Origin of the sequence: Collinsella aerofaciens (assembly GCF_028206995.1) — a bacterium.
GTDB lineage: Bacteria > Actinomycetota > Coriobacteriia > Coriobacteriales > Coriobacteriaceae > Collinsella > Collinsella aerofaciens_AQ.
In genome coordinates this window covers 1-49,077 of the sequence record NZ_JAQLFL010000012.1, presented here as the reverse complement: position 1 = coordinate 49,077, position 49,077 = coordinate 1, and the positions used below count along the sequence as shown (strand labels likewise).

The window sequence follows — 49,077 nt, the reverse complement described above, 5'->3', positions numbered from 1 at the left end:
CCGTATTGACCGGCGCTCCTAACGGCGCCGGGCAATACGGGGCCCGCCCATGCGAAAACCAAGTTGTTAGGATGCGCCAGCTGGCTAGAGCTCGACCGGCACCCATTCGTCGTGATTGCAGATAAAAGCCTCGGGATCCTCGACGCTAAAGAAGACGAGCGTGGGGTCGTTAGGCCCCTCATAGTGCTCGCCCAGGTGCTCTAGATGCTTCCACCCGGCTTCGCGCATTTCGTCTAAAGCCCGGTCATCCAAGCCGGCACGCCCGCGCAAGATGAGCCAGCCATGGCCCGGCCACCAACTCGTGGCCTCAAAGCGCTGATTTTGCAGCAGCTCTTGCCACACGTCTTTGGTGCGCGCCGTCACAAACCACAGCTTACCGTCCTGAATCTGAGCAAACGAGAACGGACGCACATGCGGCTGCCCATCCACGCTCGTCGCCAGATACCACGCCGGCACCGACGTCAGATACTCCAAAACCGTATTCAATCCGTCCACGTTTCCTCCTGTACTAGCTAGTTTGGGAACCTGGTTTGTGCGAGCTAGAGCTCCAGGCGCTCCTCGCTGCCGTCGATATCACAGAAGCGCGCAGCAATGTTGCGGACCGAAAAGAAAGCAAGGCGGCCGTCGTTGGCACTCTCGTGTTCCTCGCCAATGCCCACCATGTGCTTAAAACCCGCTTGACGCACCTTGTCGCTCGCAACTGCGTCGTCCTCAAGTGCGGCTTCGCCGGTCAATACGATCCAACATTCCCCCGGCTTCCAGCCCGAGAGCTCAAACTTGGGATTCGCGCTCAGCTCCGCCCATACATCCTTGTCGCGCGACGTGCAAAACCACAACTTACCGTCATCGACCATGGCAAACGAAAACGGCCTCACGCGAGGCTGATGCCCGTCGGCCACATCGGTCGTGGCCAGATACCACGCCGGAATGCGCCTGAGATACGAACAGGCGCGCTCAAGCTGAGCCGTGCGGTCGTTGTCGGTCATAGGGACCCCTTTCTTGCGCTCGAATCGCGCCTAAACAAGTTGAAGATTGATGACGATGACGCAGATGAGCAGCAACGCCGTCACCACCGCCGCCAACGCATCGCCGCGGCCAAACGTAAGCGCATGCAGGCGCGTGCGGCCCTGCTCGCCATGATAGCAGCGTGCATCCATGGCAGCAGACAGCGTCTCGGCATGGCGGAACACGCCGGTGAACAGCGGGATCGCCACACTGCCGAGCATGCGTACGCCACCGAGCGGACCGCCCGTCACGCGCGCTCCGCGACTTGCCTGCGCATCGGCCGTCTGTTTCATCTCTGTGGCGAACTGCGGCATAAAGCGCAACGCGATGCCCATGATCATGCCGAGCTCATGCGCGGGGAGCCCCACGTGTGCAAACGGTGCGAGCAGACGCTCAAAGCCCGCGGTGAGGTCGAGCGTCGGCGTGGTGAGTGTAATGGCGCTCATGCCGGCCATCATCAACGTCAGACGGCACGCCATAAACGCCGCAGAACGCAGCGAGCCCTCGCTCACCTGCAAAAAGCCAAGCTGCCACAGGATGCGCCCACTCTGATCGGTAAACAAGTTGAGCACCGCGACCACGACGACGATTGCCAGCAGCGGCGCCATCGACGACAGAACGCGACGAACCGGCACCCGAGACACGGCATAGATCAGCACGACAAACATTGCGACAGGGGCCAGTCCGCGGAAGCCGCCGACGGTCAGCGTCGTGATCAGAAACACAAAGCCCAAGAGCAACTTAGTTCGCGGGTCCAGGCGGTGGATCGCACTATCGCCGGGATAGTAGCTGCCAAACGAAAACGCCTCCATTAGCAGCCCTTCTCTCGCGCGACCGTCTTGAATTTAGCAATGTCCGCGACGTTAGAAGGACCGCCCGAGCAACCGATTAGCAGGTCCACCAACTCGTCTGCCAGCGACTCAACCGTATAGAGGCCGTCAAAGCGCAGCGGCACGCCCGCCTCCGTAAGCGCCAGCGCCATACGCTGGGCGGCGGGAACGCCCAAGCCGATTGATTTAAGCTCATCGGCATGCGCAAAAACCTGAGCGGGCGTGCCCTCGGCAAACACCGCGCCCTCGTTCATCACGACAATACGGTCGCAGCAATTGGCCAGGTCATCCATACTATGCGAAACCATGACAACGGTCAGGCCATCGCGGTGAAGTCGATCGATAAGCTCAAGGAAATCCCTGCGCGCAGCCGGATCGAGCCCCGCCATGGGCTCATCGAGCACCAGGACTTCGGGCTCCATGGCGAGCACGCCGGCGAATGCCACACGCCGTTGCTGACCGCCCGAAAGCTCAAAGGGACTCTTGTCGCCGACCGTGGAAAGGTCGAGGCCCACGCGTGAGAGCGATGACTCGACACGACGGTCGACTTCATCTTGCGGCAAGCCAAGGTTATGTGGACCAAACGCCACGTCCTGCGCCACGGTTTCGGCAAACAGCTGACGCTCAGGATATTGAAACACCACGCCGACCTTGGCCTTAACCGCGGCGGCGTCTTTCTTGTTTGACAGATCGAGCCCCAGCGCGCGAACGGATCCCTCCTGGGGGCGAATCAAACCGTTGAGATGCTGGACCAGCGTCGACTTACCCGAACCGGTATGACCTGCCAAGCCCAGGAACTCGCCGCGACGCACCGTCAGCGATACATCGCGCAGCGCCCACGGGCTGCTTGGGTCGTTTCCCCAAAGGGCTTGTTTGTTCGATTTGCCCGCAGTGGCCGAGCGCTTATGCCAGCAGCGGCGCTCGCGCGGACTGAGCGAATAACTGTACGAAACATGGGATAGCTCGATGACGGGCTCCGACGCGTTGCCCTCGTTGTCTACCGGAACAGTGCCGTCAGCGATTTCCGACTGGGATACGGAAGACTGCCCCGCGATGCCTGCCCCACTTCGCTCGGCATAAGCCTGCGCAATCTCGGCGACCATATCCGCCTCACGTACCTGCGCGCAAACGGGCACGCCCTCCGCACGAAGTGCCATGCCCAAACGGCACGACTCTGGCATGTCAAGGTTGAGCTGAACGAGTTCATTCGCCCGCGTCAGAATCTCATCGGGCGTGCCCAGCATGGCAACTCGTCCCGTCTGAAACACGGCGACACGATCGGCCTCGGCAGCCTCCTCCATAAAGTGCGTAATCATCACGATGGTCATGCCGCGAGCGTGCAACGCGCGGCAAGCCTTCATGAGGCCCTTGCGTCCACGCGGATCGAGCATCGAGGAAGCCTCGTCCAATATGAGCACGCGCGGTTCCATGGCGAGCACGCCGGCAAGCGCCACGCGCTGCTTTTGGCCGCCCGAAAGCGCATGGGTCTCGTGGCGCTCAAAGCCCACCAGGCCCACACCCTTCAGCGCCTCGCGTACGCGCTGCGCAATTTGCGCCGATGGCACGCCAAGGTTTTCGGGACCAAACGCAACGTCATCTTCGACAAGCGTTGCCACCAGCTGGTCGTCGGGATTCTGGAATACCATGCCCGCGGTCGAACGAATGTCGTAGACCAGCTCGGGGTCGGACGCATCCATGCCGTTGATGCGTACCGTGCCCGCATCGGGCTGCAACAGCGCATTCAGATGCTTGGCAAACGTCGACTTGCCCGACCCATTGCCACCGAGGATGCAGAAAAACTCGCCGTCCTCGATATTCAGATCGACGCCGTCGAGCGCCGGTACGGCACCGTCATAGCTAAAGGAAACGCCCCGACACTCAATCATGCGCGGCCTTTGACCTGGTCCTTTTTAGGCGTGATGAGGTTGGAGACCGCTTTATACACCGCCAGTGTCAACACCGAGTTAAGCACGGTCTTGATAAGGTTGAACGGCAGCACGGCAGGAATCATGAGCGGGGCGATCACATCGACCGAGCCATACCAGAACCATACGCCAATAGTAAGGTTTGCGACCATAGACAGCGCCGTAGCGGCAATGACGCCGAGCGCCAGGCCAATCACGGCACCCTTGTAGGTGTGCATCTTCTGATAGACGATAGCCGCAGGCAGAATATAGCCCAGCGTGGCAACCAAGTTCATAAGCGCACCGACCCAATCGCCCGTGGTAAGCGCATGGATAACGATAGCCATAGCGGCAACAGCGGTACCGGCGCCGGGACCATACGCAAATCCACACACCATCGCCGGCACCAGCGACGGGTCATACGTCAAAAACGGCGCCGAAGGAAGGATGGGCAGCTGCACATACATAAACAGGGCGCCCAAGGCGCACATCAGCGCCATGGTAACGAGCTGTTTGGTGCTCCACCTATTCGTGTTCTCAAAATGGATATGCTGCGACTGTTCAGACATAAGATCACCTGCCTCTTTCATCCGGACTCTAACCGTTGGTACTGGGATCTCACCAGTTCAGCCGGCATGCGAACCAACACACGCACGGGTCGCGGACTCATCGGCTCGGTCGCAGGCACCTCGCCTGTGCCACGGCGCCCCTTTGGCACCGCCCGATTTACCGCCAGTGGGGAATTCCACCCCGCCCTGAAACAGCAATTGCAAGTGTAGCACGAGCAGGTTCTCGCGCAAGTATGCCAAGGGTAATTTGTGGCGGAGATCAGTTGCCAAAGCAACCACGTTCCCCACCCATCCCAAAGCAACGCGCCTTTCGCGCAAAGCGCGAAACAGCGAAGGGGACACGCATCCCTATCGACCACATCCTTCTCCGCCCGCCGGCCTCAAGGCCGTAAACGCAGGGAATCCGGGGGCGGGACGGGGACTTCTCTCCGGAATATTCCGCAGGACGCAAAGAGGCTCCGCAGCGCGAAGCGCGATGCGGAGCCTCTTTGCATGTCCGAGGACGTTCCGGAGAGAAGTCCCCGTCCCGCCCCCGGATTCCCGGTGGGAGTTCTAGACCTTGTCGGCCTTAGTACATACCGCCGCCCTGCTGACCAGCGGTGGCAGCAGCGATAGCATCCTCAAGCTGAGTGTTCTTGGGCACATCGGAGACAGTGGCCTCGGTGATGAGAATCAGGCTGGCGACAGAAGCAGCGTTCTGCAGGGTGACGCGGCTGACCTTGACGGGGTCGAGGACGCCCATCTCAATCATGTCGCCCCACTCGCCGTTGGCAGAGTTGAGACCCTGGCCGGCAGGCAGCTCGGCAACCTTGTCGACCACGACAGCGCCCTCAAAGCCAGCGTTCTTGGCGATGGTAGCGACCGGAGCGGTCAGAGCCTTCTTGACGATGTCGACACCGATCTTCTCCTCGGGGTCGTCAAGCTCAACGGCGTCGAGCGCAGGAGCAGCGTCCATGAAGGCGACGCCGCCACCGGCGACGATGCCCTCCTCGACAGCAGCGCGGGTAGCCTGCAGGGCGTCCTCGACGCGATGCTTGATCTCCTTGAGCTCGGACTCGGTAGCAGCGCCGACCTTGATGACGGCAACGCCACCGGAGAGCTTGGCCAGGCGCTCCTGGAGCTTCTCACGGTCGAAGTCAGAGGTGGTGTTCTCCATCTCACCCTTGATCTGAGCGATACGAGCGTCGATGGCCTCCTTGGAGCCAGCGCCGCCGACGACGACGGTGTTGTCCTTGGAGATGGTGACGGACTTAGCGGTACCGAGCATATCGGCGGTGATGTCAGCGACCTTCACGCCCAGCTCGTCCAGGGCAGCCTGGCCACCGGTGAGGACGGCGATGTCCTCGAGAATGCGCTTGCGGCGATCGCCGTAGCCCGGGGCCTTGACGGCGCAGACGTTGAGGGCGCCACGGATCTTGTTGAGGACCAGGGTCGGCAGAGCCTCGCCGTCGATGTCCTCAGCGATGATGAGCAGGCCACGGCCAGCGCGCTGGACAGCCTCGAGAACGGGCATGATGTCCTGAACGCTGGAGATCTTCTGGTCGGTGATGAGGATGTACGGATCCTTCATCACGGCCTCCATGCGGTCGTTGTCCGTAACGAAGTAAGCGGAGACATAGCCCTTGTCGAACTGCATGCCCTCGACGGTGTCGATGGTGATGTCGAACGTCTGGGAATCCTCGACGGTGATGACGCCGTCCTTGCCCACGACCTCCATGGCCTCGGCGATCTTCTCGCCGACCTCGGGGTCACCGGCAGAGATGGTACCGACGGAAGCGATCTGCTCCTTGGTCTCGACCGGCTTGGCCTGCTTCTTCATCTCGGCGACGGCGGCGTTAACGGCCTTGTCGATGCCGCGACGGATGGCCAGCGGGTTGGCGCCAGCGGCGACGTTGCGCAGACCGTCGTTGACGATGGCCTGGGCGAGCAGAGTTGCGGTGGTGGTGCCGTCACCCACGGTGTCGTTGGTCTTGGTGGCAACCTCCTTCACCAGCTGAGCGCCCATGTTCTCGATGTTGTCCTCGAGCTCGATCTCCTTAGCGACGGAAACGCCGTCGTTGGTGATGGTCGGGGCACCGAACGTGCGCTGCAGCGCAACGTAGCGGCCCTTGGGGCCCATGGTGACGGTAACGGCGTCGGCCAGAGTGTTGACGCCCTTGGCAAGCTTAGCGCGGGCATCGGTGTTGAACGTAATGTTCTTTGCCATGGTAGGTAATCCTCCAAAAGAAATGTGACTCGCGTCGCCGCTTCCGAGTCCTATGCGGCGGACGCGTTCAAAGACGAATCAGAGATTCTGACGAGACTAGGCCTCGACGACAGCGTAGATGTCGTCGGCGCGCATCAGCAGATACTTCTCGCCGTCGACCTTGACCTCGTTGCCACCGAACTTACCGTAGATGACAACGTCGCCGACCTTGACGTCCATGGGGATGCGCTCACCCTTGTCGTTGACCTTGCCGGCGCCCACGGCAACGATGGTGCCGCGCTGCGGCTTCTCCTGAGCGTTGCTGGCGATATACAGACCAGAAGCGGTCTTCTGCTCGGCCTCGTCGGGCTTGACCAGAACACGATCTGCAAGCGGCTTCAAAGACGACATGCTTGTCTCCTCCTTTTTGGGCCGCGCGGTTATACCACGCGAATTAACCCTTTTTGTTTGCGTACGCGTTGAATGGTACCCACGAATGGCGGGTTATACAACACGGAGTCAAAAAATCTTTTTTTTTGGCACTTAGATTTTCTGAATGCCGGGGGATAACTTAGCGGTGGCTCCCGTGTGGCTCCGGAGGGGCGGGGCATAAGGTTTCCTGCTCGGGCAGTCCTGCTCGCACGAAGGCCACATTAAGTGGCCTTCGGCTCGTGCGGAACTCGCGATAAACCTTATGCCCCGCCCCTCCGGAGCCACACGGGAGGCAGGTTAACTAATTCGAGCCCGGCATTCAGAAAAGTTAGTGCAGCAAAATGGCGATGCGGATAGCGACATGGGCATGGTTTTCGTTGCGCGCACGGGTCCCCTGGGGAGCACTGTGCATTTTTGGGAGTTTTCAGCAGGCCGGGACAAATGCATACGCACCGGGCGCATCTAATTAGTCCCACGGTAGCCTTCGGCCGGCGATTTGGGTCGGCAGACGGGCCTCGTCGAGACAAACAAGCATGCCTCGCGCCACGTCGGACCCCAAAATGACGTCGATCTCCGCAATGCCACCCGACTGCAGCGGCACCGGCAGAGCTCGCGGTGCTGAATACTCCGTTTTTTGCACGGCACGGGCGGGGGTACATCAGGATCAGGAAGAACATCCCAGCCTTTTTTATGCAATCTGTAATGGGAAGTATGCAAAACACCAAGAAACAGCATTGCTGATGTCCGAATTGAGCGCGGGGCAGCGGCGCCTCCGCCCCGCGCCCAAATCCAGCAGAGCGGGGACGCTCCCAGCGGACCCCCATTGGCAAACAAACGCGGCTCGAGCGCCATCCCAAAATAGGCTGCACGAGCCGCGTTTAACGGTACGACATGAATATTAGCGCTCGTAAATCAAGTTGCCCGCCAGGTAGGCGGCCTGAACCTTGGTGGCCTGGAGGTCTTGAGGGTCAATGGTGAGCGGGTTTTGGTCCAGGACTACCAGATCGGCGTATTTGCCGGGCTCCAGGCTGCCGAGGTTTTGCTCGTCGCCCGCTGCGTACGCGCTGCCAAGCGTGTAGTTGCGCAGGGTCGTTGCCGCGTCGATACGCTCGCTCGGCAACCAGCCGCCCTCGGGCCAGTGGCTGCGGGGGTCCTGGCGCGTGATAGCCGTGTAGAGCACATTCATGCTGGTAACGGGCGTAATAGGGCTGTCGGTACCGAAGGCTTGGCGAATGCCGCGCTGCTTATAGGTCGCAAACGGCCACATGATGCGGCTGCGCTCCAAGCCCAGGTCGCGCTCCGGACCACCCGGGTCGAGTGTAATGTGGCAGGGCTGGCTCGAAGCAACCACGTTGAGCTTGCGCAGGCGGTCGATGTCCTCGGGCAGAAGGTTCTCCAGGTGCTCGAGCGTGTTATGGCCGTGCTGGGGCAGCCCGTACAGGTCGGAGGCCTCCTCAAAGATATCGAGCGCGGCATGAATCGCACCGTCGCCGATGACGTGGATGCGCACGGTGTGGCCGCGCTCCGCGGCCGCCAGAACTAGCTTGCGCATGCGCTCGGCGGGAACCGTCAGACGGCCCTGGTCGCCCGGGAAGCGCGGATTGGTATAGGGCTCGGTGAGATATGCCGTGTGTTCGCTCGACACACCGTCGAAAAACTGTTTAAAGCCTGGCGCCGAGAGCAGCGCGTTGTTTGCGTAGCGGGTCTGGAGTTCTTCCAAGCGCGACTGGTCATCCAGCAGCGTGGGGAACAGATGGGCTCGGATGCCCAGCTTGCCGGCTGCCTGCAGTTTGTCGTAGACGTCGTCGCGGATAAAATCGCAGCCCGGCATGGGCATGAGCGACATATCGCAGATCGAGGTGATGCCCTGCTCGGCCATGCGCCTCATTTGATCGGCGTAAGCGCTTGCGATGCGATCTTCGCCCAGCCACTCAAGACAGCGCGGCAACAGCTGCATGGCAGCCGCTTCGTGAGCAATGCCCGTGAGCTCGCCGTTTGCGTCCTTGTCGTAGCTGCCGCCCGCTGGCGGCTCACTGTCGCGCGTGACGCCGAGTGCCTCGAGTGCGCGGCTGTTGAGCCAAAGCGTATGCCCGTCGCCCGAGTACATAACGCAGGGACGATCGGGGAATGCCGCATCGAGCGACGCCTTGGTAGGATGCTCGGGCGGGTCCCAACGGTAGTCGCGCCAGCCCTGCGTCACAACCCAAGCGTCGTCGGGCAGGTCCTGGGAAAACTCGAGCGCGTGCTGCACCAGCGCCGCCTCTGACGTGCCCATATCCATGAGCATGTACGGCGAGGATCCGACCGAGGTATGGAAGAAGTGCAGATGAGCGTCATGGAAACCGGGGCAGACAAACTGCTCGCCGTAGTCGAGAACCGGCGTGGCGGCGGGAGCGGCGGCGATCACGTCATCGGGCGCACCGACTGCGACGATACGGTCGCCTGCGATGGCAATCGCCAGCTCGCGGGCGGTATCGATGCCGTCTTGCGCGGTAAAGACGTTCTTGGAGCGGATAATCCGATCGATATGTTGCATGGGCATCCCCATCTCTGGCAGGAAATTCAACACCCCCGAGTGTACTCCCCCGCCCTTGTAACAAAACCCCAAGCGGCAAACGGCAACTTTACCAGCCCTAGCGGCAGGTGGCATACTGGAGAGAGCCTGTACGATTTTGCGATCAACCCAGCAAGGAGCAAATCGACCATGACGAAGACCAAGGCACAGCAGATTATGGCGGCGACCGAGGCTCGCGCGGCTGACGACGTCACCGCAGCCATCAAAGATATCGCTACCGAATTTGAACCATATATCATCAAGCAGCGCCGGCACTTCCATAAGCACCCGGAGCTGAGCCTTGCCGAGGAGCGCACGACCTCCGACATCGCCAACCAGCTTGACGCCATGAATATCCCCTACGAGCGTCCCCTTAAGACGGGCCTTGTGGCGACCCTTCGCGGCACCGCGCCGGATGCCTACCGCGAGGACGGCACGCCACGCCGCCGCATCCTGCTGCGCGCCGACATCGATGCCCTGCCCGTCACCGAGCAGACCGGCGAGGAGTTCGCCAGCGTCAACGAGGGCTGCATGCACGCCTGCGGCCACGACTGCCATATCGCCATGATGCTCGGAACGCTGCAAATCCTGCGCCATATGACCGACGACATCCACGGCGAAGTCCGCATCGTATTCCAGCCCAGCGAGGAAAACGGCCAGGGCGCTAAGCTCATGATCGGCACGGGTGTGCTCGACGGCGTCGATGGCGCCTACGCCGCGCACATCTGGAGTGAGGTCGACGCCGGCACCGTGAGCTGCGAGCCCGGACCGCGCATGGCCAATACCGACTGGTTCCGTATCGATGTACGCGGCACCTCGTGCCACGGCGCCATGCCCCAGCGCGGTCACGACGCCGTCATGGTGGCCGCAGAGATCGTCAACGCCCTGCAGACCATCGTCTCGCGCGAGATCAGCCCCTACGAGCCGGCTGTCATCACCGTCGGCGAGCTGCACGGCGGCACCGCACGCAACGTTATCGCCGGCACGGCCTACCTCGCCGGCACGGTGCGCACCTACGGCGATTCGACCCACGAGGAAATGCCGGAGCTTATGCGCCGCATCGTGGAGCATACCGCGGCCGCCTTGGGCGCCGAGGCAGAGCTCACCGACTACACCATCGCCAACTACAAGGTCGAAAACGACGCCGCCTCGAGCGAGCGCTGCCGTCAGGCTGTAATCAAGTGCCTGGGCCCCACCGGCCAAAGCCATTATCGCGGCACGCTTTCGGGCGAGGATTTTTCGGAGTACCTGCGTCGCGTACCGGGCGTGCTCGCCTTTGTAGGCACGCGCAACCCCAAGATTGGCGCCACGTACGCCCAACATTCCTGCTTCTACAAGATCGACGAGACCGTGCTGGCAAAGGGCTCCATGGTGGCCGCCCAGTATGCTATCGACTTTTTGGCCGAGCCCACGCAAGAGGAGCTCGACGGCCCCGCGATTACCGCGGTCGCCGAAACCAACCCCGATCTGGCCGCCAAGTTGCGCTCTGCCAAGGCGACGACCGCCGAGGCTCGCGACGCCATCCATGATGCCCGAACGGCTCGCCATGCCGCGATCAAGGGCATCCACGACGCACGCGCCGCTGCACGCCGCGAGGAGAAGCACGACGAGTAGTCGATTCGCTGGCATCTCGCAGTCATAGCCACATCGCGATGTCAAAGCGGGGGCGGACGTTTCGACACGTCCGCCCCCGCTCATTCTTCAAGCGCTATTTCTACTATTTCTACCCCGTCCCCAAATGGCAGACGGCATGGCTACTCGTCCTGAGGTTCCTCGTCGGAGCTTGGCTCGGACGCCGACTCAGGTGCAGGTGCCGGCTCAGGCTCAGGCTCAGGCTCAGGCTCGGACTCAGATGCCGTCTCAGACTCGGGCGCCGGCTCAGGCTCGGTCGCGGGAGCGGGTGCAGGTGCCGGCGAAGCATCCGGAGCACCGTAACCCGAAGGAGCGGACTTCTTCTCGAAGGGCAACACAAAAGTCAGGACGTCGTCCTTATCCTCATCGGCCCACTCGCTTGCATAGCGTGCGGCCCAATAGCCAACGGCACGGTGCTTGAGCATCTTGCCAAAGACCGTAAGAAATACGGTGACGAAAGCGACCAGCACCAAGAACAGCGCGAGCGTGACGCCACCGCCGGTAACGATTGCCTCAATACCCGTAGGACGATAGTAGTAGCTATACATACCGACAGAGGCAATGGCGCCAAAGACGACCGTCAAGATCCATGTGACAACGTTGGCAACCAGGCCCGTCAAAAACTCGGGAAGGAACGAAGCACAGAACAGCTTGGTCTTGTTGTGCTTAAAGGCCGCCCAGACCTTATCGAGCGAAAACGCGCTCTCGACGCGCCCGGTCACCGCAAAGTGCATCACGGCAATGTCGGCGAACATCTTAAAGAAGACACCCAGAATCGCCGAGGCAATTAGCGCCAGGACAAGCAGGCCGAGCGAACCGAACAGCGCAGCCTCGAGCGCATAAGAGCCGTAATAAGAATACGAGCCCGCGGCGCCAATTACCACGCCCTCCACCAGCGAAAGCACTACACCGATAACGGGAATGGCAGCGATAACCTCGAGCACGACCGAAATAACGCTCGAAAAGACTCCAAGGCCAAACGATGTGGAACGCATCAACGGACGATCCATGCCGTCATCGACCTTGAGCGAAAGATCACGGCCCCACTCAATACCAAAGCCGGAACCGCACACGCTCGCAATGCAAGCTGCCAAAAAGCCGATGGCAGCCGCAATGCCGCCAATAACGGGAATAAACAACACGAGCACCGACACAACGCAAATCAGCGCCGGCAAAAACGCGATTTGGCATACACGCTGAAGCACGCCCGGAGTCTTGGTCATATCTTGGAACGCCTGAGCCACACAGCCCTTTGGCACATTCGCCACGGGCGGCTGCGGAACAAACTGCTGGGGCTGAGGCTGTCCCTGGGGAGCGGGGCCAGCGGCACCGGCATTAGGAGCACCACACACGCCGCAGAACTTGTCGTTATCGCCCATGGGGGCGCCACACTGCGAGCAGAACATAGAATCATCCCTTCGTATCTTGAACGAATCACTTGGATCGCAAACGATGTCTTTAGCATCATTATTGCCCAATGGGGGGTCAAATACTCAAAGATGACCGATTTGCAAGGTACACGGCGCCAGCAGGCGGTTCGTTGAATACGTCTGTGCTAGTTCGTTCCGCGGAAGCCCTTGCCGACGATCTCGGAGCTGTCGACGATCGTGATAAAGGCACCCGGATCGACTTCGCGCGCATAGCGGCGCAGTTGCACGGCCTCGCGACGGCTCAGCACGCTCATGATCACCGTCACACACTTGCCCGAGAAGGCACCGTAGCCCCGGCTGATGGTCGCCGTGCGGTTGAGATGCTTGACGATAAACTCCTCGACCTTAAGGGGTTCGGAGCAAATGACCGTGCAGACCTTACGAAGATGGATGCTCTCAATGGCTTTGTCGACCACAAGCGTCTTGGCAAACAGGCCGAGCACGCAATACAGACCGACACGCGGGCCATACAAAAAGGCCGCGATGGTCACGATGCCGATATCGACCAGTAGGAGGGCGCGGCCAATCTCGAGCGTGGTGCGGCGTTTGAGGATCATAGCGAGAATGTCCGTGCCACCCGTCGAGGCGCCGATGTCAAAGACGATGGCACTGCCGAGCGCCGGCAAGATGACGGCAAAGCACAGGTCGAGCCACATATCACCCGTCAGAGAGACATCGGTCGGAATGAAGAGCTCAAACAGCGAGACGTAGGCGGACAGCGCAAACGAGGCGAAGACGCTCCAAAGAATCGCCTTGCGCTCCAAAAAGATAAAGCCCAAAACGACGAGAACCGCGTTGATAATCCACATAAAGACGCCGACGGGCAGAGTCGGGAACAGCGTGGACAGAATGACCGACATGCCCGAGGTGCCGCCAAAAGCAAAGTGATTAGGGGTTTTAAACGCAACGATGGCAAAGGCCGTAAGAATCAGACCCAGATTGAGCTCGGCAAAAAAGCGCGGGAAGCCTGGCTCCTGGCTGCGCTTTTGGCCGGCACGCTCGCCGCGCTCGATATCGGTGCGATCAACCACGCGCTCCATCGGCACTACGGGAGGACGATGCATCTCCTCGGCAGCACGCGATGCCGCCTCTGCCGCGGCGGCCTCAATTGCCCATGCCTTGCTTTCTGTTTCGTGCTCGTCGGCCATTACGGCAACCCCTCGTTAACAATTTGGAAACAATGCGCCCATTAGGGTAACGCGGAACGCGACGATTGCAACCCCTAGTTAGACGAGCGGTATGCCTACATCGGGGGGCATACAAATAACGGCCGGCCACGCTTTTGCTTGCGCGGTCGGCCGTTTAACGTTTTCGCAGATAAAACCTGCCAAAACAAACCTGCCCCTTTTTGGAAGGTTACTCGTGCTGGCTGGTGCGGTGCTCGTACTCCTCGGGGGTGATGACGTCCTCGATGCGCAGGTTGACGCCCGCCACCTCAAGGCCGGTCATCGCGGCAAGGCGCTCGGTGATACGCGCCTTGACATCGTCGAAGATCGCGGGCGCATAGGCGCCGTACTCGATAATGACGGAGATGTTGACGACCACGCGATTGTCATCGGTGACCTCGACCGTCACGCCCTTGGTCAGGTTCTCGGCACCAAACTGCTCCTGCACAAAGTGCATGAGGTTACCCTTCATGCCCAAAACGTGCGGAACCTCGCGGGTGGCCATGGCAACGATCTTCTCGATCACACCGTTGGAATAGGTCAGCGAGTCCTCGGACTCGTCTGTTTCCTCATCATCCTCGTCCGCGTCATCGGCGGACTCGGCCTCGACGAGAGTCTCGTCCTCGAGCGTCACATCCTCAGCTTCGGCGACGACCGCCTCGTTCTCCTCGAGCTCGGTATCGGCTACATCGACCTTCGTATTAAAAGCCATGGTTCCTCCTTATGCCTGCCGCGGATGCGACAGTCGAATACATATTAGCGACCGCTAAACAGACGGCCGAAGAAGTTGACGATCCCGTTCTCGCCGTCACGAATCTGGCCAATCACGGCGCCGATCAGCACGAAGAATGCAATGACGAGCGTGTCCCACAGGCCGAGCGTGAGCACCAACACGGCAAGGATAAAGCCAGCGACGGCACCGAGCGTGGTGTTGGGATGACGCACAGCATAGCTCCAGATGGCAGCGCCCGTACCCTTGATGAGACCCATAGCCTCGTCAAAATCCGCGGCCGCCGCGTCTTGTAACTCGGTTGCCTCTGCTTTGGAATCAACAGGTTCGCTCGCCGGTGTGGCGCTCTGGTCAATCGTCAGGCGCGGCGTACGAGCGGTCTTATCTTGATTGGTATCACTCACCGGAAACCTCCACGGTCTGGACGGTAGTCTTGGACGGCAAAAAACGGACGCGCGTGGTCGTACCCGGCGTGCCGAGCATGGTGTCGCAAGCTTCCTCGATGCGCTGCTGCATCGCGGTAGCCAGAGATGCCACGTCCTTATCGTCAAGCGCGATAGCCTCGACCTTAAATCGGACGTGCGAATCGTCGGGGCCTTGGACGCGGGCCTCGACATGCTCGACCATCACGCGGTCGTCGCGCTCGGCAGCAGCCCTGGCACACGAAGAAAGCGCCGCAAGGGTAACCTCGATATTGCGCTCCCCCGCCGGATGCACGCAGGACGGCTCGCGACGAGCAAACATCAGGCGAAAGAAGCTTACCAGCACGCCGATCGCCACAACTCCGCCGCATGCCGTCACGACAATGCGCGGCATGGGGTCGCGCATCAGCAGCATAAAGCGATACGTATACGGCCCCCAAAACTGGCAGACAAGCGTACCCAGCGCCACGATGGCGGCGGCAAGATACACAATCGCTAGGGCTCGTTTGAGTACGCGCACGTGGCGCTCCCTTCAAATCTCGGCTCTCGAAATGCAAAACGGTTCGCATCATTATAAAAGAGCCGGGTCCGGTGCTCTACGCACGCGGATCCGGCTCATCTATTCCACGAGGCTTGCATGCTCGCTTCATTATGCCCAGATATGCACGGCTTAACCCGTGCGGGCGCTACTCCTCCTCGAGGGCAGCGATGACCTCGTCGGTCATGTCCATGGTGCTGTAAACATCCTGGACGTCGTCGAGCTCCTCAAGACGGTCGATGAGGCGCTGAACCTTCTTGGCGTCGGCGCCGGAGACCTCGGTCGGGGTGGTCGGGACCATGGTGGTCTCGGAGCCCTTGACCTGGACGCCCTGCTCCTCGAGCGCCTTGGAGACAGCCATGACCTCGTTGGCAGTAGTCCAGACGATCCACTCCTCGCCGGCATCCTCGTAGTCCTCGCCACCGGCCTCGGCGATGGCCATCATGAACTCATCCTCGTCACCGGCAGCACCGTTGGCGATCATGGTCTCCTTCTTGGCGTTCTCGTCCAGGATCTCCTTGGCGACGACGATCTGGCCCTTACGCTCAAACTGGAAGGCGACGGAGCCGGAGGTGCCCAGGTTGCCACCAGCGTGGGAGAAGGCGGAACGGACATCAGCGGCGGTACGGTTGCGGTTGTCGGTCAGGCAGTCGACGTAGACGGCGACACCGGCGGGACCGTAGCCCTCGTACACGATGTTCTCGTAGACGGCAGCGTCAGCACCCGAACCAAATGCCTTGTCGATAGCGGACTTGATCTTGTCCTTGGGCATGGACTGAGCCTTGGCCTTGGCAACGGCAGCGGCGAGGCTGGCGTTGTTCTCGGGCAGCGGGTCGCCGCCGAGACGGGCAGCAACGGTGATGTTGCGGCTCAGCTTGGAGAAGAGGGCGGAACGCTTGGCGTCCTGCGCGCCCTTACGATGCTTGGTTGTGGCCCACTTAGAGTGTCCGGACATACGTGTCTCCTATCGGTTTCGACCTAAAGCCCAGCGCAGATGCTCGGGCAATATAAACAAACGTCGTTATGATATACCTACTGGCCTGCGAGATAAACCCCAAAATGAAGGCGTCGTGATGATGCAGCCCCTTAATGCAAAGTAACCTGTCCCCTTTGCACCAAATTAGGACCAGAGGAGGTCGCTGCGGGTGATGGTGGCGCCAATGGCAAAGGGCATGCAGGCGATGACCGGATACAGGTAGCGCATGTAGGTCGAGCCGTTGCAGGGACCGATCAGGCACACGGCGAGCACGCCCAGCAGCGGCACCCAAATGGCCAGCCCGCGCCACGAATGACGACGTAGCAGATAGACCACCACGGCGATCATGATCCACACATAGGTGGCCGAGCTCATGGTGAGCGAGATAAACGGGATGCGCTGCACCGCCACGCGATACAGGTTGATCAGGTGGTCGCACCAGCGCACCACGTTGCTGTCAACCGGATGGAAGTCGAAGTACTTGAGGTTGTCGGGGCGCGCCATGATCTCGGCACTACGCGCCGTGCTGTAGACCCAGGCATCGCGCGCGCTCGGATAAAAATAACCATAGTAGTTATTGATAAGCGCCGAAATATAGCACTCGGGATCCTTCTTAAACATCTGAGCCCATACCTCAAAATAGGCATCGATGTCCTCCTGCGAGGCATACTCGTTAAAGCAGTTCTTGACGGCATCGGACTTGTCGGGGTTGTAGCGGCGGCCCAGGTTCTCGTACTTGAGTACGCGATCGATCACGGCACGCTCTTCGTCGGTCACCAAGCCGTCGCAAGGAGCCTCCACAATGGTGCCGTCCTCCTTAACCGTGGGGTTGACGCCCGAGTTGAGGCCGTCGTGCTTTTGGACGAAACGAGCCGTCTGCTGGAACGGAATCGAGAGGATTTCGCGCTTGGAACCAGGCGTGATATCGTGCGCCGGCATAAAGACCTTGGTGAAGTACATATTAGAGGCAAGGCAGAGCGCGAGCACCGCGAGGACACCGACCCAGCGGAAGCGCGGGATGGCGCCCGAAGGCGCAGCACCAGTCTGCTTGGCTGCACGACGAGCCACATGCGCGTCCCATGCGCTAAACGCCGCCGCGATTACGCATGCCGCCAGGGGAAACACCAGGCCGCCGTTGCGCAAAAACGTGGAACCCATGGCGCCCAGAGCAAGCAGCAGCCAGTCGTGGCGCGCAAAGAGCACGGGGGCTTTCTCGCCCGCTCGCTCAACATTGGCATCACGACGGGGCAAGCCACACGCCACGAGCTTGACGGTCTGTACCAGCAGCACCAAGAACGCGTCGGCAAAAAGCACGTCTTTGGTGAGCAACGCCGCGTAGTTAGAGAACATCGGCATAAACGCAAAGAACAGCAGGATCGCACCGCGAACCGGCAGGCTCACGCCCAGTTTGCGCAGCGACGAAATGGAATAGGCCATGCAGGCGGCCGTGATGACGAACTGAGCACAGGTGTAGATGGCAAGACCCGCGTTAGCGCTGTTGAACAGCGAAAGCCCCAGCTGAACGCACGAGCCGATAATGGCCGTGTGCACTACGGGATGATGCCCGTTGAGCAGCACGTTGGGGTTGAGTAGGCGCAGGTAGTCGCTCGTGCCGTTGGGATAGTTGAACCACTGGCGAATCTGCGCACCCGTATCTCCCATAAAAAGACCGGGCAGCGAAGCGATGAGCGTGGGCGCCCAGGCGACCATAAGCACCAGGAAGGGCCCGGCAAAGGGATGGACCGAGAGCACGGCGTGAGTCACACGCCATACGCGGCCAAAGTGCGCTTCGGAAAACGGAATGCGCCGAGAGCTCAGCCAATCTAGACACTCAAAGGCAAGGTAGAAGGCAACGATCGCCAGGAGCATCCAGCCCGCGCCGCCAATCCAGGCGCAGATGATGCGAGCTTTATCGCCAAGGACAATCTCGGCCGAGTCGGTGAGATCGTAGCTGCGGCCGAACACCATGCAGATGGCAAAGAACAGCGACGGCAGAATGACCGATGGACGCCAGGTGTCGCCACGGCCAAAGAACACGTAGCGAAACGGCAAGGTGAGCAGGCAGGCAAGTGCAAGCAGCATGACCGCGTCGGTATGGCCGGCAAACGAGAGGAGCACCTCGTAGCACACGTACAGCATGCCCGAGGCTTTGGGGTCAATCGCCAAGACTGCGTTGCTCGACACCGGGGCAGGATCGATGGAAAACGCCGTGGTCGCCAACAGCGCGAGCAAAAATGCGATGAGCGTCTGCTTGGCGGGGTAGCGCTTAAACCAGACGATGCGGGCAGCGTCGCGCGCAGCCGTTGTGGAGAGGTCGGAATCCTTCACAGTCCGAAAGCCTTTCTAGAAACCTGCCAAAAAGGGACAGGTTTATTTTGGCAGGTTTTATCTGGGGAAACGTTACGGTTCTGTCATCGTCGCCCAGCGAACCACCACAAAGGTTCCTGTCCCCTTTGTGGTGGTTTTGGTGGTTAGGCGTCCAGGTAGACGCGCTGGGGCTGGTTGCGGCGACGAGCAAAGATGATGAGCGCCAGGCCCGCGATTACGAGCGGCAGGCTCAGCAACTGGCCCATGGTGATAACGCCACCCAGTAGATAGCCCAGCTGCGCATCGGGCACGCGCACAAACTCAATGAGGAAGCGGACGATGCCGTAACCCATCACAAACACGCCCATAAACGTGCCTTGGGGCAGTAGCGGCTTTTTGCGGCTGAGCACCTGCAGAATGCAAAAGAGCACGATGCCCTCAAGAAATGCCTCGTAGAGCTGGGAGGGGTGACGCGGCATATCGCCCGCGGTGCCACCGAAGACCACGCCCCAGGGCAGATCGGTCGGCTTGCCCCACAGCTCACCGTTGACAAAGTTGGCACAACGGCCCAGGCACAAGGCCAGCGGCGCGCCTATGACGGCAAGGTCTGCCAAAGTCCATGCGTCGAGCTTGTACATGCGGCACACGAGCACGCCGCCGATAACGCCGCCCACCAAACCGCCATGGAAGCTCATGCCGCCCTCGTTGGTGGCAAAGATCTCGAGCGGATGCGCCCAGTAGTAGCCGTCGCCGTAAAAGATGACGTAGAACAGGCGGGCGCCAATGATAAGGCCAAAGACCACGCCGACCACGACACTCGTCAGGTCGTCGACCGTAATGTCAAAACCCCAGCGACGCTGCGTGCGGTACATGACGACCGCCGTGAGCAGGGCGCCGACCACGTAGGCCAGGCCGTACCAGTAGATGGTGATGGGGCCCGCCGAGATCGCGACGGGATCAAGCATATGGTAGAAGTCGTTGAGCATGTCGACCCTCCTACTCCCTACATACAAATGCGGCCGCGGGCCTTGCGCTCGCAGCCGCATATTTGGGCGTAACGTCTATGCGGAGTATGCCGTCCGCAGCTTTCGCATCTTAGAACGGCGCGTACTCGTCGTACAGGTCATCGGTCTCGCCGGAGGCATTGACCTGCTCGACACGCGTAACGCCGGGCACGTGCTCCTTGAGGATACGCTCGATGCCCATGGAAAGCGTCAGGGCGCTCATGGGACAACCGGCACAGGCGCCCTGAAGCTCCAGCTTGACGACGCCCTCGTCATCAACGCCTATATACTCCATGTCGCCGCCGTCGGCCTGTAGGTTGGGGCGAATCTCTTCAAGAACCTTCTTAAGCAGCTCTTCGTTAACAGCCACAGGGGCTCCTTTCTCACAATAACGCGGGCGCGCCCGCGGACAGAGCTATGTTACTATAGCCGTGTACCCGCTCACGAGCCGTCCATGCGCGCAGACGCGACTTTCACGAGTAGTCAATTTGGGACGGGGCTCTTTTGGCTGCCTTTTGTTGCCAGCTGGCGTTGCCACGCGCTACTGCTGAGCCCGCCCCTCGGTGCCGATGTGAACATCGACGATAACCTGGCGGTAGCTGATGCCACAGGAGTCGAGGATGCGGCGGCTGATGCGTCCGTCATCGGTGTCGGCGTACTTGTTGTCCAGGTAGACGACCTCGCCCACGCCCACCTGAGCCAAAATCTTGGCGCAGTCGTGGCACGGGAACAGCGTGACGTAGACCGTGGAACCCTCGAGGTCCTTGAGCGAGCCACGGTAGTTGAGCACGGCGTTGGCCTCGGCATGGACCACGTAGTTGTGCTTGTCCTGCAGCGGGTCGTCGCTCGTACCCCACGGGAAAAAGTCGTCGTTGAGCGCCGAGGGTGTACCGTTGTAGCCCACCGAAAGGATGCGGTGGTTGGTGTTGGCGATGCACGCACCCACCTGCGTGTTGGGGTCCTTGCTGCGGCGCTGCGCGGCGATGGCCACGCTCATAAAGAACTCGTCCCAGCTAATGACGTCCAGGCGCTTGCCTGACGAAGTTTGATGAAGATCGTCCGACATGGCAGACACCTCCGTAATCGCAATAGTTTGACCCATTGTAGCAGGTGAAAGGTGGGGGCGTTTGTCCCACCGGCGCCCTCACTTTTACACGCGGCGGGGCTTTTGGTTGATGCGGTAGAGCTCGGCGAGACCCCGCAACGTCAGCGCATCGTCGACCGTCAGACTGTGACCGACCAGCGACGCGAGCGCCTCGGCATCGTCGCCGGTGATGACAATGGGCACGCTGCCCTCCCCCGCCGCCTTGGTCGCGCGCATCTCGGCAAGCACCATGTCGAGCATGCCGTCGATGCGGGCTACCTCGCCCAAGACCACGCCCGAGCGCATGGCTTCGCGCGTGTTGCGGCCGATCACATGCGTCGGTGCCGAGGGCTCGACCTGAGGCAAACGCGCCGCAGCGGCCGAAAGCGAGCGGGCACCGAGCGCCAGACCCGGCGCGATGACGCCGCCCACAAAGGTACCGCATGCGTCGATGACCTCGATATTGGTCGTCGTGCCCAGGTCGATCACGATGCACGGAGAGCCATAGACGGCACGGGCCGCCACGGCATCGGCGATGCGGTCGGGGCCGATCTCGGCCGGGTCGTCGTAGTGGACGGGCATGCCAGTCTTAAGTCCCGGTCCCACCGTGAGCACGCGTCCCGTGCAGGTACGGGAAAGCGCCACCTTCCACGGGCGCTCGAGCGCCGGCACCACGCAGCTCAGCACTGCGGCCGCGGGAACGAGCGCGCCGGGCATGCCCGCATCGGCCGCCAGCGCGCCCATGACCTGCGCGAGCCTCATGCGCGCTTCGTCGGCTGTAATGCTCGACGGCGTCGTGATCTCGCACGTCGCAAGCGGGCATTCCTGCGCCGCGGCCGAATCCTCGGCAAACAGACCAAAGCGAATGAACGTGTTACCCACGTCGACCGTCAATATATATGCGCACCCATTAAGCATCGTCGGCGCTCCTTTCGTCTGCCCAGCAGTATATCGCCTACCTAAACCAGTCATCCCAAAATGACTAGCTTACGGCTATACTGGTGCGCGGTCGCGCGCGAGCTCACGCGGCGGCCCTTGGTAACCCGACTTCCCGCGCCGTATCCGTAGCGGCGCTCCCGGGGGAAGCGGATATACGCAAAGGAGTTTTATATGAGCAATCCCTCGAACCGCGCTTCGATGCGCGGGCAACTCACGCTGCGCGGCGTCGTCATCGGCGTCCTTGGCTGCGTGATCATCACGGCAAGCTCGGCCTACACCGCCCTCAAGATGGGCGCTCTCCCCTGGCCGATCGTCTTCGCTGCCGTCATCTCGCTGTTCTTCCTTAAGCTCATGGGCAATGCCAGCCTCAACGAGGCCAACGTCACCCACACCATCATGTCCGCGGGCGCCATGGTCGCCGGCGGCCTAGCGTTTACCATCCCGGGTGCCTGGATGCTGGGCTATGCCGACCAGATCAGCTGGCTCGACATGTTTATCGTGGCACTCGCCGGCACCATCCTGGGCCTGCTGGCCACCGCGCTCATCCACCGTCACTTTATCGTGGACGCCGCGCTTGAGTTCCCCACCGGCAACGCCGCAGCTCAGACCCTGCGCGCCACCGAGGCCGGCGGCAAAACCGGCAAGCAGCTCTTTGGCTCCATGGCCATCGCCGGCATCTATAGCGTGCTGCGCGACGCCCTGGGCGTGGTGCCCAGCATGCTATGCACGCTCAACATCCCCGGCGTGACCTTTGGCATCTACAACTCGCCCATGCTGCTCTCCGTCGGCTTCCTCGTGGGCTTCGCCCCCGTCGCCTTCTGGTTTGCCGGCGCGCTGCTGGGCAACTTTGGCATCATCGTGGGTGGCACCGCTGCCGGTCTGTTCGACGTTGTGACTGCACAGGGCATCGTCAAGTCCCTGGGCATGGGCCTCATGATGGGCTTTGGCGTCGCCGTCGTCCTCAAGGACATCCTGCCACAGGTCGCCGGTATCGTCCGCGGTCTTGCCGCCGACAGCTCCACCGACACCGACGAGCAGTCGCTCATCTCGGGCTCCCTTAAGCTCGACGCCGGCATCATCGGCCTGGGCGCTGCCGCCATCGCTGTGATCGTCGCCATCGCGCTCGACCTTGGTCCCGTCCCGGCCGTCATCGTGACGCTGTTCACCTTTGTCACCACCATCATGAGCGCACAGAGCTGCGGCCAGACGGGCATCGACCCCATGGAGATCTTTGGCCTCATCGTTATGCTCATCGTGGCAGCCTTCGCGCAGATCGCTCAGGTAAAGCTGTTCTTTATCGCCGGCATCGTGGCCGTGGCGTGCGGCCTTGCGGGCGACGTCATGAACGACTTTAAGGCCGGCGCCGTGCTGGGCACCAACCCGCGTGCGCAGTGGATCGGCCAAGCCATTGGCGGCATCGTGGGCGCCCTGGTCGCCGCCGCCGTCATGGTCGCGCTCGTCACCGCCTATGGCCCGGACGCCTTTGGCCCCGACAAGAGCTTTGTCGCCGCGCAGGCAAGCGTCGTCGCCACCATGGTCTCGGGCATCCCGAGCGTGCCGTGGTTCGTTGGCGGCTTTATCGCCGGCATCGTCATGTACTGGCTCGGCATTCCGGCCATGATGATCGGCCTGGGCGTGTACCTGCCGTTCTACATGTCACTCACGGCATTCCTGGGCTCCTGCGTCAAGCTCGCCTACGACAAGTGGTCCGCCCACCGCGACGCCACCGCTGGTCTTTCTGACGAGGAGAGGGCTGCCAAGGACGCCGCCTTCCAGGAACAGGGCCTGGTTGTCGCCAGCGGCCTGCTCGGCGGCGAGTCCATCGTCGGCGTTATCCTAGCGTTTGTCTCCGTCGGTCTGAGCCTGCTGGGCTAAGTCGAGCAGCTGCTCGACAGCAACCATATTGCCTACGATTTGCCCGGTCGGTAGCTTTCGCGGCTACCGACCGGGCTTTTTGATATCGAAACAAAGAAAGGCCGGCGCGCTGCGTTTAACAGCGAGCCGGCCTTATCGGTTAAGCTATCGAAGCGTTCCTGCTATGAACTGAAGTTCGTTGCAGAATCTACGCTCGAAACGCTACATCTGCTTGCGACGACGATCGCTCAGCGTCACACCAGCGGCCACGAGGGTGATACCGCCGATGACGAACACCTCGCCCGCAAGAGCGGAGTCATCGCCAGTCTGGGCGAGCGCGGCAGGCGCAGCCTGTTTCTTGGCAACGGGGGCCTTTGCAGCAGCCTGCGCAACCTGAGGCTTGGCCTGCGGCTCAGCCTTGGGATGATACTTGTCGTACTCGGCCTGCGCGGCAGCCAAGGCATCCTTGGCATCGTCAAGCTCGGCAAGCGCGTCGGCATAGGCGTCGTTGGCGTCGGACAGCTTGGCATCGGCATCGCTCAGGGCAGCCTTGAGACCAGCGGCAGCATCGACGGCAGCCTTGTAGCGAGCGTAGGCAGCGTTCAGCTTGACCAGCTTCTCGTTGCCCGTCGTGCCCGCGGCAAGGGATGCCTTGTGGTCGACAGCCTCAAGATCGGCCTTGAGTGCCTCATCGTTGGCAAGCTCGGCCTTGGCCTTGAAGATATCGAGGTTCGCATCGACGACGGCTTCGTTGGCGGCCTCGAGCTGCTTCTGGGCATCGGCGACACCGGCGACGGCAGCGTCATAGGCGGCCTTGGCGTCGTCGACCGCCTTCTGGGCACCGGCGAAGCGCTCGAAGGCCTTGTTTGCGGTGGCAAGCTCGTCCTCGGCGGCCTTGGCCTTCGCCTGTGCGTCGGACAGGGTCTGCGTCTTGGCGGCAACTGCCTGCTTGGCGCCCGAAAGAGCGGTCGCGGCGTGCACATCTGCGGCCTGAGCCTTGTCAACGCCAGCCTGGGCAGTGTCGTCGGCCTTCTTGGCATCGTCAAGCGTGCCCTGCTTGTTCGCAAGATCCGTCTTGGCGGCATCGCACTTGGCGGCAAGGTCCTTGACCGAAGCGGTAGCGTTGTCATACGCCTCTTTGGCCTGATCGGACTTTACCTTGGCAGCATCGCGGGCGCTGCGAGCCTTCGCCTTTTGAGCAGCGGCATCGGTTGCCTTTGCCTTGCCGTCAGCAAGCGTGACGTTTGCCTTATCGAGAGCTGCCTGGGCAGTAGCGGCCTCGCCCTTGGCGACGTTGAGCTTGGTCTTGGGCGTCTTGACGTCGATACCCTTGAGTTTGGCTTCGGCGGCGGTGTAGGCGGACTTGGCGGCAGCAGTAGCGGACTGAGCCTTCTCGTACTCGCCCTTGGCGGTGTTCATGTTCACATCGGCTGCGGTGAAGGCGTCCTGGGCGGCATCCTGCCCGTTTACAGCTGCGAAGTAAGCTTCCCTAGTAGTTCCAAAGTTCTTCTGCGCCTCGGCGAGCTTGCCCTGAAGCTCCTTGAGTTGCGCCTTCTGCGCCTGCGTGCCGCCAGCGTTATAGGCGGAATCGATGTAGTCGTTCAGGAGCTTCTTGAACTCGGAGACAGTGAAATCAGCCTCACTGTCAAAAGAGCTGTAATCGAAGATTGTTACCTCGGAATCGGTGTTCTTACCGCTACCGGTCGCGATGCCGATAGCCTTCGTGCCGGCATCGATGATGTTGAGATAGTGCCCGCACTCATGGTAGATGCTGCTGTAGTGCTGGTAGATATAGTAGGAATCATATCGATGGTTTCCAAGGTCACTATTCTTCTCGACGTACTTATCGAATGCCTCTTTTTCCTGAGTGTAGAGACCGGTATATGGCCAGCCAAGCGTATCCTCGGTCTCGCCGCCGGTATATGCGCCGCCGCCGCCGGCAAGATTTTCTCCATTGTCCCAGTAGCAGCCCGAGTGCCCCCAGATGTTCGATGAATATGATACATTAAGGGCGGCTGCCGCAGTCATGCGGAGGCTGACGCTGAGCGCCGACTGACCGTTCGCCTTGCGGAGGTTGTTCTGGGTGTCGAGATATGTCAAGGCGTTGCGCATCTGCTCCAGGGAGAGCGGGTTGGTGTCGCGAGACATGTCATGATCGACGTACTGGTCATACCATTCGGCCTTGTCAGCGGCACCGGTCAGCATCGATACGGCTTCCTGGGCGTTCTTTTTCTGTGTGGCTGTGAACTGGCTGCCGCCGACGATGTAATTCATGAAGCCGAATATGCCCTGGCTGATGACTTCCTGGTCAACGGTCATGTTCGACTTGAGGTCGGCAATCTGCTGCTCAAGAGCCTCAACCTGGGCATTAGCAGCGTCATAAGCCTTTTCCGCGGCGTTCGAAGCGGCGCAGGCTGCCTCCCACTCGCTGCGCTTCTGCTTGCGAACTTCGACAAGCTTATCGTACGCGGTCTTCTTGTCTGCTTCGGTCTGCTGCGCCTTCTCGTATGCGGCCTTGGCGGCGTCGCGCTCGCTGGCGGCGGCGTTGTACTCCTTGTTTGCCGCATCGTATGCAGACTGGGCAGATGCCACGGCAGCGTTGGCGGCGTTGGCCTTCTGCTGGGCGGCGTCAACGGTATTCTGGGCCGCCTGCAGGTTCGCCTGTGCGGTGGCGTCTGCAGTCGTCGCGGCTTCGAGCGCGGCCTGCGCGGTCTTGAGCTCACCAGCAGCAGCGTTCTTGGCGGCCTCAAGCGCACTGAGGTCGACACCCGTACCCGAGACGGCAGCATCGAGCGCGGCCTGCGCTTGGTTGAACTTCTGCTGGGCGTTATCGCGCGCGGTGGTTGCGGCTGCGAGAGCAGCGGCAGTCTCCTGCTTCTTGGCCTGGGCGGAAGTCAGAGCGGCCTCAGTGTCCTTCTTTTCCCGCTGAGCGTTGGCCTCGGTAGCCTTGGCCTGGTCCAGATTGGCCTGTGCAGTAGCAACGGCCTTATTGGCGTCATCGAGCTTTGCCTGTGCGTCCTCGACGGCCTTCTTGGCGGCCTCGTACTCGTCCATACCCATGGCCTCGAGCTTGGCCTGGGCATCATCGAGGGCCTTCTTGGCCTCATCCTGCTTTGCCTTGGCGTCCTTGAGCGCCTGGGTCTTATCCTCGACACTCTTGTTGGCCTGTTCGAGCTGATCGTTCAGGTCGCCCAGCTTCTTCTGCTGCTGCTCGGTCTTTTCGACGGCGGCTTTGAGCTCGTCAATCTTCTCCTGGAGCGCGGCGACTTCTGCTGCGTTCTGCTCGATTTCGTTGTCGCTCACAGCCTGCGAGGCCTGATTCTTTTGCTGCTGCGCCTGCTTTTGAGACTGGCCCGCCGCGTCGGCCTTCTTCTGGGCGGCATCGTAGGCGGCCTGAGCGTCCTTGAGCTGCTTTGCCGACTCCTCGGCCAGCTGGGCAGCCGTCTTTACGACCGCTTGGTTACCGGCGGCAACGGTATTCTCTACAGAACTACCCCTCCCCCTGAACAGAATCGCCGTTATCGGTTGACGGTGCAGCGATTGCCGCCAGCGGCGACATGAGCGGCTGAGCGATGAGGCCCGCCGTCAAAACGGTTGCGACGGCGCGGTTGGCAACGCCCTTGACGTTGACGGCCTTGGCCCGAGGCTCAAAGTGTTGTGGACTGTAGTTTGCCATGGCTTTCTCCCTTTGACACGGATGTATCCATACGTATCAAACGGTAGCTGTCGATTTTTGAATTCTGTTGCGCAACATTGGCGACCAGCGTATTTTTTGAAATTCACGCTCTCGTGCTTCACAGTTTCGTCACATTTGAAGGAGCTGGTGCATCATATTCTCGCGGGATGGAATTGAGCCTGTGATTTGCATTTGCTCCCGCGTCATCCGCCCTATCGGATTCCGCATCCAACAGACACCCCGCCCGCCACGGTGTAGAGTTATGACAACGGGCGCGTTGCGCGGACCGCGCTGGAACGAGGTGGACATGGAACTCGACAAACAACAGATCAAGCGACTACGCGAACGCCATCACCGGCGCCACGGCATCCGCCCTGCCCATAGCGAAGCCATGGAAAACATCACCCGCTTCCTCAAGCGCGCATTCAACATTCGCGAAGGTCGCGCGCCCTATCACGTAATCCGCAAGCGCTTTGTAAACGGGGCGCGCCTGACCGGCTCTCACCTGTGCATCCTCATCATCGCCATGCTCATCGCGAGCATCGGCCTCGATATCGACTCGGACATCGCCATCGTGGGCGCCATGCTCATCTGCCCGCTTATGGGATCGGTCCTTGCCATGGCATATGGCATCGCCACGCTCGACCGTGAGATTACCGTCGAAGCCGTCGCGGGCTTGGCTCTACAGATGGTCTTTTGCCTGGTCACGTCCACGTTGTACTTTAAGCTCTCGCCCCTTGGCACCACCACGGCGGCCATCATCGACAACTCGACACCCACCGTCTGGGACCTTACCGTCGCACTCGCAGGCGGCTTTGCAGGCGGGCTGGGCAACTCACGCGACCAGGAACCCGCCACGCTCATCGCCGGCGTGGCCGTGGCGACCGCGCTTATGCCGCCCCTGTGCGCGGCGGGCTACGGCATCGCCATCGCAAGCGGGTCACTGTTTCTCTCGGCGCTCTACGAGTTTGGCATCAACGTGGTCTTTATCGCGCTGGCTGCCGAAGCCGTACTGCTTCTTTTGCGTGTGCCGCTCAAGCGCGACCTCAACGGCGACGGCATTGTGACCGCTGAGGAAGACACCGAGGTCGACGAGCTGTCACGCAAAGTGCGCCGCCGCATCATCGTGGGAACGGCCATCTTTGCCATCCCCTGCATCGTTATGACCGCAGGCTCCATTGGCTCGGCGCAGGCCGGTGTGCAGGACGGCTACGGCGTCACCGAAACCACGCGCGAGCTTGCCGCGGTGCTGCCGGGCTTTAAGGACTACACCGTCGCCGTCGAGACCTCGGCCACCGAAGGTGAGGAGGAGGGTATTGTCGAGCGCCAAACTGTCGCCCATGTGACAACGAGCGAGGCGCTCGGGACGCACGACCGCCACGTCGCCCGCAAGCTCATCAACCTCAATGTGCCCGAACTCGATCGCGTGGAATTTGACGTGAAGTGATGCAGAGCGCGGCCCTACAGCTCGTACTTGTACACGCGATAGATGTACTTCTCGGCTTCCATCTCGTAGCTGGTGATGGGACGACCGTACCGGTCGTACTCGGTAAAGGTCTTGGCCTGGCCCGATGCCACGAGCATACTATCTGAATCGCCGACGCGCTGTGCACTGCTTACGTAGCCCGAGAACGGCACTGCGACCTGGTCCTCGAGCTCGTAGGTGCGCGCGTTCTCGTCCACCGTAAAGATGCGCCCAAACGAATGCGTTCCCTTGCTGTAGTCGGTCACCACCGCGGCGCCCAGCTGGCCCCAGTCGAACTTGGGATAGCTCTCGGCCGCGCCAAAGTTGTTGTCGTACAGCAGTACCTGGTAGCGACCGGTTGTTACCGTATCGTCGTTTGGCAGATAGGTCACACTGTGCTGGCCTGCGTTGAGCGAAAAATCGCCTTGGGCCTGCAGCAACTTGTCCTCAAAGCCCGAGCCAGCCCAAAAATCGGGCAAGCCCACGGAAGGCTGCAGTAAGGTCATTTACGCAACATATGTCCAACAAAAACGGGTGGCAGCCACTACGGCTACCACCCGCTTGCCTCATATCTAGCCCATAGCAGGCCAGTTACTTCTTAATGCCATGTCCCAGGCGCTTGGCGACCGATGCAACGGCTTCCTCGCTGGCCGGTCCGCAGCTCACGCAGCCATCGTGGGCACGCATCTGGCCGGTGACCTCATCCATCGCGAGCGGCGCCACCTTCTCGAGCTTAAAGCCCTTGCCGACGCGCATGTTTTCCTTGGCCACGCTGATCATGAGCTTAATGCGGTTGAGCTGGTTGACCTCGGATGCACCGGGGTCGTAGTCCACCGCAACGATGTTGCTCTCGGGGTGCTGCCGGCGCAGTTCCTTGATCACGGCCTTGCCCACCACGTGGTTGGGCAGGCACGCGAAGGGCTGCGTGCAGATGATGTTGGGCGCACCGTGGTCGATCAGGTCGAGCATCTCGGCCGTGAGCAGCCAGCCCTCGCCCATGTTGTTGCACACAGAAAGCACCGTGCGGGCCTTGTCGGCCATGGTGCCGATGCGCTCGGGAGCCTCAAAGCGGCGGGACTTTTCGAGCATCTCCTCCACCGGCGTACGCATCCAGTCCACGAGCTTGATGAGCGCCTGCATGCCAGCGCGCGTGGTAGCAGAGCTTCCCAGCTCGTCCTTCTGCAGCTCGGCGTTGCTCATGGAGTACAGGAAGAAGTCGAGCAGGCCCGGCACCACTGCCTCGCAGCCCTCGCGCTCGATCACATCGACCACGTGGTTGTTGGCTGTGGGATGGAACTTGACCAGGATCTCGCCAACCAAGCCCACGCGCGGCTTGGTGCCCTCGCCCACGAGCGGCATGGTGTCGAACGCGCGGATGGCCTCGCGGCACAGCTTGGTGTAGTTGTGGCGGTTAAACTTAGGCGCCAGCTTGCGGGCGCGCGCCATGTACTCCTCATAGAGTGCGTTGGCGGCACCGGGCGTGGCCTCGTACGGGCGGCAGCGGTAGAGCATCTGCATCATCACGTCGCCAAAGAGCACCGCGTAGACTGCCTGCTTAAGCAGCGCCGGCGTAACCTTAAAGCCGGGGTTGTCCTCGCCGAGCGCCACGGCCGAAAGCGAGATCACCGGAATCTCGGGGTGGCCGCTCTCGCGCAGGGCCTTGCGGATGAGTGCGATGTAGTTGGTGGCACGGCAGCCGCCGCCGGTCTGGCTGATGACCACAGCCGTCTTGGACAGATCGTACCGACCGCTCTCGATGGCCTCCATAATCTGACCCGTCACCAGAATCGACGGATAGCAGATGTCATTGTTCACGTAGCGCAGGCCCGCCTCGACGGCGTCATGGTCGGTCGAGGGCAGCAGCTCCAAGTTGTAGCCGGCACCGCGGAACACCTCTTTGACCAGGTCAAAGTGGATCGGCGCCATCTGCGGGCACAGGATGGTGTAGCCCTCCTCGCGCATCTGCTCGGTAAAGGGCACCTTGGGCCACGCGGTCGAAGCACTCTCGCGCTGCGCCTCGAACGTGTACTTACGGCTCGCGAACGCGGGGGCATCCGTGGAGGGCGCCACCGGCGCGGCATCGCCCTGCTCGTAAGTCTCGCCCGCGGCCGTAGCCTCGGCCAAGCGCTCGGCCTCCTGGTCCTTGAGCGCCGCCATGAGCGAGCGAATACGGATACGCGCGGCGCCCAAGTTGGACACCTCGTCAATCTTGAGCACGGTGTAAATCTTGCCGCTGGCCTCCAGGATCTCCTGCACCTGATCAGTGGTCAGGGCGTCCAAGCCGCAGCCGAAGGAGTTGAGCTGAATCAGGTCCAGGTCGTTGCGCATCGTCACAAAACGGGCGACGGCGTACAGGCGGCTGTGGTACATCCACTGGTCGACGACGCGGATGGGACGCTCGGGCTTCACCAGGTGCGCAAGCGAATCCTCGGTAAAGACCGCAAAGCCAAAGCTCGAGATAAGCTCGGGCAGGGCATGGTTGATCTCGGGGTCGTTATGGTAGGGACGACCGGCGAGCACAATGCCGTGGCCGCCGTGGTCCTCGACCCACTTAAGGGCCTCCTCGCCCATGGTCTGGATGTCCTCGTGGAAGCGCGCATCGGCCTCAAAGGCAGCGTTGACGGCGGCATCGACCTCGGAGCGCGTGATCTTGGGTCCACGCACGCGACCGCGACCGGCCTCAGCATCGGCCACACGGTCGACGGCGAGCACCTGGTACAGACGGCGCTTGAGCTCGGTCTTATCGTGATAGGGCACAAACGGGTACAGGAACTCGATGTTCTGCTCGCGGATCTCGTCGATGTTGAGTGCCAACGCCGTGGGGTAGCTCATGACGATGGGGCAGTTATAGCAGTTGCCGGCGGTCGGATCCTCCTTGCGCTCCCAGCGCACGCACGGCATCCAGATGAAGTCGACATCGCGGTCGATAAGGTTCATCACATGGCCGTGGCTCATCTTTGCCGGGTAGCACACGCTCTCGGACGGCATGGACTCGATGCCCGCCTGGTAGGTCTTTTTGCTCGACTGGTCGGACAGCTGCACGCTAAAGCCCAGGCGCGTAAAGAATGCATGCCAGAAGGGGTAGTTCTCGTACATGTTGAGCGCGCGCGGGATGCCGACGGTGCCGCGCGGGGCCTCGTCGGGGCTCAGCACCTCGCGGTTAAACAGCAACTCGTTTTTCTTTTTGAAGAGGTTGGGGGCCTCGGTCTTTTGCTTTTTGTGGCCGGCGCCCTTCTCGCAGCGGTTGCCAGTAATGAAGCGCCTGCCGCCGCCAAAGTCGTTGACGGTGAGCTGGCAGTTGTTGGAGCAACGGCCGCAGCGGACATGCTTTTGCGTCACGGTAAGGTGCGCGATGTCCTCAGCCGAAAGGATGGTCGAGGTGCCATCGGCACCGGCGCGATCGCGGGCGAGCAGGGCCGCACCATAGGCGCCCATGCAGCCGGCGATGTCTGGGCGCACGGCATGCACGCCGGTGAGCTGCTCAAACGCACGCAGCGTGGCGTCGGACATAAAGGTGCCGCCCTGGACGATCACTTGACTGCCAATCTCCTTGGGGTCGCGCAGCTTAATAACCTTGAACAGGGCATTCTTGATGACGGAATAGGACAGACCGGCCGCGATGTCGCCCACCGTGGCGCCTTCCTTTTGCGCCTGCTTGACGCGCGAGTTCATAAAGACCGTGCAGCGGCTGCCCAAATCGACCGGGGCCTTGGCATGGATGGCGGCATCGGCGAACGCGCGCACGTCCATGTTCATAGAGACGGCGAAGCTCTCGATAAAGCTACCGCAACCCGACGAGCAGGCCTCGTTGAGCATGATGTGCTCGATAACGCCGTCCTTGACGCGCAAGCACTTCATGTCCTGGCCGCCGATGTCCAGGATAAACTCGACGCCGGGCAGGAATGCCTTGGCGCCGCGCAGGTGCGCGACGGTCTCAATCTCGCCGGAATCGGCCTTGAGGGCCTCGATGAGCAGTGCCTCGCCGTAGCCCGTGGTGGTCACGTGGCCGATGGTGCAGCCTGCAGGGATATGGTTGTAGAAATCGGCCATGATGACCTTGGCCGTGCCCAGGATGTCACCGTTGTTGTTGCCGTACCAGGTGTGCAACAGCTGGCCGTCCTCGCCCACGAGCGCGGCCTTCATGGTGGTGGAACCGGCGTCGATGCCGATGAACACGCGGCCGGTGTAGCCGTCGAGCTTGCCCTTGGGGACGACTTCCTGGTCGTGGCGGGTTTTGAACTCGGCAAAGTCCTCGTCAGTGGCAAAGAGCGGGTCCAGACGCTCGACCTCGGCGCCCTGCGTGTCACCCAGGCTGTCGATGGCCTCGATGAGCTGCGGGAACGAGCTGAGCTTATTGGACTCGTGCGCCATGGCGGCACCGCTCGCCACAAACAGGTGGGCGTTTTGGGGCACGATACGGTGCTCCTCGTCCAGGTTGAGCGTGAGGTAGAAGCGGTGGCGCAGCTCGGAGAGATACTGCAGCGGGCCGCCCAGGAAGGCGACGTTGCCGCGGATGGGACGGCCGCACGCCAGGCCCGAGATGGTCTGGGTCACGACGGCTTGGAAGATGGAAGCGGCGACGTCCTCGGGACGGGCGCCTTCGTTGAGCAGCGGCTGCACGTCGGTCTTGGCAAAAACGCCGCAGCGGCTGGCGATGGGATAGATGGTGGTGGCGTTGGCCGCGAGTTCGTTAAGGCCGCTGGCGTCGGTGTGCAGCAGGGTTGCCATCTGATCGATGAACGCGCCCGTGCCGCCGGCGCAGGTGCCGTTCATGCGCTGCTCGATGCCGTTGTCGAAGTAGATGATCTTGGCGTCCTCGCCGCCCAGCTCGATGGCAACATCGGTGGCCGGAATGAGGGTCTCGACGGCACGCTTGCTGGCGATGACCTCCTGAACAAACTCCAGGTCGAGCCATTGGGACAGCAGCAGGCCGCCTGAGCCGGTAATGGCGCAGGTCATTTGGGCCGTCGGCAGCACGGTCGCGGCACCCTCGAACAAGTCGCGGGCGCAAGCGCGGACGTCGGTGTGGTGACGCTGGTACTTGGCGTAGACAATCTGGTTGTCGTCGTTGAGCACAGCGAGCTTAACGGTGGTGGAGCCCACGTCGATGCCCAGGTGCAGGTTGCCGCGGGCGGCCTCGGGGTTGAAGATCGCGCCTTCGGGGGCGTGGGCGGCGGTGACGGCTACGGGCTCAGCGGCGGTAGCGGGCTCGCTAGCGACGGACGTCTCCCCTGCCGCGTTCTTGGCATCGGCAACTGCCTCGGCAACTTTCTCGGCAGCCGCGGTCGCCGCCTTCTGCGCGGCGTCCACCACGGCGGGTGCAGCCTCACGCGCGGCAGCGACCATTCGGTCCTTAATGCCCTCGACGAGTTTGCTCATTGTCTCTCCTCTTAGTTGTTGGACTCGACGGTTGCGGTGGTGTCGACCGCATCCTCGAGCTGCAGATTCAATAGCTTCATGCCGTATTCCGGCACGTTGATATCGATGGGTTGGCCGTACAGGTCACCGGGGCGCACAAAAGCGATGACCGTCATAATGCGCGCCATGGTCTCGGGCGATTCGGAAAGGTCACGCTCAAACCAACGTTGGATCATGCCGACCTCGGCACTCACGACATAGGTGACGTAGTAGTCAAAGAAGGTGCCCAGCGCCAAGCCCAAAATGCCCGTCTGTGCACGCGGCACCACGGCCTCGCGTGCGGTATCGATGATCTTTTTAATAAAGGCGGGGTCGCCGCCCGGGCCCAGCAGGGCCCCGATAAGGTCGCGATTAGCCGCAAGATAGCGAAGCAGCTCAACCGAACCGGGTGCCGGCTCGAGCTCGTCGATATTGCGGTAAAGATCGGGTAATTGAGCTGCGGTGATAAGCTCAACCCGCTCGCGAATCTCGGCAAGCAGGCCGTTCTCGATCTGGCTGATAAAGTCGGGGATATCGCGGTAGTGCGAATAGAACGTGCGGCGTGTAAGACCGGCGCGCTCGGTGAGCGACGCGACGTTAATGTGCGAAAGGTCGCCGCTTTCGGCAAGCTCGCTGGCAAGCGCCTGGCGAAGGGCACGCTGCGAGCGAAGGGACCGGCGATCGCATTTCTCGAGCTGGGACAAGCGTCCTCCTTGTTACTCAGCCTGTGCGCTATTGCACAGTGCGAGTATTATTGCACACCGTGTGTATCAACACGTAAAGGCAATATTTGGAATGCGACGAAGGGGCAGTCTCTTTGTCACATCCAGCGACCGCCTAGGTTGTGCCGGTTGTGCCAGGCTTTTAGAGCGGCATTACCGATTGTCCAAAATGTCATTCGTGGGTAGAATAGTGTCGACGGCAGCCCAAGTTCTGGAAAGCTGGGCAGCGCCGTTGTTTGCATTAGGGGGTCAACGCCTTAGCGGCGGCGACCCCTTCTGTTGCGCTTCGAACGCTGCTTGAGTGCCTCGGAAAGGCCGACAAGCGCCGTGAAGAACGAGACCAAAGCAGTCAGAAGCCTCACGAAATCAATCAAATCGGTCATGGGCATCACCTCCCATCAGATGGAGGGCGCTGCCCGGCACATGGAACTGCCGTCAACGATACCAATTCTATCAAAGCGCAGTTAGATATGCGAATGTTTGTTCGCATTTCAGAAGATCGGAACTCGGGTATGGCGAAGGAACAGTTCCTTTGCCATACCCGAGCTTGTCGCCGAACTGCTACCTACATTTTTCGAGTTATTCGGCCACGCTGCTGGTTCTGCATAAATGCACCACCGGGATTATCTGAGAGTTTTTGTCCTTATTTGAGCGCATACATGCCCATTTGCGCACTTACGTCACCGAATCAAACACCATTAGAGGTATGAATGTTCCTGCGAGGGCATCTTTAGCCATTTAACGACCTCCGACAGGCCGAATAACTCGAAATTTGTTGGTGGCGAAAGCGAGACAGTCCTATACGCCAAAAGCCGGCATCTCCCATGTGACAGAGGGGCTGTCCCTTTGTCACATTATTCGATTACGGTGCAGGAATTCTGCTTGTGCATGGTGGCAAGCATGTGTTTGGGGACGGCGTGGACCATGCAGCTGCCGATAGTCGCGCTCGCGGCGGCCTTGGCCGCGTCACTGCCATTCTTGGTGGCATAGCTGTGACGGAAACGCTTGAGCATGGCGATGTCGTTGCCGCCGTCGCCGTAGACCGCGACCTCATCCTCGGCAATACCGTAGTAGCCCGCCAGCCAAGCCACACTCTCGCCCTTGTTGCACGTCACGTCCGTGATCTCGAACATCACCGGATCGAACGGCGCGTTGACCACGCGATCCGATCGCTCGGCCAAATATGCCTTAAGGTCGCGCTCCAGCTCGGGCGAGGTCACGCGACAATTGATCTTGCATACATCGTGACGCAAGATATCGCCGATCGACTGATCGAAATACTGCTCCTCGTGATACCCGCCACGCGCACGCATGCCGCGCATCACGATGCGCTTGATAGGGCTGTCCTTTTTAAAGCCCGCCTGGTGCATCTCGAACGATCCGCTCGAAAACATGCCGTCGGGCGTGGAGCAGTCAAAACAGATATCCGGAAACTCCTTGAGCAGCTCCTCGGTGATCTGTGGGTCGATGGTCCAGGTCTTGAGCACCTCGCCATGGCTGTCACGCACGATGGATCCGTTGGAGCAGCAGGCGTCAAGCGCCAGGCCCGTAAAGCCATGCTCGCCAATCGGCAGCGTCGAGCGTCCGGTCGCGGGAACCACATACAGGCCAGCCTTGGTCAGCTCGCGGATGGCACGGCGGATGGTCCCATCCGCCTCGTGCAGGGCGTTCAGCAGCGTTCCGTCTAAGTCACTCGCAAACATCTTGATCATGGGCATGCCCCTCCTTCGTCTGCACGATATTGTAGACGAGAACGGGCACGCCCAAACAATGGCGTCCCGGCGCGACGTGCCACTGCCTCCACAAATTCACGGTGCCCCAGCGCCTTAAGACATTCGCCATAAGCGACTTTTCAGCCGATAAAACAGCGCTGTCATCAACGTCAGCACCGCCAACATTCCTGCGAGTACAATCGCCGGAGTCCATCGATCATATGCGAGCCCGTAAACCAATTGGCCAATAGGCATTGCGCAGGAAAGCGCCATGTAAACGAGTGCCAGCACTTTTCCGCAGAGTTCCTTTGGCGCTGACCGCTGAACGAATGAAACGACTTCAACCGATGTAACGCTTGCCCACGCCATGACCCATGCCGAGCCGGCCGCAAGCGCGACAAACGCAAATTCGTTAGGACCGCTCAGTAGCGTGACAATAATCGGTACGACTCCTAAACAGATCATCGCAACATATCGACATATGCCCTTGAAGGAAAAACGATGCGGCCAAATACCGACCAAACCACTGCCGACAAGACCACCTAAGCCCATAGCCACCTCAATAATCCCAACAAAGGATGACTGCATTCCGAGATGCTTTGCAACAATAACGGGAGCACCAATCGTTAACCCAACTAACGCAAGGTTCAAAATAGCCGCAATCAAAAACACAACGAGCAATGATGAGTTTTGAGACAGGTACCGAATCAACTCCCGAAAATCGTTTCGGCGTGTCGTACGAGTCGCGCCGTCTCCCATCGTTTCAGATGAGGCATTTTGCTTGAGTGCGCCCCCGAACAGCAGGGCTGAAATCGTAAACGTCAACGCCGCGGTTTCGCATAGAGTATCGATAGCAAAGCACCCATAGACTGCCGTCCCGACTACAGGCCCCAAGATATTGCTCATCATGATTATCTGCGAGACCAACGCAGTGGCACGCTCAACCTTTTCTTGGCCCGTCATACGCACCGCCTCAATTTGAAGCATCGGTTTCAGCAGCGATTGGATGCCATATTGGACGCAAAGCATTGCTGCCACGACAACCGCAAGAGGCAGCGAACGCTTCATGGGGATAAACAGCAGTGATGCAGCCATCAGAACAATGCCGAGTACCACAAGAACCCCGCGATGTCTTCCCCGATCCGCCAAAATCCCGCCAACCGGAGTCGCGAGCACGCCCGGTATGAACGCTATCGCCGCGACGGCGCCATATAACGTTGAGGAGCCGCTGCAATCGAACAAGTAAAGCGGACACGCAAAGCACAGTGCCGACAGCATCGAATACGCACACAGCTGTGCAACAAGAAGACCAAATAGCCTGATAGATCGCACTGTTTTTGGCGCCAATGAAACGCTAATTCTTCGCATCCCAGCCATAAGCCTGCCCCCAAATACATACTGTCAGTATGTATTTAATGACTTGAAAAGGGCAGCCGTGGCTACCCTCACAAATCAATTACATACCGTTGGTATCTATATTACCACCCGGCACGGTTCCATACGTCCCAAATCTGGGCCGTTGTCTGGAGCACTTCATTACCCAAATCAAGCCCCACCGCGGCCGCCATCTGCGCCAAACATTGTGCGCGAGCAAGCATTCGCTCCTTGGGCTCGAGCGGACGGAACAATGGCAGCAGCCAAAGATTCGCTAACAACGATACGGCCTCCGCTGCTTCGCGCGGGCATTCGCACGCAATGGAGCCGTCGGCGATGCCCTCCTCGATTACTGGCAAGAGATTGCCATCGGCCGACTCGTCAAACGAACCTTGGTACTGCATCGCCAGCAGCCGCGAGCTTTTTACCGGATCTGCCGCAGGATGCATGCGTGCCCATAGCTCAATTTGTGGAACGATAGACTCGGGCGCGTACAGTCGCTTGAGCTTTTGGGCTCCGGTCATATTGCCGATACCAAGCGTTGAGCGACGTTGCTCAACAATCGGAGCCATTGCTCGATCAAAAGCGGCGTTGAAAATCTCCTCTTTGCTCTTAAAGTGATGATAGACAGCGCCCTTGGTCATGCCATCGAGGCGGTCGACGATATCTTGAATGCTCGTCCCCTCATAACCCTGTGCGCAGAATAGCTCCAGCGCCGCGTCGAGAATCTTCGCGACCGTCTCCTCGGGATATTTATTACGCCCCATAATCTGTCCATCCGCAACGCAAGTCTTGTGCCTCATTGCAGTATTTTAACGTTGCGGATGGCAGGCGGTCGATTCTACACCGCGGCGGGGCCGTGTTCGCCGGTACGGATGCGGATAACTTCCTCGATCGACTCGACCCAGATCTTGCCGTCGCCGACGGCACCGGTGCGAGCGGCGCTGCAGATAATCTCGACAATGCCGTCGACATGTTCATCGGCGCAGATAAGGGTGAACTGCACCTTAGGGATCGTGTTGACAAGCAACTCGTTGCCGCGCACGTATTCCTTCCAGCCATGCTGTGCACCGCAGCCCTGCACCTGGTTGATAGTCATACCGCGAACATCGGCAGCAAACAGCGCGTCTTTAAGAACCTCAAGTTTCTCGGCGCGAACAATCGCCGTAATCTTCTTCATAGTGAATTCCTCTCTTTAATAAAGAAATGAATTGTCCCTCACATGGCACGGGTTTTCCAGGTGCCACAGACCAACCTTGTAGATCAGATAAGTACAACTAACAGGTCTTAGCAGGTTTCCCAAGTGCCGCAGATCGGCCTGAAAGAGGAGTGTCGCGTACTTAAGGTACGCAAACGACGATTGAAGGCCGAGGTGCAGTGCTTGGGGAAGCTGCTAATCGAGTCCGGAGAACGAAGGGTAGGCGCTCTCGCCGTGCTGACTCGCATCCAGGCCCAGCGCCTCATCGGCCTCGTCCACACGCAGACTGCCGTGGAACAGTGCCTTGACCACCGCGGCGATCACCAAATCGAGCACCAGCACAATAGCGACCGTCACCACAATGCCCAAAATCTGCGAGATGAGCAGCGACACGTCGCCCGTGTAGAGCAGGCCGCCCTTGCCGGTCCACGAAAGCTCCGGCACGCAGAACAGGCCCGTGAGCACGCCGCCCAAGATACCGCCGATACCGTGGCAACCGAACGCGTCGAGCGCATCGTCGTAGCCGAACTTGGTCTTAAGATGACTGATGGCCAAATAGCAGACGGGCGAGACGATCAGGCCCATGACCAGCGCTGCCCACGGCTCGACAAAGCCCGCGCCGGGCGTGACCACCACAAGGCCCGCAACCAGACCAGTGCTGGCGCCCACCAGCGTGGGGCGGCCGGTATGCACGCGCTCGACGGCAAGCCACGAGACCATGCCCGCCGCGCTGGCCGTCACGGTGTTGAGGATGGCGAGTGCCGCAACGGCGTCGGCCTTAAACTCGCTGCCGCCGTTAAAGCCAAACCAGCCAAACCAAAGCAGGCCGGCGCCCAGCGCCACAAACGGCACGTTATGCGGACGGTAGCTCACCATGCCAAAGCCACGACGACGTCCGAGCATTAAGCAGAGAATCAGGCCCGTGAGACCGGACGAAATGTGCACCACGTCGCCGCCGGCAAAGTCGAGCGCGCCGATCATGTCACCGATAAAGGAGCCCTCGCCGCCCCAGACCATGTGGGCGAGCGGCGCATAGACCACGAGCAGCCAAATGCCCAGGAAGGCCGTCATGGCACCGAACTTAACGCGGCCGGCCAGGCTGCCCGTGACGATAGCAGCCGTGATCATGGCAAACGCCATCTGGAAGGCGATGTTGATGATCTGAGGGTAGGCGGCACCGTCCGCGGCATTGCCCTCGGCCGCCTGCAGCACCTGGTTGAGCACCGGAAGGCACAGCAGCTGGTCAAGGCCTCCAATAAATGGACTCGAGTCGTCACCGCCATAGGCCAGCGACCAGCCGGCAACAATCCACAGCACACCAACCAGGCCAATGGCGCCAAAGCACATGAGCATGGTGTTGATGACATTTTTGCGCCTGGACAGGCCGCCATAGAAAAACGCCAGACCCGGTGTCATTAAAAACACGAGCATAGTGCAGATGAGCATAAACGTTGTCGATCCCGTATCGTACATTCGCTCCCCCTTAATCGCATGAACGTTGTCGGCGCCCATAATGCGGCCGAGGGGCAACTGGTGTAGACCAGATACGGCGTTGTTAAACGCTGCGTTGTCGAATGGAAACGGTGCCGCAATCTTGGAAACGGCACGGCAACGGACGCGAAACGGACGGGAAATACGCGAGCAAGGGAGCCGTGAGCGTGCCCGTCCCGGCTAGCGCCGAAACAGCTCGTGGGCGCGGTCGCGGAGATTAGTTGCTCGAATGACACCTTCGTAGCGATTGATGCGCAGGCGCGGGAAGGCGTTAAAGAAGCGTAGGTCGCGGCGGCTGAGTGACACACTCGGCACCGGACGGCTTATGCGCTTGCCGGCAAGGCGACGACTGAGCGACGGACGCGGCATGCTCGGCGCGGCATCGGCCACGCGGCGGGCAGCAAGTGCCAGGCCGCGAGCACCATCCGCGATAAACGTCGGCATTGAAGCCTTCTCGCGCAGGGCATCGAGCGCGGCGTCACCCAGCTCGGCCAGCCACGCGTTAACGGCACGGCTACGGATGTGCGTCTGCGCCACCGAGTCAATCGTCGATTCGGGAATGCGCTCGAGCATTGAGTCCGAGGCATCGGCAAGCGATTCGTTGATGCGATCGGCAAGGTCGGCGCGCACGCGCTCCAGCTGATCGGACAGACGCCGCCAGCTCGCCAACGAGCACACCGCGTCGACCATCATCGCGACCGCGACGATAAAGGCGGACAACCGCACAATCAGCACCGGCAGATGGCCAAGCAGCCCCAGCAATGCCGGCTCCACTAAACGGCAAATACACAACGCACCCAAGCCAAACGCGCAGGCCCAGTACAGACAGATGCGTCCGTGCAAGTTAAAAGGCAGGTGCGAGTAATCCCAAAAGCGAGCGCCCGTTGTTTTTTCCAACAGCACGCCTACGCTGTACTCAATCACGCTGCATACGAGCGCTGCAGCGACAAACTGGCTCGAGGCATCCGGAATCCCACGCAACAGCAGCCAGCAGGCAATGCCGCCCGCGCCATAGATGGGGCAGCACGGCCCCAGCAAAAAGCCACTGTTGGCAAATCGTCCGTGATTGAGCATGGCGCAGACCGTCGACTCCCATGCCCAACCGCAAAACCCGTAAAAGGCAAACGAGAGCACCAGCGCCGAGAGTGGGCAGGCGGCAAGCGTCGCGCCGCCAAACGCAATATCAATCGCGGTCCCCACCGTCTACCCTCTCCTCTTTTCGCTCGATGCTTTACTCACGCTATCGTCTGTCTCGTCCTTGCGCGGCAGGCGGCCGGCGATCGTCTCGCGCAGAGCACACCATTTATCCGCCAGACACACAATCCATGCCTCACGACACGCCGGTGGCACCGGCACCAGCGGAAACATATGCCGCACGATAATATTCCGCTCGCGCGGCGTCAGCTCAAAATCTTCCTCGGCACGCGCCAGAGCAAAAAATGGATGCCGGAATCCGTGCAGTCGATGGCTCGGGTCGGGATCGTGCCAGTCATAGAGAAAATAATCGTGTAACAGGGCTCCGCGCAGCAACGAGGCACGGTCGACCGAGACACCGACGCGGCCCAGGCGCTCGGCAAAAGACAGGCTCGCCCGCGCCACCGAGGTCACATGCGTATACACCGTCACATCGCCATGCTGGATAAACTCGCGCGTCAGGTCCAGACGGCCCGCCTGTGCCAGTTGACGGGCAGCATGGTCTACTTCGCGCGCGACTTTCTCGGCACGAACGGCATCGGACATGCTGCCTCCTTCCAGCGGCTCACGGCGGCAAGCCACGGCCTGTGCACAATCGATAAAAACATCATGGAACACATCAGTATGGCATCGGACAAAACGTTTTGCCCCACCAGTTGGCGAATTACCGCGCCGCCGTCACATATCAAACGCCAAAATGTGCGAGACTGTCTTGTGCAATTGTGCCGGCCGAGGGAGTGCCGGCGCACGATTCGCATGGAGTAACCCACAACGATGCTGCTTACGCAAACGACAACGCCCGAGGACGTCAAGGCTCTCGACCGCGCCGAGCTTCCGCTGCTCTGCGGCGAGATTCGCCACGCCATCCTCGAAAGCTCCGCCGCCGTCGGCGGGCACGTTGCCCCCAACTTGGGCGTCGTTGAGCTCACGGTCGCGCTCCATCGCGTGTTTAACTCCCCCACCGACAAAATTGTCTTTGACGTTTCGCACCAGACCTACGCCCACAAGGCGCTGACTGGGCGCGCGTACACTTATATCGATCCGGAGCGTTATGGTGAGGCTTCTGGCTTTGCCAATCCCGACGAGTCCGAGCACGACCTGTTCGCCATGGGCCATACCTCCACGTCGGTGAGCCTGGGCTGCGGCCTGGCGCACGCTCGTGACCTGGCGGACGACACGTATAACGTCATTACTGTTATTGGCGACGGCTCGCTTTCTGGCGGCCTGGCGTTTGAGGGCTTCAACAATGCCGCCGATCTCGACAGCAACCTGATCATCATCGTCAACGATAACGACCAGTCCATTGCCGAGAACCATGGCGGCCTGTATCGCAATCTGGCCGAGCTGCGCGCCAGCAACGGCGCCTGTGAGCGCAACGTTTTCCGCGCGATGGGGCTCGACTACCGCTATCTGGACGCCGGTAACGATGTGTTGGCCCTAGTCGACGCGCTGCAGGAACTGCGCAATATCGATCATCCCATCGTGCTGCACGTCTCCACCGCCAAGGGCAAGGGCTTTGAGCCGGCCCAGAACGACCCCGAGCGCTGGCATCACGTGGGTCCGTTTGACATGGCAACCGGGCGCAAGCTCTGCCCGGGCCATCCGAGCGAGCCTGCGCCGCGCACCTATGCCGACATTACGGGCGAGGCGCTCAGCGCCGCCATCGAGCGCGATCCACAGGTCGTTGGCATCACGGCCGCCACACCCTACATCATGGGCTTTACACCCGAGCTTCGCGCTGCCGCCGGCAAACAGTTCGTCGATGTGGGCATTGCCGAGGAGCACGCCGTGACCTTTGCCACCGCGCTTGCTCGCTCGGGTGCCAAGCCAGTCTTTGGTGTGTACGGCACGTTTTTGCAGCGCGCCTACGACGAGCTGTGGCACGACCTGTGCCTCAACGACGCCCCGGCGACCATCCTGGTGTTTGGCGCGTCAATCTTTGGCACTACGTCCGAGACGCATCTCTCGTTCTTTGATATTTCCATGCTGGGCGCCCTTCCCAATATGCGCTACCTAGCGCCGGCCTGCATGGAGGAATATCTGTCCATGCTGAGCTGGTCGCTCGACCATCGCGAGCATCCTGTGGCGATTCGCGTGCCTGGTATTGGCCTGGTAAGCCGTCCCGATCTGGCGCCCGCCGAAGACGCCGACTACAGCTCCGTTCGCTACAACGTGGTGCGCCAGGGTCGCAACGTTGCCGTGCTCGCGCTTGGCGATTTCTTTGAGCTGGGCGAGCGCGTGGCAAACCGCTTGGCTGCCGAGTACGGTATCGAGGCCACGCTCGTCAACCCGCGCTTTGCAACCGAGCTTGACCGTGAGTTCCTCGACAGTCTTGCCGCCGAGCATCGCGTTGTCGTCACCCTCGAGGACGGCATCTTGGACGGCGGCTGGGGTGAGCGTGTGGCATGTTATCTGGCATGCACGCCGTTGCGCACGCGCACCTTCGGCATCGCCAAGGGCTTCCCCGACCGCTACGACCCCAACGAACTGCTCGCTCAAAACGGCATGACGGTCGAGAACATGGCCGCCGAAGCCGCAAGACTACTCAACGAGTAAGAAAACCTCCGCAAGGGAAGCATCCCTGCGGAGGTTTTTGTTTTCGCGACGCGATTATCTCAATCTGTAACATCCAGGGCCCGAATTCCCGTCTAACTGTTACAGATTGAGACAAAACAGCGAGGCGGGCCGCCACATCTGCAAGAACCACCACAAAGGTGCCTGTCCCTTTTTGGTAGGAAGAATAACCCATAAGGTAAGTATGTTTCTGAGTTATTTCGTGTTGACCCATTTGAGCGCGATAGGGTATAACTCTACTCAACCGCTAGGGATTTTATTGAGAAAGGTGTTCTACCATGAGCAAGAACCTCTCCCAGCAGGTCGTTCTCGACCGCCGCGGCTTCGTTGCCGCCACCTTCGCAACCGTCGCCGGCCTTGGTCTTGCCGGCTGCTCCGACACCAGCGCCGAGGCCGACAAGGGTTCCGCCGCCGGCTCCTCCAAGAGCTCCGAGGATACCGAGGTTTCCGCCACGCTCGATGCCAAGGCATTCGACAAGCTCGTCAACGACGGCCCCAAGGCCGATGACGACGCCATCGCCGCCAGCACCTGGGCCACAGCCGTCAAGGACGCCGGCGTCTTTAAGATCGGCGGCGTTCAGACCTCTACGCTCTTCTCTCTCCTCAACGAGAAAGACGGTCAGACCCGCGGCTTCGATGCCGGTATCGCACAGCTCCTGTCCAACTACATCCTGGGCGAGAACAAGGTCGAGATCACCCAGGTGACCTCGGACACGCGCGAGTCTGTCCTGCAGAACGGCCAGGTCGACGCCGTCTTTGCCACCTACACCATTACCGACGAGCGCAAGAAGCTTGTCTCCTTTGCCGGTCCCTATTACTACACGCAGCAGGCCATCCTGGTGCTTGCCGATAACGACGACATCAAGAGCGTCGAAGACCTGGCCGACAAGAACGTCGCCGTCCAGTCCGGCTCCAACGGCCCCGCCATCCTGGAGGAGTTCGCTCCCAAGGCCAGCCAGCAGGAGTTCAAGACCGACGAGGAGGCCCGCCAGGCACTCCAGCAGGGCCGCGTTGACGCCTACGTCATCGATAACAACATGCAGCAGAGCGCCCTGGTCCGCGAGCCCGGTAAGTACAAGATCGCCGGCAAGCCCTTCGGCAGCAAGGAGCCCTATGGTATCGGTCTGCCGCTCGATTCCGACGGCGTCGCCTTTGTCAACGACTTCCTTAAGAAGATCGAGGACGACGGCACCTGGACTGAACTGTGGCAGATCTGCATCGGCGACCGTACGGGCGACACCAATGTTCCCGAGCTGCCCGAGATCGGCGCCTAGGCAGCGAGCCTGGTAACGGCCGCAACGAAACCATACGGAAACGCATGATGCGCTTTATTGCGGTAAACTGTTTCCTCACTGAGTTGTCGGGGCTTCCGTACACACGGGAGCCCCTTTCCTTACCGGCGGGAGGTCCGCATGAGTCTCTCCGAACTCTGGTCGCTCTATGGCCAGAACTATATCGACGCGCTGCTAGCAACCTGGGGCATGACGCTTGAGTCGTTTGCCATCGCCATGGTGCTGGCCGTCGCCGTCACCGTGATGCGCGTGTCGCCGCTCAAGCCGCTGCGCGTCTTTGGCGACCTGTATGTCCAGGTCTTCCGTAACATCCCCGGCATCGCGCTGCTCATCATCGTCGTCTATGCGCTGCCGCCGCTCAAGGTCGTCCTGCCCTACCGCACCTGCGTTATCGTCGCCACGGTCCTTTTGGGCTCGGCCTTTGGCTCCGAGAACTTTATGAGTGGCATCAACACCGTCGGCGTCGGCCAGGTGGAAGCCGCCCGCTCGCTCGGCATGAGCTTTAACCGTATCCTCGCCAAGATCGTGATTCCGCAGGCGCTGCGCTCGAGCGTGCTGCCCATGACCAACCTCTTTATCGCCGTCATGCTCACCACCGCACTCGGCAGCCAGGTGCCGCTTAAACCACAGGAGCTCACCGGCGTGGTGAGCTACATCAATACCCGCTCGCTCGGCGGCGTCGCCGCGTTCTTTATCTCGGCGCTCGGCTACCTGGGCACGGCCTTTGTGGTGAGCCACATTGGCAACTACATCGATAAGAAGGTGAGGATCCTCCGATGAGCAAGCACTCCTCCCCTGCGCTTACCATGCGCGATGCGCTCTACGAGGCTCCCGGCCCCAAGATGCGCGCCAAGATTCGCATCGGCACCGCCATCTCGCTTGTTGCCGTCGCCGTGCTCGCCGTCCTCGTGCTGCAGCGCTTTTATGTGACCGGCCAGCTTTCGGTCCACTATTGGTATTTCTTTACGCACCTCACCACCTGGAAGTTCCTGCTTGCCGGCTTTGAGGGCACGGTAAAGGTCGCGCTCACCGCAGGCGCCATCGCGCTGGTGCTGGGCTTAGCCCTTATGCTCGGCCGCATCAGCGACATTAAGCCGCTGCAGCTGGTCTGCCGCGTGCTCACCGATTTCTTCCGCGGCGTGCCGAGCCTGCTGTTCATCTACTTCTTCTTTTTGGTGCTGCCCCAGTACAAGATCGCACTGCCGTCGTTTTGGATGCTCACGCTTCCCGTCGCGCTCGCTGCCGCCGGCGTACTCGCCGAGATCTTCCGTGCCGGCGTCAACGCCGTGCCGCGCGGCCAGGTCGAAGCCGCCCAGGCACTCGGTCTCTCCAAAGCTAAAATCACCTTTAAAATCGTGTTGCCGCAGGCCATTCGGTTTATCATTCCGTCGTTGATTTCGCAGCTTGTGGTCGTAGTCAAAGACACCACCGTCGCCTATGTGGTGAGCTACCCCGACCTCATGCAAAACGCCCGCGTGCTCATTACCAACTACGACGCCCTCGTGTCGGTCTACCTGGTTATCGCGGTCATCTACATCCTCATCAACGTCGCGATCAACAAGGCCGCTGTCTATGTTTCGCACAAGACCGGCGCGACCATCATCCGCTAACGCTTTACCATTTCGAGTCATAAGGAGCCGAGCACCATGGCACAGAGCACCTCTTCCACCGGCAATCAGCCGCTGATCGAGCTCAGACACGTCGATAAGCACTATGGCGATCTACACGTCCTCAACGACATCAATCTCTCGGTCGACCGCGGCGAGGTCGTCGTTGTGATCGGGCCCTCGGGCTCGGGCAAGTCGACCATGTGCCGCACCATCAACCGCCTGGAAACCATCGACTCGGGCGAGATCCTCATCGAGGGCGAGCCCCTGCCACAGGAAGGCAAGGATCTTGCCCGCATGCGTGCCGAACTGGGCATGGTGTTTCAGCAGTTCAACCTGTTCGCACATATGACCGTACTGCAAAACGTCATGCTGGGGCCGGTCGATGTGCTGGGTGTCTCCAAGGACGAGGCCCGTGAGCGCGCCATGGACCTGCTGAGCCGCGTGGGCGTGGCCGAGCAGGCCGATAAGGTGCCCGCACAGCTCTCGGGCGGCCAGCAACAGCGCGTAGCCATCGCCCGCTCGCTTGCCATGCAACCCAAGGCCATGCTCTTTGACGAGCCCACGAGTGCCCTTGACCCCGAGATGATCAACGAGGTGCTCGAGGTCATGGTCCGTCTGGCCCAGCAGGGCATGACGATGATCGTCATCACGCACGAAATGAACTTTGCCCGCCGCGTGGCCGACCGCGTCGTGTTTATGGCCGACGGCCAGATTGTGGAAACCGGCACGCCCGACGAGTTCTTCGACCACCCCCAGACCAAGCGCGCCCAGGACTTCCTCAACTCCATCAAGGGCCACTAACCAGACCGCCCCGTGGGACAAATCCATCAGAAGTGTTGTCCCACGTCTCTCATGCGCCCCGTCACCTTCAGATTCGAAAGCAGCACCTATGATCGGAACTCGCACTTCATCGTCCTACACCCCGCATGTCGACGTCGCCCCCGCCGACCGTCCGCTCATCCTCGTCGCGCCGCGCTGGGAAGAGGCAGAGCCGTTTTTAACCGAGACGCTCTCCCCCAACGAGGAGATTGCGAGCGTCTTTGTCGATGCCATCCTTGCCGCCGGCGGCCTGCCGCTGCAGATGTCCATCACCGAGGACATTGAGGTCATCCGTCATTACGTCGATATCGCCGACGGCATCGCCATTCCCGGCGGCCCCGATGTCAATCCCAAGCGCTGGGGCGATGATCGACCCTACGACCCCACCCTCTGCTGCGAGATCCGCGATAGTTTTGAGTTTAAGCTGGTCAGCGAGGTGCTCCGCGCCAAAAAGCCACTCTTTACCACCTGCCGCGGCACGCAGCTGCTCAACGTCGCCACCGGCGGCACCCTGTGCATGGACGTGCCGAGCCTGGGTGCGCGCGAGGGTCGCACGCAGTGGCGTCACACCCACGTGCTCAACGATCCCGTGCATCCCGTCGAGGTCGTGCCGGGCTCGCTTCTGGAGCGCGCGCTTGGCGGGCACAGGCTGATCCAGACCAACTCCGCACACCACTGCTGCGTCGATCATCTGGGTAAAAGCACGCGCTTGGTCGCCAAGGCAACCGACGGCGTTCCCGAGTGCATCGAAGTCGAAGGCCAGCCTTTCTGCCTGGGCGTGCAATGGCATCCTGAGTACACGTGGAAGACGCTCGAGACCGACTTTAACCTGTGGAAGTCGTTTGTCGAGGCGGCGGCCAAGGTAAAGCAGGCCCGCTAGCCCGCAAACCACTCAGGTTATAGCCTCCTAAGCCAGGGGGGTGTTCCTATAGTTTTGTCAACTGGGCAATGCTGTTTTCGAGATTGAATCGCGACATGCTAACGCCAGGCCT

General features: G+C 60.8%; 41 protein-coding genes and 1 riboswitch. Of the genes, 9 read left to right on the top strand and 32 right to left on the bottom strand.

Annotation, left to right across the window (positions count from 1 at the left end):
• Nucleotides 1-84: 84 nt before the first annotated feature.
• The 8 genes from PMX60_RS08550 to PMX60_RS08515 form a co-directional block, all read right to left on the bottom strand.
• Nucleotides 85-495 carry a pyridoxamine 5'-phosphate oxidase family protein gene (locus PMX60_RS08550; RefSeq protein ID WP_117745769.1) on the bottom strand — a complete coding sequence of 137 codons (411 nt, stop codon included), beginning with the start codon at nucleotides 493-495 and terminating at the stop codon, nucleotides 85-87.
• 44 nt (nucleotides 496-539) lie between these two features.
• Nucleotides 540-986: a pyridoxamine 5'-phosphate oxidase family protein gene (locus PMX60_RS08545; RefSeq protein WP_117648255.1), complete on the bottom strand. Its 447-nt coding sequence runs from the start codon at nucleotides 984-986 to the stop codon at nucleotides 540-542.
• Nucleotides 987-1,016: 30 nt separating this feature from the next.
• Nucleotides 1,017-1,817, bottom strand: a complete 801-nt coding sequence (locus PMX60_RS08540) for an energy-coupling factor transporter transmembrane component T family protein (protein WP_271747562.1) — start codon at nucleotides 1,815-1,817, stop codon at nucleotides 1,017-1,019.
• The gene (locus PMX60_RS08535) at nucleotides 1,817-3,721 is read right to left on the bottom strand and encodes an energy-coupling factor transporter ATPase (protein WP_271747561.1); all 1,905 of its coding nucleotides are present in this window, start codon (nucleotides 3,719-3,721) and stop codon (nucleotides 1,817-1,819) included. Before PMX60_RS08535 ends, PMX60_RS08540 begins: the two co-directional genes overlap by 1 nt.
• Nucleotides 3,718-4,308, bottom strand: a complete 591-nt coding sequence (locus tag PMX60_RS08530) for an ECF transporter S component (RefSeq protein ID WP_117655907.1) — start codon at nucleotides 4,306-4,308, stop codon at nucleotides 3,718-3,720. The genes PMX60_RS08535 and PMX60_RS08530 overlap by 4 nt, the downstream gene beginning before the upstream one ends.
• A gap of 5 nt (nucleotides 4,309-4,313) precedes the next feature.
• Nucleotides 4,314-4,506: riboswitch (FMN riboswitch) on the bottom strand.
• Nucleotides 4,507-4,876: 370 nt separating this feature from the next.
• Nucleotides 4,877-6,514, bottom strand: a complete 1,638-nt coding sequence (gene groL, locus PMX60_RS08525; protein WP_022094352.1) for a chaperonin GroEL — start codon at nucleotides 6,512-6,514, stop codon at nucleotides 4,877-4,879.
• A 96-nt stretch (nucleotides 6,515-6,610) separates the two neighbouring features.
• Nucleotides 6,611-6,904, bottom strand: coding sequence for a co-chaperone GroES (groES, locus tag PMX60_RS08520; RefSeq protein WP_022094351.1), 294 nt, complete (start codon nucleotides 6,902-6,904; stop codon nucleotides 6,611-6,613).
• Between the two features lie 919 nt (nucleotides 6,905-7,823).
• Nucleotides 7,824-9,467: an amidohydrolase gene (locus PMX60_RS08515; protein ID WP_271747560.1), complete on the bottom strand. Its 1,644-nt coding sequence runs from the start codon at nucleotides 9,465-9,467 to the stop codon at nucleotides 7,824-7,826.
• A 162-nt stretch (nucleotides 9,468-9,629) separates the two neighbouring features.
• Here PMX60_RS08515 and PMX60_RS08510 point away from each other — a divergent pair, with 162 nt between their 5' ends.
• Nucleotides 9,630-11,093 carry a M20 family metallopeptidase gene (locus tag PMX60_RS08510; protein WP_271747559.1) on the top strand — a complete coding sequence of 488 codons (1,464 nt, stop codon included), beginning with the start codon at nucleotides 9,630-9,632 and terminating at the stop codon, nucleotides 11,091-11,093.
• Nucleotides 11,094-11,233: 140 nt separating this feature from the next.
• Here the strand turns inward: PMX60_RS08510 and PMX60_RS08505 are convergent, their stop codons facing one another.
• From PMX60_RS08505 to PMX60_RS08455, 11 genes are all read right to left on the bottom strand, one after another.
• Nucleotides 11,234-12,517 (bottom strand): zinc-ribbon domain-containing protein, encoded by a 1,284-nt coding sequence (locus PMX60_RS08505; protein ID WP_271747557.1) that lies wholly within the window; start codon nucleotides 12,515-12,517, stop codon nucleotides 11,234-11,236.
• Between the two features lie 149 nt (nucleotides 12,518-12,666).
• The gene (locus tag PMX60_RS08500; RefSeq protein WP_271747556.1) at nucleotides 12,667-13,689 is read right to left on the bottom strand and encodes a YitT family protein; all 1,023 of its coding nucleotides are present in this window, start codon (nucleotides 13,687-13,689) and stop codon (nucleotides 12,667-12,669) included.
• A gap of 208 nt (nucleotides 13,690-13,897) precedes the next feature.
• The gene (locus tag PMX60_RS08495; RefSeq protein WP_271747555.1) at nucleotides 13,898-14,419 is read right to left on the bottom strand and encodes an Asp23/Gls24 family envelope stress response protein; all 522 of its coding nucleotides are present in this window, start codon (nucleotides 14,417-14,419) and stop codon (nucleotides 13,898-13,900) included.
• 44 nt (nucleotides 14,420-14,463) lie between these two features.
• Nucleotides 14,464-14,841: a DUF2273 domain-containing protein gene (locus PMX60_RS08490; protein WP_040358983.1), complete on the bottom strand. Its 378-nt coding sequence runs from the start codon at nucleotides 14,839-14,841 to the stop codon at nucleotides 14,464-14,466.
• Nucleotides 14,834-15,379 (bottom strand): Asp23/Gls24 family envelope stress response protein, encoded by a 546-nt coding sequence (locus tag PMX60_RS08485; RefSeq protein ID WP_271740111.1) that lies wholly within the window; start codon nucleotides 15,377-15,379, stop codon nucleotides 14,834-14,836. Before PMX60_RS08485 ends, PMX60_RS08490 begins: the two co-directional genes overlap by 8 nt.
• A gap of 166 nt (nucleotides 15,380-15,545) precedes the next feature.
• Entirely contained in the window at nucleotides 15,546-16,352 is an 807-nt protein-coding gene (locus PMX60_RS08480; RefSeq protein ID WP_006234926.1) for a YebC/PmpR family DNA-binding transcriptional regulator, read from the bottom strand.
• A 165-nt stretch (nucleotides 16,353-16,517) separates the two neighbouring features.
• The gene (locus tag PMX60_RS08475) at nucleotides 16,518-18,701 is read right to left on the bottom strand and encodes a DUF6020 family protein (RefSeq protein ID WP_271747554.1); all 2,184 of its coding nucleotides are present in this window, start codon (nucleotides 18,699-18,701) and stop codon (nucleotides 16,518-16,520) included.
• 143 nt (nucleotides 18,702-18,844) lie between these two features.
• Nucleotides 18,845-19,666, bottom strand: a complete 822-nt coding sequence (gene lgt / locus PMX60_RS08470) for a prolipoprotein diacylglyceryl transferase (RefSeq protein ID WP_271747553.1) — start codon at nucleotides 19,664-19,666, stop codon at nucleotides 18,845-18,847.
• Between the two features lie 109 nt (nucleotides 19,667-19,775).
• Nucleotides 19,776-20,054 (bottom strand): NifU family protein, encoded by a 279-nt coding sequence (locus PMX60_RS08465; protein ID WP_022094472.1) that lies wholly within the window; start codon nucleotides 20,052-20,054, stop codon nucleotides 19,776-19,778.
• A 171-nt stretch (nucleotides 20,055-20,225) separates the two neighbouring features.
• Nucleotides 20,226-20,750, bottom strand: coding sequence for a deoxycytidylate deaminase (locus PMX60_RS08460; protein ID WP_161115098.1), 525 nt, complete (start codon nucleotides 20,748-20,750; stop codon nucleotides 20,226-20,228).
• An 84-nt stretch (nucleotides 20,751-20,834) separates the two neighbouring features.
• A complete protein-coding gene (locus PMX60_RS08455; protein WP_271747551.1) occupies nucleotides 20,835-21,686 on the bottom strand; it encodes a type III pantothenate kinase in 852 nt (283 codons plus the stop codon).
• A gap of 192 nt (nucleotides 21,687-21,878) precedes the next feature.
• Between PMX60_RS08455 and PMX60_RS08450 the strand changes: the two genes are divergently transcribed.
• A complete protein-coding gene (locus PMX60_RS08450) occupies nucleotides 21,879-23,582 on the top strand; it encodes an OPT/YSL family transporter (protein ID WP_271747550.1) in 1,704 nt (567 codons plus the stop codon).
• Nucleotides 23,583-23,783: 201 nt separating this feature from the next.
• On the opposite strand, the gene PMX60_RS08445 is transcribed toward PMX60_RS08450, so the two are convergent.
• Nucleotides 23,784-26,864 (bottom strand): CAP domain-containing protein, encoded by a 3,081-nt coding sequence (locus PMX60_RS08445; RefSeq protein WP_271747549.1) that lies wholly within the window; start codon nucleotides 26,862-26,864, stop codon nucleotides 23,784-23,786.
• A gap of 187 nt (nucleotides 26,865-27,051) precedes the next feature.
• Nucleotides 27,052-27,237 carry a hypothetical protein gene (locus PMX60_RS08440; RefSeq protein WP_271747548.1) on the bottom strand — a complete coding sequence of 62 codons (186 nt, stop codon included), beginning with the start codon at nucleotides 27,235-27,237 and terminating at the stop codon, nucleotides 27,052-27,054.
• 307 nt (nucleotides 27,238-27,544) lie between these two features.
• On the opposite strand from PMX60_RS08440, the gene PMX60_RS08435 reads away from it, so the two are divergent.
• Nucleotides 27,545-28,684 (top strand): DUF389 domain-containing protein, encoded by a 1,140-nt coding sequence (locus tag PMX60_RS08435; protein ID WP_271747547.1) that lies wholly within the window; start codon nucleotides 27,545-27,547, stop codon nucleotides 28,682-28,684.
• A 14-nt stretch (nucleotides 28,685-28,698) separates the two neighbouring features.
• Here PMX60_RS08435 and PMX60_RS08430 read toward each other — a convergent pair whose 3' ends face one another.
• From PMX60_RS08430 to PMX60_RS08380, 11 genes are all read right to left on the bottom strand, one after another.
• Complete coding sequence (locus tag PMX60_RS08430; RefSeq protein WP_271747546.1) at nucleotides 28,699-29,208, bottom strand: aryl-sulfate sulfotransferase; 510 nt, start codon at nucleotides 29,206-29,208, stop codon at nucleotides 28,699-28,701.
• A gap of 85 nt (nucleotides 29,209-29,293) precedes the next feature.
• On the bottom strand, nucleotides 29,294-34,081 hold the full coding sequence (locus tag PMX60_RS08425) for a 2-hydroxyacyl-CoA dehydratase (RefSeq protein ID WP_271747545.1): 4,788 nt from the start codon (nucleotides 34,079-34,081) through the stop codon (nucleotides 29,294-29,296).
• An 11-nt stretch (nucleotides 34,082-34,092) separates the two neighbouring features.
• Nucleotides 34,093-34,803: a TetR/AcrR family transcriptional regulator gene (locus PMX60_RS08420; protein ID WP_271747544.1), complete on the bottom strand. Its 711-nt coding sequence runs from the start codon at nucleotides 34,801-34,803 to the stop codon at nucleotides 34,093-34,095.
• Between the two features lie 275 nt (nucleotides 34,804-35,078).
• Nucleotides 35,079-35,204, bottom strand: a complete 126-nt coding sequence (locus PMX60_RS08415) for a hypothetical protein (RefSeq protein WP_022094649.1) — start codon at nucleotides 35,202-35,204, stop codon at nucleotides 35,079-35,081.
• 471 nt (nucleotides 35,205-35,675) lie between these two features.
• Nucleotides 35,676-36,533, bottom strand: a complete 858-nt coding sequence (locus tag PMX60_RS08410; protein ID WP_271747543.1) for an HAD-IIB family hydrolase — start codon at nucleotides 36,531-36,533, stop codon at nucleotides 35,676-35,678.
• Between the two features lie 114 nt (nucleotides 36,534-36,647).
• Nucleotides 36,648-37,910 carry an MFS transporter gene (locus tag PMX60_RS08405; RefSeq protein WP_271747542.1) on the bottom strand — a complete coding sequence of 421 codons (1,263 nt, stop codon included), beginning with the start codon at nucleotides 37,908-37,910 and terminating at the stop codon, nucleotides 36,648-36,650.
• A gap of 101 nt (nucleotides 37,911-38,011) precedes the next feature.
• Complete coding sequence (locus PMX60_RS08400) at nucleotides 38,012-38,674, bottom strand: TetR/AcrR family transcriptional regulator (protein ID WP_271747540.1); 663 nt, start codon at nucleotides 38,672-38,674, stop codon at nucleotides 38,012-38,014.
• A 74-nt stretch (nucleotides 38,675-38,748) separates the two neighbouring features.
• Nucleotides 38,749-39,087, bottom strand: coding sequence for a P-II family nitrogen regulator (locus PMX60_RS08395; RefSeq protein WP_271747539.1), 339 nt, complete (start codon nucleotides 39,085-39,087; stop codon nucleotides 38,749-38,751).
• Nucleotides 39,088-39,300: 213 nt separating this feature from the next.
• Nucleotides 39,301-40,578 (bottom strand): ammonium transporter, encoded by a 1,278-nt coding sequence (locus PMX60_RS08390; RefSeq protein ID WP_271747538.1) that lies wholly within the window; start codon nucleotides 40,576-40,578, stop codon nucleotides 39,301-39,303.
• Between the two features lie 198 nt (nucleotides 40,579-40,776).
• Nucleotides 40,777-41,796 (bottom strand): putative ABC transporter permease, encoded by a 1,020-nt coding sequence (locus PMX60_RS08385; protein WP_271747537.1) that lies wholly within the window; start codon nucleotides 41,794-41,796, stop codon nucleotides 40,777-40,779.
• Between the two features lie 3 nt (nucleotides 41,797-41,799).
• The gene (locus tag PMX60_RS08380) at nucleotides 41,800-42,336 is read right to left on the bottom strand and encodes an HD domain-containing protein (RefSeq protein WP_271747536.1); all 537 of its coding nucleotides are present in this window, start codon (nucleotides 42,334-42,336) and stop codon (nucleotides 41,800-41,802) included.
• A 228-nt stretch (nucleotides 42,337-42,564) separates the two neighbouring features.
• Here PMX60_RS08380 and PMX60_RS08375 point away from each other — a divergent pair, with 228 nt between their 5' ends.
• From PMX60_RS08375 to PMX60_RS08350, 6 genes are all read left to right on the top strand, one after another.
• The gene (locus PMX60_RS08375; RefSeq protein ID WP_271747535.1) at nucleotides 42,565-44,346 is read left to right on the top strand and encodes a 1-deoxy-D-xylulose-5-phosphate synthase; all 1,782 of its coding nucleotides are present in this window, start codon (nucleotides 42,565-42,567) and stop codon (nucleotides 44,344-44,346) included.
• 296 nt (nucleotides 44,347-44,642) lie between these two features.
• Nucleotides 44,643-45,638: a glutamate ABC transporter substrate-binding protein gene (locus tag PMX60_RS08370; RefSeq protein ID WP_271747534.1), complete on the top strand. Its 996-nt coding sequence runs from the start codon at nucleotides 44,643-44,645 to the stop codon at nucleotides 45,636-45,638.
• 138 nt (nucleotides 45,639-45,776) lie between these two features.
• Nucleotides 45,777-46,436, top strand: coding sequence for an amino acid ABC transporter permease (locus PMX60_RS08365; protein WP_006234894.1), 660 nt, complete (start codon nucleotides 45,777-45,779; stop codon nucleotides 46,434-46,436).
• Nucleotides 46,433-47,266: an amino acid ABC transporter permease gene (locus tag PMX60_RS08360; protein WP_271747533.1), complete on the top strand. Its 834-nt coding sequence runs from the start codon at nucleotides 46,433-46,435 to the stop codon at nucleotides 47,264-47,266. Before PMX60_RS08365 ends, PMX60_RS08360 begins: the two co-directional genes overlap by 4 nt.
• Before the next feature lie 36 nt (nucleotides 47,267-47,302).
• Nucleotides 47,303-48,067, top strand: coding sequence for an amino acid ABC transporter ATP-binding protein (locus PMX60_RS08355; RefSeq protein WP_006234892.1), 765 nt, complete (start codon nucleotides 47,303-47,305; stop codon nucleotides 48,065-48,067).
• A gap of 88 nt (nucleotides 48,068-48,155) precedes the next feature.
• The gene (locus PMX60_RS08350) at nucleotides 48,156-48,965 is read left to right on the top strand and encodes a gamma-glutamyl-gamma-aminobutyrate hydrolase family protein (protein ID WP_271747532.1); all 810 of its coding nucleotides are present in this window, start codon (nucleotides 48,156-48,158) and stop codon (nucleotides 48,963-48,965) included.
• The last annotated feature ends 112 nt before the right edge of the window (nucleotides 48,966-49,077 follow it).

Bases quoted from the DNA above. Each gene is read 5' to 3' on its own strand.
- PMX60_RS08545 (WP_117648255.1), bottom strand. From the start codon at position 986: ATGACCGACAACGACCGCACGGCTCAGCTTGAGCGCGCCTGTTCGTAT.
- PMX60_RS08540 (WP_271747562.1), bottom strand. From the start codon at position 1,817: ATGGAGGCGTTTTCGTTTGGCAGCTACTATCCCGGCGATAGTGCGATC.
- PMX60_RS08535 (WP_271747561.1), bottom strand. From the start codon at position 3,721: ATGATTGAGTGTCGGGGCGTTTCCTTTAGCTATGACGGTGCCGTACCG.
- PMX60_RS08530 (WP_117655907.1), bottom strand. From the start codon at position 4,308: ATGTCTGAACAGTCGCAGCATATCCATTTTGAGAACACGAATAGGTGG.
- groL (WP_022094352.1), bottom strand. From the start codon at position 6,514: ATGGCAAAGAACATTACGTTCAACACCGATGCCCGCGCTAAGCTTGCC.
- groES (WP_022094351.1), bottom strand. From the start codon at position 6,904: ATGTCGTCTTTGAAGCCGCTTGCAGATCGTGTTCTGGTCAAGCCCGAC.
- PMX60_RS08515 (WP_271747560.1), bottom strand. From the start codon at position 9,467: ATGCCCATGCAACATATCGATCGGATTATCCGCTCCAAGAACGTCTTT.
- PMX60_RS08510 (WP_271747559.1), top strand. From the start codon at position 9,630: ATGACGAAGACCAAGGCACAGCAGATTATGGCGGCGACCGAGGCTCGC.
- PMX60_RS08505 (WP_271747557.1), bottom strand. From the start codon at position 12,517: ATGTTCTGCTCGCAGTGTGGCGCCCCCATGGGCGATAACGACAAGTTC.
- PMX60_RS08500 (WP_271747556.1), bottom strand. From the start codon at position 13,689: ATGGCCGACGAGCACGAAACAGAAAGCAAGGCATGGGCAATTGAGGCC.
- PMX60_RS08495 (WP_271747555.1), bottom strand. From the start codon at position 14,419: ATGGCTTTTAATACGAAGGTCGATGTAGCCGATACCGAGCTCGAGGAG.
- PMX60_RS08480 (WP_006234926.1), bottom strand. From the start codon at position 16,352: ATGTCCGGACACTCTAAGTGGGCCACAACCAAGCATCGTAAGGGCGCG.
- lgt (WP_271747553.1), bottom strand. From the start codon at position 19,666: ATGCTCAACGACTTCTACCATATGCTTGATCCCGTCGCGATCTCGGCG.
- PMX60_RS08460 (WP_161115098.1), bottom strand. From the start codon at position 20,750: ATGTCGGACGATCTTCATCAAACTTCGTCAGGCAAGCGCCTGGACGTC.
- PMX60_RS08455 (WP_271747551.1), bottom strand. From the start codon at position 21,686: ATGCTTAATGGGTGCGCATATATATTGACGGTCGACGTGGGTAACACG.
- PMX60_RS08450 (WP_271747550.1), top strand. From the start codon at position 21,879: ATGAGCAATCCCTCGAACCGCGCTTCGATGCGCGGGCAACTCACGCTG.
- PMX60_RS08440 (WP_271747548.1), bottom strand. From the start codon at position 27,237: ATGGCAAACTACAGTCCACAACACTTTGAGCCTCGGGCCAAGGCCGTC.
- PMX60_RS08435 (WP_271747547.1), top strand. From the start codon at position 27,545: ATGGAACTCGACAAACAACAGATCAAGCGACTACGCGAACGCCATCAC.
- PMX60_RS08430 (WP_271747546.1), bottom strand. From the start codon at position 29,208: ATGACCTTACTGCAGCCTTCCGTGGGCTTGCCCGATTTTTGGGCTGGC.
- PMX60_RS08425 (WP_271747545.1), bottom strand. From the start codon at position 34,081: ATGAGCAAACTCGTCGAGGGCATTAAGGACCGAATGGTCGCTGCCGCG.
- PMX60_RS08415 (WP_022094649.1), bottom strand. From the start codon at position 35,204: ATGACCGATTTGATTGATTTCGTGAGGCTTCTGACTGCTTTGGTCTCG.
- PMX60_RS08410 (WP_271747543.1), bottom strand. From the start codon at position 36,533: ATGATCAAGATGTTTGCGAGTGACTTAGACGGAACGCTGCTGAACGCC.
- PMX60_RS08405 (WP_271747542.1), bottom strand. From the start codon at position 37,910: ATGGCTGGGATGCGAAGAATTAGCGTTTCATTGGCGCCAAAAACAGTG.
- PMX60_RS08400 (WP_271747540.1), bottom strand. From the start codon at position 38,674: ATGGGGCGTAATAAATATCCCGAGGAGACGGTCGCGAAGATTCTCGAC.
- PMX60_RS08395 (WP_271747539.1), bottom strand. From the start codon at position 39,087: ATGAAGAAGATTACGGCGATTGTTCGCGCCGAGAAACTTGAGGTTCTT.
- PMX60_RS08390 (WP_271747538.1), bottom strand. From the start codon at position 40,578: ATGTACGATACGGGATCGACAACGTTTATGCTCATCTGCACTATGCTC.
- PMX60_RS08380 (WP_271747536.1), bottom strand. From the start codon at position 42,336: ATGTCCGATGCCGTTCGTGCCGAGAAAGTCGCGCGCGAAGTAGACCAT.
- PMX60_RS08375 (WP_271747535.1), top strand. From the start codon at position 42,565: ATGCTGCTTACGCAAACGACAACGCCCGAGGACGTCAAGGCTCTCGAC.
- PMX60_RS08370 (WP_271747534.1), top strand. From the start codon at position 44,643: ATGAGCAAGAACCTCTCCCAGCAGGTCGTTCTCGACCGCCGCGGCTTC.
- PMX60_RS08365 (WP_006234894.1), top strand. From the start codon at position 45,777: ATGAGTCTCTCCGAACTCTGGTCGCTCTATGGCCAGAACTATATCGAC.
- PMX60_RS08360 (WP_271747533.1), top strand. From the start codon at position 46,433: ATGAGCAAGCACTCCTCCCCTGCGCTTACCATGCGCGATGCGCTCTAC.
- PMX60_RS08355 (WP_006234892.1), top strand. From the start codon at position 47,303: ATGGCACAGAGCACCTCTTCCACCGGCAATCAGCCGCTGATCGAGCTC.
- PMX60_RS08350 (WP_271747532.1), top strand. From the start codon at position 48,156: ATGATCGGAACTCGCACTTCATCGTCCTACACCCCGCATGTCGACGTC.